The sequence below is a fragment of the uncultured Rikenella sp. genome (assembly GCF_948810725.1).
Taxonomy (GTDB): Bacteria; Bacteroidota; Bacteroidia; order Bacteroidales; family Rikenellaceae; genus Rikenella.
This window is the reverse complement of record NZ_CAQIVA010000006.1, coordinates 1-57,671: the sequence shown is the minus strand read 5'-3', so window position 1 is coordinate 57,671 and position 57,671 is coordinate 1. Positions and strand designations below refer to the sequence as shown.

The following is a 57,671-nucleotide window of genomic DNA, read 5'->3' as shown; positions in this document are numbered from 1 at the left end:
CCACGAAGCGTTCCAGCTTGCCGATCGCTACCGGCTCGCCCTTTACGCCCAGAATGCACGATCCTTCGCACTGATTCTCCTGCGGACACACCCGTCCGCAGACCGACGGCAGCAGCGAGTCGCGGGCGATCACCCGCGCCGCTGCGGCGATGTCGCCTTCGACAATGCAGCGGATGAAGTCCGGTATCCCGACCGATACCGGGCACGCCTCGACGCATCGCGGTTTTTTACAGCCGAGGCACCGGCTCGCCTCCAACGTCGCCTCGTCGAGGTCGTAGCCGTAGCAGACCTCTTCGAAATTGGTCGCCCGCACTTTCGGGTCTTGCTCCCGTACGGGAACTCTGGGTATCTTGTTCGCCATGTTCGTTAATTTTCAAATCGTTACAACCCGATATTACACTTGTGTCCCGCTGCGCGTTCGGCTTCGATCGCCTTTTTCCGCTCTTCGATCGTGCGGTACATGCCCTGTCGCCGCATCGCTTCGTCGAAATCGACCTGATGGGCGTCGAATTCCGGCCCTTCGACGCAGGCGAAGCGGGTCTTCCCGCCGACGGTCACCCGGCAGGCGCCGCACATCCCGGTGCCGTCCACCATCAGGGTGTTGAGGCTCACGATGGTCGGTATGTGGAGCTCTTTGGTGGTCAGGGCGACGAATTTCATCATGATCATCGGCCCGATGGCTACCACGCAATCGAAATGTTTCCCGTCGTTCACGACGAGCTCTTTCAGGAGGTTGGTTACAAGGCCTTTGTATCCTTTCGAACCGTCATCGGTAGCGATGTGTACGTTCGGGGTCAGGGCGCGGAACTCCTCTTCGAGCAGGACGAGGCTTTCGTTCTTGGCGCCGATAATGACGTCGGCCTGAATGTCCCGTTCGGCGAGCCATTTGACTTGCGGATAGACCGGTGCGGCGCCCAATCCGCCTGCGACGAAGAGAAATTTCGTGGCGGCGAGTTTCTTGGGGCTATAGTGGATGAATTCGGACGGGTGTCCGAGCGGCCCGACGAAGTCGGCGAAGCTGTCTCCCTCTTCGAGGGTGACGATCCGCATGGTGGAGGCTCCGATGGCCTGAATGACGATGGTTACGGTGCCTCGTTCGGCGTCGTAGTCGCAGATGGTCAGGGGAATCCGTTCGCCTTTTTCGTCTACGATGACGATCAGGAATTGTCCGGGCAGTGCGGCCCGGGCCACGCGCGGCGCTTCGACTTCCATCAGGTAGATGGCGGGTGCGAGCAGCCGTTTTTTCAGGATGCGAAACATATCGGTCTAAGAGTCGTTGTTTTTCGAATGACGGGGACAAAGGTAAGGAATTGGGCGGTATCTGCCTACGGAGCGGTCTTCGGATGTTGGATTCTTAACGGGTTTGTTGAATTTTGTTGGATTTATGGCGGCCGGGCAGGCTGCGTGGAGTCGAGGCTTCCGCGCGTTTTTTTGTGGAGGCTGTCATAGCGAAACGTAGTTTCGCTCGTCCCGCCGGGGTCACCCGGACGCCGCCCGCGCAGGGCAGTTTCAGGCGGGTCAAAGCTCGACCGCGCGCGACCGCTGGAGAAGGAAATCATTCAAACGCGTTGTTCGCGTTTGAATAAGATTTCCGCCAGCGCGCGGACAGAGAACGGAGGTAGAGGCGGCCAGTGGAAATGCGTAAGCATTTCCCGTCCACGGGACGTGGGGCCCGGCCGGCCCGAGGCCAGTCCCCTCAAACCAAATCGCGCGTCCCGCCTAAAGGAGCGATTCAACTATTTCGGCGGTGAGCCGAAATAGAATGAATCGCGTAAGGCGCGCGAAAAAGCGGCGGAGCGACAGCGGAGCCGCAGTGAGGCGGACACGGGGCGGAGAATTGGGCTGAACACTTGCGGCTCTTTGAGCCGCGCAGTCCGCCGCCCCAGCAGGCGGAGGACTACAACTCGTCGGAGCTCGTTGCTGCTCTCCGCTGGCGGCGAACAGCTTTAAAAGAGACGAATGGGCCGTGCTCTTGCGGTTCGCAGAACCGCGCGGGCCGGAGCCTGCCCACGGTCGGCCCGCAACACGCCGCTTGCGCGTCGAGAGTTGCTGTTCCTCCCGGGCGTCCGACCCACCAAGGTCAAACCAAAGTAGGGTAGAGGCTGCCAGCAAAAACTGTTCAGTCCCGTTTATTCCGAGAGGCAGCGCAACTGAAAACCGTAGGCGCGGCTGTCTCTGTGCTGTGGAATGAACCAGGTCGTATAAAAGCCCAAAAACGTACCGTCAGTCGAATGAGAGGTGGACGACCAATGGTAACCGCCTCGACCAACGTACATCGGTTCTCCGAATCTTCCGTAGTCGCCTGCGTCGCGGAGGCCCGGGGCGGGGACGCTCAGCACTTGAGTCGGGCCGCCTCTACCCCATGTTTGCACGGTTCCCGTTTATTCCGAGAGGCAACGCAACTGAAAACCGCCGCCGCGATTGTCCGAGTAGCTGGGGTAAAGGTGGTGCGTACTGAAATTCAAGTCCAGCCCGCAGATGCCATCCCCCGCTGATGATAAGCTATAGCCGTATCCGCCGACGCCACCTGGCATGCCAGAGGAGGGACTGCGGTAGCCCGGGGCGGTAGCTTTTCGATATCGAATCAAGGAAAAAACAGTATATTTGCCTAACATTAGAAAACCATTCGATTCTCAATTATCCCCTCCAAGGCAGAGAAGCCCCATGAATACCGATACAGCTCTCCTCACCGCAGCGAAAAAACTCCCCGAGAGAACCGTCGAACGCTTGAGCGAATATCGCCGCATGCTGCTGGAGTGCTTGAAACAGGGGAAGACCCATATCTATTCCCACGAACTCGCTTCGATGCACGGCATTACCGCCGTGCAAGTGCGGCGCGACCTGATGCTCATCGGATTCAGCAGCGACACCAAAAAAGGCTACGATGTGGAGGTGCTCATCGACTTTATCGGCACCATTCTCGATAGTTCGGCCGGGTTGAACGTCGGCGTCATCGGGATGGGGAATCTCGCTCAGGCCGTGACCCACTATTTTAACGGGAAACGATCCAAACTGCGCATCACCGCCGCTTTCGACGTCGATCCGGGCAAAGTGGGACATACCGTGGCAGGGGTGCCGTGCTATCATATGGAGACCTTTGCCGAGACCGCCCGGAGGCTCGATATTCGGATCGTGATCCTCACTTCGCCCTCCTCCGTGGCGGCAGGGATGGTCGAGCCCATTACCGAAGCCGGAATACGCGGGGTGCTCAATTTCACCTCGACCCCTCTTAATTTTCCGGACGATATCTATGTCGAAGATTACGACATCATTACCCTGTTGGAAAAAGTAGCCTATTTTTCCAAAGGAGACTTTTCGGACTCCGTTGCGGTGCAGGATTAATTTCGGAGGAGGGAACCTCTCATGGAAGTGCATTACGGATTCGAAAACCTGCCCGCGTTCACTCGCACGGCCGTCGCCGTGGGATCGTTCGACGGCGTCCACCGCGGACATCGGCTGCTGATCGACCGGTTGAACGTGGCGGCCCGCGATACGTTGGGACAGGAGGGAACGTCGGTCGTCGTGACCTTCGATCCGCACCCTCGGTTCGTGCTGCGGGGAGAGAATCGGCTGTTGAGCACGCTGCCCGAAAAACTCGACCTGCTGGCCGAGACCGGAATCGGACATGTCGTGGTCGTCCGTTTTACCCCGGAGTTCAGTCGGATCGACAGCGAAACCTTTACGCGCGACTATCTGGGAGGGTTGTTGCGGGCCCAAATCGTCCTCTCCGGCGAAGGACACCATTTCGGACACGACCGCTCCGGGTCGATCGAAGCGTTGGAACGGGACGGTATTCATACAGCCAACCTGGGGCGGTACGAAGCGATCAGTTCGACCGCGATCCGGGGAGCGATCGAGGCCGGAGAGATCGAGAGGGCCGACCGGATGCTCGGTGCGCCTTACCTGATTCGGCGGGATACGCTTTCCGATCCGACGAAACTGCTTCCGCCGGCGGGTGAATATCGAGTCTGTTTCCCCGATTGCGGTTCGGGCGAGGAGCGTCTGTACATCGACTCTTCGCTGGCCGGTAGGCAGGATTTGCCGCTCCGCGTCCGAGTGCTTGGAAAATAACGGCAGATCGTTTATATTTGTTCATAGATCGAACCTCGTTCGCAGCGGGCGCCCCATTGCTCTTTGCCGATGAAAGAAACGAATAAACTTTACACAATATGCGACTGATCATCGAACCCGATTATGCCCACCTTTCGCGTTGGGCGGCCAATTACATTGCGCACAAAATCAACGCTTTCGCTCCGACGGCTGATAAGCCGTTCGTTCTGGGGCTGCCTACCGGCTCCACGCCGCTGGGGACGTACAAAGAGTTGATCGCGCTTCATAAGGCCGGGAAGGTCTCGTTTGCCAACGTGGTGACTTTCAATATGGACGAATATTGCGGGATTCCGAAAGAACATCCGCAGAGCTACTATACGTTCATGTGGAGCAACTTTTTCAACCACGTCGATATCAAACCCGAAAACGTCAATATCCTGAACGGCAATGCGGCGGATCCGGCGGCGGAATGTGCGGCTTACGAGGCTAAAATCGAGTCTCTGGGGGGGATTCAGCTCTTTATGGGCGGGATCGGGCCGGACGGTCATATCGCTTTCAACGAACCGGCATCGTCGCTGATGTCGCGGACGCGGATGAAGACTTTGACGCTGGATACCATTATCGCCAACTCCCGGTTTTTCGATAACGACGTCAATAAAGTGCCGAAAACGGCGCTCACGGTGGGTGTGGGGACGATTATGGCGGCTCGGGAGGTGTTGATCCTCGTGAACGGGCATGGGAAGGCGCGGGCCCTGCGGCACGGGGTGGAAGAGGGGATCAATCACATGTGGACGATCAGTGCTTTGCAGCAGCATCCGCACGGGATTATCGTGTGCGACGAAGATGCTACTTCGGAGTTGAAGGTCGGTACCTATAAATACTTCAAAGACATCGAGAGTCGGAATCTCGATCCGGCGACACAGTTGTAGTTTCTCGATTGGGGCAACATGGCATCCGCCTTTTCTCTGCCGGTTTTGGGCCGGTAGCAGAAGAGGCGGATTTTTTTGTGAGCAGACTTTCTGTAGGATTTCCCCGGCGTGCGAACAATGGATTGGGCTGAGGCTGTCGCGAGTTATTGGGGTAGAGGCTGCTATTTGCCCACTGCGGGCACGCGGGGCCTGCCCGGCCCGAGGGCAGTCTCCTCCTGTAGCCAAAGCCGCGCGCCGCCGCTTGAAGAAGTGATTCATTCTATTTCGGCGTGAGCCGAAATAGAATGAATCGCGTAAGGCGCGCGAAAACGCGGCGGAGCGGTAGCGGAGCCGCAGTGAGGCTGACACGGGGCGGAGAACTGGGGCGAGCTTGGGGCTGTGCTCTTGCGACCCTTTAGGGTCGCGCGGGCCGCAGCCTCCCGCAGCGGAGGCCCGCAACTCGTGAAGCTCGTTTTGGGCCCCGCAGGCTTCGTCCGCTTGAACTGAGAGCGAATAGCGCGATTCCGAGAGGAATCGCCGTCCTTGGCGAGGACGACGCTTTAGCGGCGCGTGGGGGGGCGCGCCGAGGACGAATTTCGCAGAATGGGGCGGTGCAGTTGCGGTTCGCAGAGCCGCGCGGGCCGGAGCCATCTCCGGCGTAGGGCCGCAACTCGCGATCCTCGTTGCACCCACGCTGGCTCCGTTCGCCAAATCAAGCCGGATAGGGTAGACACGGCCATCTTTCGCGTGCCTCTCGTCCCCGTTTATTCCGAGAGGCACCGCAACTGAAAACCGCAGACGCGGACGTTCGCGTCGTTGGGATAGAGATATTGCGTACTGAAATTCAAATACGTGCCACGATAGTAGTCGCCCGAATCGTAGAACGCGGACGACCAGCTGAATCCGACTTCGCTGACATTGCCCAGTACGCCATGAGATCCTGCGCGGAAGCCCGGTGCGGTGCTGCTCGGCCCCCGTTTATTCCGAGAGGCAGCGCAACTGAAAACCGTAGGCGCGATGGCTCGCGTTGCTGGGATTGAAGTAATATGGCCGGAAAGCTAAATAGAAGGCTGAAATTTGGCTGATCGATGAAGACCTGCTTGCTCCGTGTTCTCCGGCGCTGTCCATCGAGCCTGAGTTGGCGTGGCGGAAGCCCGGGGCGGTACCGCTCGGCACGCGAACCGGCTTTTCTCTGCCTTAATGGCCCCTCTACCCTAAGTGCCTCTACCCAAACAATCGGGAGTCTCGGGCTCCATCTGCGGTAGGCAGGGCCACTAAAAGACGCTGTGTGTCCCCGTTTATTCCGAGAGGCAACGCAACGGAAGACCGTGGCCACGGCTGTCCACGCTGCCGGGATCGAGATCCTGCGAGTGGAACCACAAGAACACGCCGTTAGTCCTGCTAAGAGCGGAAGACCAACTGTACCCGCTGCCGCCGACGCCCGTCAGAATACCCGTATCTCGATTGCGGAAGCCCAGGGCGGCGAAGCTGTTCTGTTGCGGGAAAAAAAAAGAGCGTCAGGATTTTATCTCCTGACGCTCTTTCGATGATATCCGAAGCGCGAAGCGGTTACCTCACCTGTAAAGTCAATGTCGCCCCCCTGACACCCGGTGCCGTCGCTTCGAAAACGATCTTACCCGGAGCCTCCGCACTCTGGACAATCGCCGTCAGCTGGCCGCTGAAGAGCTTCATCTGCGGCAGGTGGAACAGCTCCAGCGACGCCGGATTCCCATTCGCCGCCGCCCGGTAGCTCCCTGCGCCCTTCACCTTGAATTTGATCTCGCGCGTATCGTCCGGACACAAGTTGCCATCCCGATCCACCACCCGCACGTTGATAAACGAAAGATCCCGGCCCGTCGCATCCAGCACCGTGCGATCCGCCGTCAGTTCAATACGATACGGTTTGCCGGCCGTATGTATCTCCTCGGTCGCCACCGCCCGGCCCGTCGAGTCGTAAGCCACCACACGCACCGTCCCCGGCTCATATTTCGTATCCATCCACATCAGCCGATAGCGTTTCTGCCGTTCGAACGATGCCTGCGCCTCCTTCGTATAAGAACCCTCCACCTTGATCGTCGTATCTTTTGTGCGAATCCCCTGGCTCACCCCATTGATAAAGAGCTCGGCCGACGGGTAATTCGTGTAGACGAAGACCGGAATCGTATCTCCGATCCGTTCCTCCGGCCACGTCCAGTGCGGCAGGATATGCAGCGTCTCGGCAGAAGGGTTCCAATGGCTGCGATAGAGGTAATAGCGGTCTTTCGGAATCCCCGCCAGGTCGATGATGCCGAACAGCGAACTGTGGCTCGGCCAATTCGTATAGTACGGCGTCGGCTCGCCCAGGTAGTCGAATCCCGTCCAGACGAACTCCCCGAAAGCATACGGCAAATCCTCGTGCTGGATGAAATCGTCCTCCGGCAGGTTCGACCACCCGCAGTGTTCCACATCGTATGACGAGGCCTGATGATCCGGATAGGTCTTCATCGCCGCCCGTACCACCGGGAATTTGTAGACCCCGCGCGAACTGACCGTCGATGCCGTCTCCGTTCCCAGAATGATCCGTTGCGGCAGCTTGCGGTAGTTTTCCGGGTACATGAACGGCCGGTAGTTGAATCCCGGCACTTCCATCACCGCCGCGAAGTTGTTGTTGATCACCGCCCCCGGATTGTCCATCCCCTGCGTCACCGGCCGCGTCGGGTCTTCGCGGTGCGCGATCGACTGCAACCAGTGCGCGATCTTCGCCCCGTGTTCCATCCCCTGTTCCGGCACCTCGTTGCCGATGCACCACATCACCACGCTCGGCGCGTTGCGGTAATGCCGGATCACATTGACCAAGTCTTTTTCCGCCCACGCGTCGAACAGCCGGTTGTAGCCGTTCTGGCACTTCGGCGACCGCCACTCGTCGAACGTCTCGACCATCAGCATCATCCCCATTTCGTTGCAAGCCCGCACCAGCTCCGGCGCCGGCATGTTGTGCGACGTGCGGATCGCATTGGCCCCCATGTCTTTCAGCATCCGCACCTGTCGCCGGATCGCCGCCTCGTTCACCGCCGCCCCCAACGGCCCCAGGTCGTGGTGGTTGCAGACCCCCTTGAAAACCGTTTTCCTGCCGTTGAGGTAGAACCCGTCGTCCGGCCGCACCTCGATCGTCCGAATCCCGAACGGCGTGCTGTATTCGTCCTTCAGATCGTTCCCCTCATACAACTTCGACACCGCCGTGTAAAGCACCGGATTCTCCAAATCCCACAACGCCGGATTATCGACCACGAAATCCTGTACAAAAACGCCCCCGTCGTACTCGCTGAGTTTCGAAGTCGCCCCCGTCACCACACGCCCCGCACTGTCCAGAATCTCGGTCGCCAACCGATAACGGTTCGGCTCGAATCCCTCCGGCAACACCACCTCCGTCTTCAAGTTGACCTTCGCAAAACGGTCGTTCACCTCCGGCGTGGTCACATACGTCCCCCAAACCGGAATATGTGCCCCGTCGGTCACCACCACATGCACGTTCCGATATAAGCCCGCTCCCGGATACCACCGCGACGACTCCGGCAGGTTCTCCAGCCGCACTGCCACCGTATTATTCATCCCGTCGGCATTCAGGTACGGCGTCACATCGAAATAGAACGAGTTGTAGCCGTACGGCCACTCCCCCGCCTTTTTGCCATTGACCCACACCTGCGCGCCGCTCATCGCCCCGTCGAACTGCAAAGTGACACGTTTATCCTGTTTCGCGCCGAACTCCGGCACGTCGAACCTCGTCCGGTACCATCCGGCGCCCACGAACGGCAGACCGCCCGTTCGTCCGGCATGTTCGCTGGGCTCGACCTGTCCGTCCTGCACGATGGCGACGTTCTGTCGGTCGTTGTTCGGGTTGAACGGCCCGTAGATCGCCCAGTCGTGCGGTACCGTGACACGCTGCCACCGGCTGTCGTCGTAGTCCGTGCGGACGGCGGTTGAGTCGTCGGTGCGGGTGAATCGCCACCCCTTTTCCAGCAGGAATTCGCGCCGGTCGGCCCGAGCGTTCGGCGAGCCCAAGCACCAGAGCCCGAGGGCCAAAAGCAAATAATGTTTCGTTTTCATCTTCGAACGGTTGGTTTTCGGGTAAAGATAACGATTTTATCGTTGCAAATTTCGTCGGCGGGCCTCCCGGCCGGGAGATTTATTTGCGGATTCGGCCTGGAATCCCTATCTTCGCCGCCGTAAGCAGGCGCACACTTCTGCGCGTCGCCGAGAGGCTCCGGTGGTGGAATGGTAGACACGAAGGACTTAAAATCCTTTGGCCATTGCGGCTGTGCGGGTTCAAGTCCCGCCCGGAGTACCCGACGGGCGGTCGATCGACGGATCGACCGCCCGTTTTGTTTTCGGCTAAGAACGGATTTTAGAGCCACTTCCGAAAAAATGTGCCTCTCCGTCGATCAGAAAAGAGCCGGGAGGGCTTGCATTTCGCGGGATTTTACTATTTTTGGCCCCGAAAACTTAACCAAACATCATTATGAAACAACTGCTCGAAAAGATCGCCGCTGAGATTGCGAACTTTCAGGAAAACGCTGCTTTGCAGAGCGAAAAAGGGAACAAAGCTGCCGGGACGCGTGCGCGTAAAGCTACGCTGGAACTGACCAAACTGATGAAAGAGTTCCGTCAGGTATCGCTCGAAGAATCGAAGAAGTAAGGCGATTTTTGCGACTCGCAAAAAATGCGACGAGCGCTTTTCCGACCCGGTCGGAAAAGCGCTCGTTCTTTATACACAGGCGCAGAGGGCCGTGCTGCATGGCAGCCCGCTACAGCAAAGCCTTGATGTCCCGGATGATCCGTTCGGCCAACGCCTCGGCCGCCGCCTTGTCCCGGCTCTCGGCATAGATCCGGATGATGGGCTCCGTATTCGATTTGCGCAGGTGCACCCACTCGGTCGGAAAGTCGATCTTCACCCCGTCGATGTCGTTCACCTTTTCCGACGCATACTTCGCCTTCATCTTCGCCAGAATGCCGTCCACGTCCGTCCCCGGCACCAGATCGATCCGGTTTTTCGAAATGTAGTAAGCCGGGTAGGTCGCTTTCAGTTCCGACAGCTTTTTACCCGTCTTCGCCAGATAGGTCAGCAGCAAAGCCACCCCGACCAGCGCGTCCCGTCCGCTGTGCAACGCCGGATAGATCACCCCGCCGTTCCCCTCGCCGCCGATGACGGCATTCGTCTCGCGCATCTTCGTCACCACGTTCACCTCGCCCACCGCCGCCGCGGCATACGACCCGCCGTAACGTGCCGTTACGTCCGCCAGTGCCCGCGACGAGCTCAGGTTCGACACTGTATTACCCGGCGTCTGCGACAGCACGTAGTCCGCCACCGCCACCAAGGTGTATTCTTCGCCGAACATCGTCCCGTCTTCGTTGATCAGCGCCAGTCGGTCTACGTCCGGATCGACCACGATCCCCAAATCCGCCCCCACGGCCGGCACGCAGGCCGAAATCTCGGTCAGGTGTTCCGGAATCGGTTCCGGGTTGTGCGCGAACCGACCGTCCGGCGTACAGTTCAGCTCCACCACTTCGACCCCCATCGCCTTCAGCAGCTCCGGCATCACGACGCCTCCCACCGAATTGACCGCATCCACCACCACCTTGAACTTCGCGTTCCGCACCGCCGCCACGTCCACCAACGGAAGCGCCAGCACGGCATCGATATGCTGCCGGTCGTACGACTCCCGGGAGACGACGCTCCCGATGCCGTCGATTTCGGCGAACGCATATCCGTCCGTCTCCGCAATCTCCAGCACCCGCGCCCCTTCGGCCGCATTGAGGAATTCACCCTGCCGGTTGAGCAGTTTCAGGGCGTTCCACTGCTTCGGGTTGTGGCTGGCCGTGAGGATGATCCCGCCGTCCGCCCCGTGCCCCGTCACCGCCATCTCGGTGGTGGGGGTCGTCGCCAGTCCGATCGCAATCACATCCACGCCGCAGGCCATCAGCGTCCCTTCGACGATATCGGACACCATCGCGCCCGAAAGCCGTGCGTCGCGTCCCACCACGACCCGCAGTCTCCGTCCCGCCTGCACCGCTTCCGGCGTCTGTTCGGCCAGCCACCGGCTGTACGAAGCCGTGAATTTCACTAAATCGAGTGGCGTCAGTGCATCGCCCGGCGTACCGCCGATCGTGCCGCGAATCCCCGAGATGGATTTGATCAGAGTCATGATTATAAACCGTTTTTGTTTTAAATTAAGTGGCAAGTTAGTAATTTAGCCGGACTTATCGTCGCTCAGTTTATGCAATTCGGTACATTTTTTCGGGAAAATCTGCGTCTTTCGTTCGCTTCGATCGTCGGCAACCGGCTCCGTTCGATCCTGACGATCACCATCATTGCGATCGGGATTCTGTCGTTGGTGGGGATCGTCACGGCCATCGAGTCGATCAAGGAGAGCCTGGTCGAGTCGTTCGCTTCGATGGGCACCAACAACTTTTCGATCCGCGACCGGCAGATGTTCAGTATGGGCCGCAACGTGCGTACCCGGAACGACAATTTCATTCCGTACAAACAGGCCTGCGAGTTCCGCGACCGTTTCGAACTTCCTGCCACCGTCTCGTTGTCGATGTATCTGGGCGGCGGGGCGACGGCGCGGTACGGGTCGAACGAGACTAACCCGAACCTGACGGTCGCGGCGTTCGATGAAAACGGGTTGCAGAATGCCGGTCTGGAGCTGGCCGAGGGGCGCAGTTTCTCCAAACAGGAGGTCGAGCGCGGCGATGGGGTCATTATCATCGGGAGCAAGATCGCCGAACAGCTTTTTCCGAACGGCGAGCGGCCGGTCGGGAAAATGATTACGGTTTCGGACAGCCGCTACGAGGTGATCGGGGTGCTGGCTTCCCGGGGCAGTAACTTCGGGATGAACAACAATGAGGGGTTGCGGACGATCGTTCCGATTACGACGGCGCAGCGGACTTTCTCCTGGATTCGGGCCAGCACGGCGATTACGGTGACTCCGGCCGATCCGCGGCTGTTGGATTTGGCGATGAGCGAGGCGGAGGGGTTGTTCCGTTCGATCCGGCGGCTGGGAGCGAACGAAGCGGCGGATTTCGAGGTGGAACGGAGCGATGCGATGATCGAGTTGTTGGCCAACGATTTGGCGACGGTCACGCTGGTGGCGTCGATCGTGGGGATTATCACGCTGCTGGGCGCGGCGGTGGGGTTGATGAACATCATGCTGGTGGCGGTCAATGAGCGGACGCGCGAGATCGGTACGCGGATGGCGTTGGGGGCCAAACCGCGGATGATCCGGCAGCAGTTTCTCTTCGAGTCGATCCTGATCAGCCAGTTGGGAGGCGTCTGCGGCATGGTACTGGGGATCGGATGCGGCAATCTGATCGCTCTCGTGACGGACGGGGCTTTCGTGGTGCCTTGGGGGTGGCTGCTGATCGGGCTGGGGTTGTGTCTGGTGGTGGGGATCGGGTCGGGCTACCTGCCGGCGCGCCGGGCGGCGGGGTTGAATCCGGTCGAGGCGTTGCGGTACGAATAAACGCGATGCGGGCGGCTTGGAATAGGCCGCCCCGGGCTTCCGCCATCGGGATACGGGTACTCCCGGTGATCAGGGTAAATATGGATATAGTTGGTCTTCTTCAACCAACGGTACAAACGGTGCATTCTTGGATTTCGGTACCCAAGCGCTTTATCCTGAATTTATGTACTATCGCGGCTACGGTTTTCAGTTGCGTTGCCTCTCGGAATAAAACAGAGGAAACAGCCCCGGGCTTCCGCCATCACGCTTCGGGTATGCTGAACTATGTGGGCAGCTACAGTTCCAGCTGGGCTTCCACGGTCAGCGGTACCAATGGCATGGGCTTGGGTTTCCTTTCGCAGGGCCTCTACACCGGCAGCTCAGACGGCCGCGCCTATGGTCTTCAGTTGCGTTGCCTCTCGGAATAAACAGGGTGCCGCTCGGCACTCGAAAGCTGTCCGCCTCGGCTTCCATTTGGGGTAGACACAGCCAGTAGAAGACGCAGTGCGTCCGTTTATTCCGAGAGGCAACGCAACTGAAAACCGTAGGCACGATAGTTCGGGTTGCTCGGGTCGAGCTCCCTGGTGCCGAAAAACAGAAATCTCCCCTGGTCGCGATGGGACGATGAAGAATAGCTGTATCCGTTTCGACAGCTCTCTGTCGGCGCGCCTGACTGTGCGGAGCGGTAGCCCGGGGCGGCGATTGAAAGCCAGTCGGGACTATCCGCAGCCTCGCGGAGGATCGCCACTCGGAAAGCTGTTGCGGATGAAACGGGAAAACGTTATCTTTGTCCGATATCTCCCCCTTGCGGGAGGCTTTTGCAATGAACATGAACGGAATGAGAAAGTTGCGATTCGACAGGCGGGGGCTCATGGCGGCGATGCTGGTCGTCGGGCTGGCGGGCGGATGGTCTTGTGCGAAGAAAGCGCCCGATGTGACGGCCGGGCTGGCGCGCGAGACGTTTGAAGCGTGGGTGGCCAAATATGCCCCGGCGGCTTATGCCAATCCCTGTCAGGACGTCTATGTCGAATTCGTCGAACGGGGGCCTGAGGGCGGGGCGGTACCGGTGTTGGGGTACAGCTGGCTGACGCTCGATTATACCGGAAAGACCCTTGACGGAACGGTGTTCGTCACCCGGTCGGATTCGATCTCGAAACGGGTCGGGAAATTCTCCTATATGACCCATTATGCCGACGACTTCCTGGAGTTTTCGACCTCGTCGACCAAACTGTGCGACGGATTGAGACAGGCTTTACAGACGATGCGCGTGGGGGACTCGGTGAAGGTCTATATACCGATGAACAAAGGATATGCTGCCGGTATGGGGATGAACAGTGCCTATGCGGGAGAGAGCGGTGTTACTTATGCCATGATGCCCATTATGTTCGAGATGCGGCTGCGGGATCTGACCATGTCGCCGTTCGTCTGGGAGCGGGATTCGGCCGAGCGGTATGCGCGTCAGCATTGGGGGACGGACTATCGGAACGATACCGTGGGGATGTTCATGCACATCGAAAAACACAATCCGACGGGAGATACCATTACGAAAGACTCCTCGGTGTATGTCTTTTACGAAGAGTACTTTATGGATGGTTTTCTGGCCGCGACCAACGTGGATACGGTGGCGGCGAAATGGCACTTCACGGCCACTTCGTCGAACGGCGAGTTGAACGAGACGGCGTATGATCCGTTGTTGTTGCAGGGGAGCGCGGGGGCGAATGCTTCGACGAATAAAGTGTTGTATATCGCGGTGCAGCGGATGCGGAAAGGCGAGGTGGCCGAGGTGGTGACGGTTTCGACCTGGGCGCAGGGGGATGCGGGGAGTACGAACGTGACGCCCGAGGTATTGCCTTATCAGCCGATGCGGTACCGGATCCGGGTGCTGGAGAAGTGGCCGGAAGAGGAGGAAGATGATGAGGCGGATAAGTGATTCTGGCCCCGAATATTAGAAAAGGATGAAGATGGCGGGACGCTTTTCGAAGAGAGGCGCCCCGCTTTTTTTCCACTCCGCGATTCGTTGCGAACGGACGTACTGATCCGGTTCCGCCAGGTCGCAGGCCACGCAAAGATGGGTTTCGGCGCTGCAAACCGCCAATAAATCGTCGAACAGTTTGCGGTTCCGATACGGCGCTTCGATGAAAATTTGCGTCTGACGCTCTTCGTGCGCCCGCCGTTCGAAACGGCGGATCGCACGCTGCCGTTCCGGTGCCTTCACCGGCAGGTAGCCGTTGAAAGCGAATGACTGGCCGTTGGCTCCCGAAGCCATTAGCGCGAGGGTGATCGAGTTCGGGCCGACCAGTGGTACGACTTCGATCCCGTGCCGGTGAGCCGCGGCGACCAGCAGCGCACCCGGATCAGCGATACAGGGAAGTCCCGCTTCCGACATCACGCCGATGTTTTCGCCCCGTTCGAGCAGCGGCTCCAGCATTGGCGCCACCGCTTCCGGCGGTGTGTGTTCGTTCAACTCCGTGAAGATCAACTCATCGATCGGTCGCCGCAGTCCGCTCCGGGCCAGAAAACGCCGCGCCGTGCGCGTGTTTTCCACCACGAAATAGCCGATCTCGTCCAACAAACGTCGGTTCCCGGCCGGCAAGGTGATGTCCCACGAGGCATTTTCGCCGATCGGCGTCGGTATCAGATACAATTTCCCCATGTCGATGAAATCCGGAGGGCGGATGCGTAAGTCAGGTGTTTCAAATTATCCCACATCGAGCCGCACGACGGTAATCCCCGCCCCGCCGAACTCCTCGTGTTCGTCGGTGGCCGAAACCACCAGCGGCACCGTCCGCAAGTAGCGGCGCACCTCCTCCTTGAGCGCCCCCGTCCCCTTGCCGTGCAGGATCGTCACCTGCGGGAAGCCCAGCATAATCGCCTCGTCCACAAAAGCTTCGACGCTCTGCAATGCCTCCGCCGCCCGCATCCCGCGGATATCCAACTGCTGCTTGAAGTTGAGCCGCTTTTTCGACGTGTCATAGCTCTCCGCCGCCGTGGATGCCATCGGGAAGGAGGAGCCGCTTTTCCGTTGCAATTTCTTGTATTCCGCGTGGGAGACGATCTCCAGCCGACTCTTGTCCACCACGGTCGTTACGTGTCCGAACGCCACCGTCGCCTTTCCTGAACCCTGCAAGGCGAGCACTTCGCCCGCCGCCTGTTGTCCCTTGATCCGGACATGAAATCCCACTTCAATCTCTTTGGGTTTGGCCGGTTTCTCCGGCGCAGTGCTCTCATCCGTCTCCTCCGCTGCCGCACGTTGCGCCTTTCGCTCTTTTCGTCGCTGTTCGCGCTCGCGCAACTGCTTCATTTTCTTGGTGATCGGATCGTCGGCCTCCGATGTCGGCAATGCTGCCGTCTCGCTCCCCGCGATCAACGTGCGGAAAGCGTCGAATTCTCCCCGCACTTCTCTCGTGCGCTCCCGTTCGGCCTGAGACTCGCGAATCTCGCGGATCGTGCGCTCGATCCGACGATTGGCCTCTCCTAAAAGCCGTTCCGCCTCTGCGCGAGCCTCGTTCAATATCTTCGCTTTCTCCGTCTGGATCTCAGACAGTTGAAGCTCGTATTGAGCCGCCGTCCGGTCTATGTTTTTCTCGGCCTGCCGAATCCGTTCGCGTTTCGATTCCCAGTACCGCTTATCCCGCGCCGCTTCGCGGATGTGTTTCTCGGCATTGGCCTGTGCCGCGCCGATCTTTTCCCGCGCCGCCTGGACGATCTCTTCGGGCAAACCCACCTTCCGCGCGATCTCGAATGCGAACGAACTCCCGGGCCGTCCCATCTCCAACCGAAACAGCGGGCGGATGTTCTGCAAGTCGAACGCCATCGCGCCGTTGGCAATCCCCGCCGCTCCTGCCGCGTAGTATTTCAGGTTGGCGTAGTGGGTGGTGATAATCCCCCGCACGTGTCGCTCTTCGAGCCGCTGGAGCACCGCTTCGGCAATCGCTCCGCCGGTTCCCGGCTCGGTGCCCGAGCCGAACTCGTCGATCAGCACGAGCGACCGTTCGTCGGCACTCCGCAACACGGTCTTCATGTTCACCAGGTGCGAGGAGTAGGTCGAAAGGTCGTTGTCCAGCGACTGCTGGTCGCCGATGTCGATAAAGAGGCTGTCGAAAATCCCCATCCGGGAGTCGCTCTCCGCCGGCACCAGCCAGCCGCATTGCAGCATGTATTGCAGCAGCCCCGCCGTCTTCAGGCAGACGGATTTCCCGCCCGCGTTGGGCCCCGAGATCAGGAGGATATACTTCTCCGCGGTCAGCGTCAGGTCGAGCGGAACGATCGCCTTCTGCTCCCTCTTCAAGGCCGCTTCGAGCAGCGGATGGCGGGCCTGATGCAGATGTATGGTCGCCTCGTTCCGCAGTTCGGGCAGTCCGGAGTCGGTCTGTACCGCATACCGGGCCTTGGCTTCGATGAAGTCGAGGTCGGTCAGCAAATTGCCGGCCCGGAGCAAAGCGGGCAGTTCCGGCCGGAGCCGGTCGGCGAAGGCGGTCAGGATGCGCACGATTTCGCGCCGCTCTTCGTTGGCCAATTCGCGGAGCTCGTTGTTGAGTTCGACGACTTCGATGGGCTCGATATAAGCGGTGCGTCCGGTCGCCGATTCGTCGTGCACCAGCCCTTTGATTTTCCGTTTATTGACAGCAGCGATCGGAATCACGGTGCGACCGTCGCGCACCGATACTTCGCTTCCCGCCTCGACCCATCCGGCGGCCTGGGCCTGTCGCAGAATGGCCTGAAGCCGCTTGTCCGCCTGCGAGGCTTTCTCGTATTGTGCCTGTCGCAGTCGGGCGAGCTCGGGCGACGCGTGGTCGCGAACGAGACCGCTCTCCGGGTCGATCAGTCGCCCGATCTCCCGGTGCAGCAGGGTGAAGTCTTCGACCGTCGCCGTGCGTTCGCCGAGCAGCGGATAGAGCCGGGAGGTGGCATCGCCTCCTTCGTCTCCCCGCCGGAAGAAGCCGCTCAGCAGGCCGATCTGCTCCAAAGCCCGTTGCAAATCGACCAGTTGCGCCGGTTCCAGATAGGTGTTTTCGATCCGGAGCCGGCGCAGAAAGGTGTTGATATCGGTGTAATGACCGCCCGGATAGTCGCCCTCTGCGGTCAGGATGTCGCGCATTTCGGCGGTTTCGCCCAAGATGCGGGCGAGGGTCGGGAAATCGGTGGTGAACGCAGCATCGCGCACATGCTGCCGTCCGGTGTCGGTGCTACACAACAGCGAAACAGTGTCCCGAATCTGTGCGAATCCGATGCGCTGTTCGAAATCGTGCGGATAGATCATGGTCAGTCGTTCTTTCTGCCGAATACCGAGAAGTGGATATACCGTCCCGGCCGAGCCTTCATGTCCTGCAACAAAAAGGTCAGATCGTTCGACGCCTGGGTCAGATTGTCGTACAGTTGCCGGTCGTAGATCAGTTTTCCTGCGCTCCCCTCCGCGTTATTGATCGCCGCGAGCGCATCGTCGAGCCGTTTCACCGCCGTCGTCGCGTCGTTCAGCAAGGTCGGCAGTCCGACGCTCAGCGTGTCGGCCATCCCTTCGACCCGTTCGACGATATCGGTCATATGCGGCGCCGCTTCGGCCAGCTGGCTCGACAAGCGGTTCAGGTCGGCCAGCGTCTGCCGTAAATTTCCCGCCACCATCGCGTCCAGATTGCCGCTGATCGAGTTGGCGTGGGCCAGCACGCCCGACAGATTGGCTACATTCTCCTCGCTCAGCACCGCATTGATCCCGTCCAGCGCCTTCGAGATGCGCGTAACGAGCGTCGTCGCCATCTCCTTGAGCTGGTCGTACTCGGTATTGACCATTTGCAGGATGCCCTGTTCCATCAGCGACCGAATGGTGTCGCCGTCCGTCAGCGTGCTTTTTTCGGAGCCCAGTTGCAGGTCGATCACCTTGGCCCCCATCAGCGAAGCGCTGGTAATCTTGGCCTTAGAGTCGGTCGGTATGGGGTAGTCGCGTTTGACGGAAAATTCGGTGACGACTTTACCCGTCTCCACATCGTACCACACCTGTTCGACCGTCCCCACCCGGAATCCCTTGATCGTGACCGGTGACGAAGCCTCGATACCGTCCGAGTTGTCGTACACGGCGTAATACGTATTGTCGCGGCTGAAAATGTCGCGGCTTTTGATGTAGTTGATACCGAGATAAAGCAACAGCAACATGGCGATGCCGAACATCCCGATCCGCGCTTCGCGCGAGAATTTTTTCTTTTTCATCGTATTCTGTCTATCGGCCGGAGACGCAGGAGATCCCGGCACGTCGAATCACCGTCCGATGGCTTCGGCCAGCGGAATCGGCTCGTCGTGCCGGAATGCGACCATAAATGCATCCGGAAAGGTGCGACGCACCTCTTTTTGCAAAAGTAACGCTTCTTCGTAAGAAAAACACTTTCCGTAGAAATATTTGTAGCGCCCGTCGATCCGCATTTCGGTGATGTGGTCGGCATAGGGCCCGAACTCGGTGCGGCTGATCCGCATCCGGGCGAGCGCGCTTTTGAGCTGGATGCGGTAGACGACATCCCGTCGTTGGGTCGGTCGCGGTCGGGCGGTCGGCGCCGGAGTTGCGACCGGGCGTTCCGCCGGTCGGGGGGCCGGTTTCCGGGCAGGTGTTTTCACCGGGAAGTCCGGCGTGTCGGTATTCGTCTCCCGAGCAGGTTTGTGGGTTGGTCTCGGAGCCGGTTGCTGAGGCTTTTTCGGTGCCGCAGCCGGTTCTTTTTTCGTCGGCGGCGGAGTGGCGAGGGCGCGGCTGTCGGTCTGTGTCTTGTACGCTTTCACTGCCCGGAACAGCGCGGCGGCGATCTCCTCCTGTCCCGTCTGAGATCCTAAATATTTAGCTTCCGCCGGGTTCGAAATGAATCCCACCTCGGTCAGCACGCTCGGCATCGGCGTGCGCCACAGGACGAGAAATCCCGCCTGTTTGACCCCTTTGTTCTGCCGTTTGGCCCGGGCGACGTATTGATCCTGAATCTGTTGCGCCAGCGAAAAACTCTGGCTCCGGTAGGCGTACTGCATCAGCGAGAAGAGGATCAGCGACTCCGAGGAGTTCGGGTCGTAGCCCTCGTACCGCGAAGTGTAGTCCGCCTCGAGGCCGATCACGGCGTTTTCGCGCATCACGACCGAGAGGTTCTCGTTGCCCTTGTCCTCCCCCATGACGAACGTTTCGGTGCCCGCCGCGTTCCGGTTCGGGCTGGAGTTGGTGTGGATCGAGACGAAGAGGTCGCCGTCGGCCTGTTTGGCGATTTTGCTCCGTTCGTCCAGCGCGATGAAACGGTCGTCGCGCCGCGTGTAGACCACCCGCACGTCCGGCAGCTGCTTCTCGATGAGCCGGCCGAGTTTCAGAGCGATCCCTAAGTTGATCGCCTTCTCCTGTTGCCCGTTTCCGACCGCTCCGGGGTCTTTGCCGCCGTGTCCGGGGTCGATGACGATACACCGCACGGCGCCGGTGGTCTCCTCCTGTGCGGCGCGGGCCGCCCCGCCGAGCGGGGGCAGCATACTGAGCAGGAGGAAAAATACGTTCCTGAGGTGGGTGCGGAGCTTCATGCCGTACTGCTTTGCGATTCCCCGAAATTCCGTTATTTTTGCAAGTCGCTTCGCGGCTCGGCGAAGTGCGGGGGAACGAAGGACAAAAATAACCTATTTTCATCGGAATTTTGCGCGCGGCACTACGAAAACGAACTCTTTTTGCGTTTCTGCTATGGGTGGGGGCGGTTGTTACGGCGTTTCCGACGCCGGTGGCAGAGGCTGCGGTTCGGTCGGCTGCGGCGGCCGATTCGGTGAAACGGGACACGCTGCCGGACATCGCCTCGCTGTTCGATACCTTGCCTCCGGTGGCGGCGGATCGGGCGGATACGGCGGCAGTGGCGGACAGTGTGGCGACGGGAAGGGACACCTTGCCGGCGGTGCTCGGCGAGCGGAAGAGGCGCGGGAGTACGCTCTCGGAGCGGGTCACGTTCAAACAACGGGACTCGTTGGTCTACGACGTGCGGTCGGGGAATCTCAATATGTACGGCAACGGGCGGGTCGAATATACCGACCTGAAGGTCGAGGCGGAACACATCAAACTCAATCTGGACGAAAAAAACGTGGCGGCGTGGGGGTATGTCGATACCCTCTCCGAAAAGTACGTGCGGCCGAAGTTCAGCCAGTCGGATACGGATTACGAACTCGACTCCGTGCGTTATAACATCGACACCAAGAAGGCACTGATCTGGGGAGGATATACCCGCGAGGGCGAGGGGATCATCTCCGGCGGGCTGGTCAAGAAGATGCCTGACGATGTGCTGCACATGAAAGGGGGGCGGTACACGACGTGCGATGCGGAGTGTCCGCACTTCTACCTCCAGATGACCAAAGGGACGGTCGAACCGAAGAAAAAAGTGGTCTTCGGGCCGGCTTATATGGTGGTCGAAGACGTGCCGATCTATCTGCTCGGGGTGCCGTTCGGCTTCTTTCCGCAGCAGGGGGCCCGGCATTCGGGCTTCATCATCCCGTCGGTCGGCGAGGAGGTGGTCAAAGGTTTCTTCTTGCGCGACGGGGGCTTCTACTTCGTTTTCAACGATTACGTCGACCTGAAACTGACCGGGGGCATCTACACCCTCGGCTCGTGGCAGGCGGGAGCGGCGTCGAGCTATCGGCGGCGGTATAAGTTCAACGGGAATTTCCAGTTCGATTTCGCCAAAGACATTTTCGGCGAGAAGGGGAGTGCGGACTACGTCAATCAGCAGAACATGCAGATCCGGTGGACGCACCAGCAGGATCCGAAGTTCCGGCCCAATTCGACCTTCTCGGCCAGCGTCAACTACTCCACGAGCAAGTACAACCGCTACAACGCGACGAACATGAACGACTACCTCTCGTCGCAGACCAGTTCATCGATCGCCTACTCCAAAAACTGGGTCGGGAAACCGTTCTCGTTCTCAATGAACGCCAGCCACAGCCAGAATATGCGTGACAGCAGCATGTCGCTCACCTTGCCGACCTTCGTCTTCAACGTCACGCGGATCAATCCCTTCAAACGGAAAAATGTGATGGGCAAGGAGCGGTGGTACGAAAAGATCGCCTTCACGTTCCAGACCAATTTCTCGAACAGCGTCTCGAACTTCAAGCAGGACGAGTTCATGAAACGGGATATGTTCGAACGGATGCGGTTCGGATTCCAGCACCAATTGCCGGTGAACGCTTCGTTCAACGTCCTGAAATACCTGAACGTGACGCCGGGGTTCAACTACACCGAACGGTGGTATTTCCGCAAGATTTATCAGGACTGGAATCCGGAGACCGAACGGGTCGAAAATACCGATACCACGCACGGGTTCTATCGGGTCTACAACTATGCGGCGTCGCTGTCGGCCAATACGCGGCTTTACGGGATGTATGAGCTCGGGCGGAAAGGGAAAATTAAATTGCGGCATGTGATGACGCCGAGCGTCAGCTTCTCGTATGCGCCGAACTTCGGGAAGGAGCGGTACGGCTATTATCGTACGATCCAGAGCGACAAGCATGGTGGGACGACGACCTATTCGCCGTTCGCCAACGAAATGTACGGGGTGCCGGGGAACGGCGAGAGCATGTCGCTGGGGTTCAGTATCGGGAATACGTTGGAGATGAAAGTGCCCAGCGCGCGGGATACGAGCGGCTTCCGGAAAATCAAGATTCTGGAGGCGTTCAATATCAGTTCGGGGTACAATTTTCTGGCCGACTCTCTGAAACTCAGTGTCTTCTCGGTCACCGCTCGGACGACGCTCTTCAAGGGGGTGAGTCTGAATATCAATGCTTCGTTCGACCCGTATATGGTGGACGAAACGGGGCGGCGGATCAATCGCTACGTGGCGGCGCACGGCAAGGGGCTGGCGCGGCTGACCTCGTTCAATACGGGGTTCAGTTATGGGTTCAGTTCGAAAGCGCGGCGCACGACGGGCGGCTCTTCGGGGCCGGCGGCGAGCAACAATCCGGACAACAGCACGTTGAGCGATGTCAATGCGGCGATGAACGATCCGAATCGGAACGGCGGATTTTTCAACCAGACGGAGAATCAGTATGCGGCGGCGATGCGGCGGGCGCAGTTGCTGGCCACGCAGTACTATGATTTCAATATTCCGTGGAGTTTTTCGTTCAATTACAGTTTCAGTTTCAGCCGGCCGGGCAATCGGATTACGCGGTCTCAGACGGTGAGTTTCAACGGGTCGGTGAACCTGACGGAGAAGTGGGCGGTGGAGTTCGGGGCCGGGTATGACTTCGAGATGAAGAAATTGACGCCGGGGACGGTGCTGATCCGGCGTGACATGCACTGTTTCCAGGCTACGTTGTCGTGGGTTCCGATCGGTTTCCGCCAGAGCTGGACTTTCTCGCTGCGGGCGAAATCCGCACTGTTGTCCGACTTCATCAAGTATAAGAAGAGCAATAGCTTTATTGACAACTATTACACTTATTAGCGTGGTGGACGGAGGCTCGTGTATTTGGAGAGGTTGTCTGCGTGTGGACAAAGAACGGGGGTAGAGGCTGCCAGTTGAAATGCGTAAGCATTTCCCGTCCACGGGACGTGGGGCCCGCGCGGCCTGAGCGCAGTCTCCTCCTGTAGTCAAAGCCGCGCGCCCCGCTAAAGGAGCGATTCAACTATTTCGGTGATAACCAAATATAGTTGAATCGCGTAGGCGCGAGTTTGATAGAAGTGGATCAAAGCTCGACCGCGCGCCACGCCTTAAGAGGGAAATAGTCAAAACTCGCTTGCGTGTTTTGACAAGATTTCCCAAGGCGCGCGAAAAAGCGGCGGAGCGAAAGCGGAGCCGCAGTGAGGCTGACACGGGGCAGAGAACTGGGCTGTGCTTGGGGCTGTGACTGTTCTTTGGGCTCGAAAACCGGTTACGGTTTTCGAGCCGCGCTGGGCCGAGCTGTTGGCTGAGCTTTTGCGGCTCGCAGAGCCGCCGGGCTTGCGGCGGGGCATCTTCGATGCCCGGGCCGGACGCCGCAGCCCGCACCCGACAGAATTGGACGAAAGTCCGAAACCAAATGGGCCGAGCTTCTGCGGCTCTTAGAGCCGCGCAGTCCGCCGCCCCGGCAGGCGGAGGGCTGCAACTCGTCGGTGCTCGTTGCTGCTCACCGCTGGCGGCGAACTACTATAGGCCGAGAGCGAATAGCGCGATTCAGAGAATCGCCGTCTTCGGCGCGCAGCGAACGCCGAAGGCGGGCGCCGGGGGGCGCGCCCGAGGAAGAATGGACGAACAGTACAGAATGGGGCGTTGTAGTTGCGGTTTGAAGAACCGCGCGGGCCGGCCGCCTGCCCACGGGCGGCCCGCAACACGCCGCTCCGCGTCGAGAGTTGCCGTTCCTCCCGGGCGTCCGACCCGCTATCAAGTTAGAATAGGGGTAGCTCCAGCCCATTGCCCACCGCGGGCCCGCGGCGTTTATTCCGAGAGGCAACGCAACTGACGACCGTAAGTGCGGTAGTACCAGTGACTGGGCTGGACAGCCTCCATGACGAAACGCAAATAAATGCCGTTCGTCCCATTGGTCGAAACCGACCAGACAGCACCCTCGTAACCGACGTTTGCCGGTTCGCCCGAACCGGCGCTGCGGAAGTCCGGGGCGGGAAACCTCTCTATAACCGATTTTTTCGGTCAATCCCTTGAAAAAGATATGAATACACTTCGAAAAGTGGTTTTCTATACCCTCGGTTGCAAACTCAACTTTTCCGAAACGGCAACCATTGCCCGACAGTTCAAAGAGGGCGGTTTCGTGCGGGCCGGAAAGGGAGAACGAGCCGATATCTGCGTGATCAATACCTGTGCGGTCACGGAACATGCCGAGAAGAAATGCCGGAATATCGTTCGGAAAGCAGTACGGGAACACCCCGGAGCCATCGTTGCCGTGACCGGATGTTATGCCCAGCTGCGGCCTCAGGAGCTGGCCCGGATCCAAGGGGTGGATATCGTGACGGGAAATCACGAGAAAGGAATGCTTTACGACCAGGTGGCCGGACTATTGGGGCGAGGCGAGCGGACGGTCGAAGTACATGCCTGCGCCGCTGAGGAGATTCGATCGTTTTTTGCGGCTTTTTCCGTCGGGGACCGTACCCGGGCGTTTCTGAAAGTGCAGGACGGATGCGATTACCGGTGTGCGTATTGCACGATTCCGGATGCCCGGGGCGCCAGTCGCAATATCCCCGTGTCGGAGCTGGTGGCCGAGGCGCGCGAAATCGCGTTCCGTGGAGTGAAAGAGGTGGTGCTGACGGGGGTGAATATCGGGGATTTCGGTCGGACGACCGGCGAACGTTTCCTGGATTTGATCCGTGCGCTGGAGGAGGTCGAAGGGATCGACCGCTACCGGATATCCTCCATCGAGCCGAACCTCCTGACGGATGAAGTGATCGCATTTTGCGCTCAGTCTGCGAAGTTTATGCCCCATTTCCATATCCCGTTGCAGGCGGGGACGGATCGGGTGTTGCGGATGATGCGTCGGCGGTACGATACGGCGCGGTTTGCGGAACGGCTCGACCGGGTGCGCGAGGCGATGCCGGATGCGTTTGTCGGAGTGGATGTGATTGTAGGGTTTCCGGGCGAGACGGAGGCGGATTTCGAGGCGGCGTATCGTTTTCTTGCCGAGCGGATACGACCGGCGTTTCTCCATATCTTCCCGTATTCGGTGCGGCCGGGGACGCCGGCGGCGGAGCTGCCGGATCGCGTTTCGCCGCAAGAGGCCGCGCGGCGGGTGGAACGGCTGGGCGAGTTGTCGGCCCGGTTGCACGGAGCGTTTTACGACCGTTTCGTCGGTTCGGTTCGTCCGGTGCTTTTCGAGTCGACGGTGCGGGAGGGACAGATGGTCGGATTTACGGACAATTATATCCGGGTCGCGATGCCGTATCGATCGGAGGTGGTGAACCGGATCGTGGCGGTCGAACTGGGAGAGGGTCGGACGACGTCGTCCGGATATGCGGGCGGCGAGGAGTGTTTGTCGGGTCGGCCGCTCGAGATAGGGTAGAGAGGTTGCCTGTTGCTTGGGGTAGAGGCTGCCGGTAGAACGCCCTGTGGGCTCGTTTATTCCGAGAGGCAACGCAACGGAAGACCGCGGGCACGGTTGTATGTGCTGCTCGAGAGAAGACTTGTCGTATAGAAATCCAGACTCACACCAAAGATATTACAGGCTGACGAAGACCAATTGTAACCACCCTGGCCGATACCACTGGGTTCGCCTAAATGAGTGTTGCGGCAGCCCGGCGCGGGATGCGACTCCTATTTCCGTGTCTCCGGCGGCGCTTTCCGCGTCACCTTCCGGATCAGGAAGTTTTTGAAATCCTCATCGGTCACGAAAACCCGTACCGCCTTGTCCGCCGGCAAAATCTGACGGAATTTCGCCATGTAATCCGCCATCAATTTCCGCTCGGCATCCATAACCCCCAGTACGATTTCGAACTGCCGCTCCGCATCGCGCCCCTCCCGGATCGCCCGATGTGCCGCATGCCGTTTCCGGCCCAACTCCCGCCGGGCGCTCCAATATTCGTTGTAAACCGGCCAGAAACGTTGCGATTGCTCCGGAGTGAGTTGCAGCGCATCGCTGAAAAAGCCGATTTTCAGCTCTCTGATTTCATCGGCCTGAGGCGGCCGTTCCTGCTGCGGCATCGTTTCCCGTGCCTGCGCCCCGGTTCCCGAAACACATAAGATAATCAGCCCCCCCAGAAATCCTCCCGCACAGCGAAAGAGTGTGCTCCGAAAGGAGCCGTTAGATGTAAATATGCGGTTCATTTTCAGAAAAATAGCTTGAAATTATTCGTTGTCGTTTTCCAGCAGATCCGCGAGATCGACCCCGCCGTATCCGTAGATGTCCAGATAGTCGGTCACCGCCTCCGCCAGCAACGTCTGCTGCGTCCCATCGTCCTCATCCGACAAGTAGTCCTGCAACTCTTCGATGTCTTCGGAGTAGAGCCGGTATCCCAACAGCGTCTCGCTCGTCTGCCCCTCCTGTACCAATAACTCGCGCTGCTGTGCCCGATATCCCGTGAAATAGAATCCGACGGTCGCGAAAAGCACCAGACAACCGAACGCCCCCGCCAAACCCGCCATCCGTCCGAGCCGCCCCCACCGACTTCCCCCCACAGCCGCAACCCTCTCCGCAGCCGAGTCTTCCGCGACCCGTTCGCGCAGCGTGTTCCGCAACTCCGCAAAATAGCCCTCCGGCACCCGATACGGATGCCCTTGCCGAGGCGTGTGCGACGATATGTTCCGAGGCGTGTTCATGTGTGCGATTTCTGCGTTGCTTTGTCCCTTTGACGCTCGGCCCGGAGCGGAGTTTAATCCCGGGCGGAAATTATTTTATGGCCCGGAGCCGATTATTCCCCCGAGTCGGAAGTCTCATCGAGAGTCGGGGTGAAGTCCGAACCCGACCACTCTTCCCGCACCCACCGTTCGACCTTTGCCGCCGCGTGGTGGTACGAAGCCTTCAAAGCGCCCACCGATGTCTCCAGTACCGCAGACATCTCTTCGTAAGGCATTTCGTCCCAGTACCGCAGCGTGAAGACGGCCCGTTGTTTGGCCGGCAGCCGACTGACCGCCCGCGCCAAGGCCCGTTCGATGCCCTCACCGTCGATCAGCCCTTCGCTCCCCGCGATGCGGTCGAACCCCGCGCCTCCGTCGTCTAAGGAGGCGAAAAGTCCTGACCGCCGGCTGCGCAGCAGGCTCAGCGACTCGTTGATCGCAATGCGATAGAGCCACGTGAAGAGTCCCGAATCGCCCCGAAAGTCGCCCACGGCGTTCCAACCCTTCAGGAAGACGTTCTGGACGACGTCATCGGTGTCGTGGTGGCTCACGACCAGTTTCCGCACCGTCCAGTAGATCCGTTGACTGTACCGATCGACCAGTTCGACGAACGCGGCTTCGCGTTCCGTCGGGTCGGCGGAGCGGAGGCGGTCGAGCAGTCGGGTGTCGTCGGTAGCGGTCATGGTCGATTCTTTTCCCGGTAGACGAGCGGGGTTATTTCAAGCGGTGGAAGTAGTAGAGTTCGTGTTCGGGCAGGAGTTCCGGGTGGAGAATACGGATCAGGTCGGCCAGCACGCGATCCGGTCGCACGACGCCGGATTCCCAGAAGTCGCTCCCTCCCTTCGGCGTGATCCGCGCATTGTTGTTGAAGACCCGTCCCTCGCGCACCACTGGCAGCCCGGCGAAACGATGATTGTCCGCTTTCAGCTGCGCCAGGTTTTGCGCCATCCCCGGCGCCAGCCAATAGTCCGCCTCCTGCATCAGCACCCAGGCGTGTTCGGCGCTCACCGGCCGGCTGGCGTCGTTGTCCGTCCCCCGGCCGAGGTAGTCGCCTCCCGCCTCGCGCACCAATCGGGCCATATAGCTCCGATCTCCCGGCAGGTACCAGACGTCGCGATACGGCGCATTCAGCATCACTTTGGGGCGCCCCACGGCCGAACTGTCCGACGCCGGAATCCGGGTGGCCAGTTCCCGGTAACGCGCCTCGATTCGGTTGAAATACAAGATCGCTTCGTTCAGTTTCCCGGTCAGCAAACCGAACGGCACGATCCACTCCGCCCGGCCCAGCGGATCGTTCTCCAGATAGTCGGCGATATAGACCACCGGCAGCCCCAGCTGCCGCAACTTCGTCACCGCCGTGTGCTCGCCCCCCACGCCGTAGATGAAGACGACGTCGGGCCGTAGCGCGACGATGGTTTCGAAGTCGAGGTTCGTGTCGTAGCCCACCTCTTTCACGGCTCCGGTATGTACCGCCGGGTTGGCGATGAAGTCGATTCCCGACGCGCCCCTGACTACCGAGACCTCGCCGAGCGCGTCCAAAAACGCGACGTGGGTCGAAGACATGCAGACGGCCGACCGGATCGGATATCGGATCTCTCCTTCCCGCACCGTGGCCGCCGTGTCAGGAACCAGCCTGTAATCGTACACCGTATTTTCCGCCCCCTGCCACGGATTGCGCACCCGCAGCAGTGTGGAACGGTCGTCGTTCAGCGTGTCGCCCAGCAGTTCGAACCGCTCGGCATACCGGCTTCGATAAATCGGCGCCCAGGCGGTGGTGTCGTCCGCTCCGCCTCTTTCGCCCGAAGGCCCGCCGCACGAAACGACTCCCGAAAGCACCGCACAAGAGAGGATGGAGGCCCGAATGGTTCTGAGGATGGGGTTGTCGAACTTCATACGACAAATATAGTGAATGGGTTTGGAACGAAGTTTGCTTTAGGAGGGAAATAAACACCAATCATCGTTTCACACTATAAACATTCTATTCGTTATGAAATTCGAACTTCCTGCTTTACCGTATGCGCTCAATGCGCTCGAACCGACCATGAGCGCGCGCACGCTCGAATTCCACTGGGGGAAACACGAGGCGGCGTATATCAACAACCTCAATGGGTTGATCGAGGGGACGCCGCTCGAAAACGACACGTTGGAGGAGATTGTCCGCAAGGCGGACGGGGCGATCTACAACAATGCGGCACAGGCGTGGAATCATATCTTCTTTTTCTTCCAGCTGGCGCCGAACGGGCAGCATGAACCGAGCGGTCTGCTGCGGGCGGCGATCGACCGCGATTTCGGCTCTTTCGAGGCTTTCCGCGAAGGGTTCGCCAAGGCGGGAGCGACATTGTTCGGATCGGGTTGGGCCTGGTTGTCGGTCGATGCGGACGGACGGCTGGCGATCACTCAGGGGCCGAATGCGAAGAATCCGTTGCGTGACGGGGCGATTCCGCTGCTCACGGCGGATGTCTGGGAACACGCCTATTATCTGGACTACCAGAATCGTCGGCCGGACTATTTGGCGGCTTTCTGGAATCTGGTGGATTGGAAGGTGATCGAAAAACGGTACGAGGATACGTTGTAGGGCGGGCCTTTGTACATTACGGGCTATCTTTCGTCGGCTGTCGGTTTCGACCGGACAGGGGTGAAAGACGGCCTTTTTTCGTGCCGGCGCCGTTTATTCCGAGAGGCAACGCAACTGAAGACCGTAAGCACGATGGTTTGTATGGGAAGAATCGAAATTTGTCGGGCCGAAATTCAGAAACATTCCATTGTTCTCTTGGGTAGACGCAGACCAACCGTAACCGTATTCGCCGTTACCGCCCGTTATGCCCAATCCGGAGTTGCGGTAGCCCGGGGCGGTGTCGCTCGGCGATCAAACCGGATACCCATGATCCGATAAACTTACCGAAAATCGATGATTTCGGTGTCCGGGTGCGAAGCCCGATCGAAACGGAACGTCTTGTCCGTTACCGGAATGTTGACTTTCCACTCTTTGATTTGCAGCTCGATCGGGCGATCGTTTCCCGTCGCCGCGATCGAGATGCGTACCGGCAGCGAGGTCGCCGGATCGATGTAAAGCGTCAGAGCCGTGTAATCCGCCGTCGTCTGTTTCGGTTTCAAATTCACCACCTGCAATTTCTTTCCCTGCGTCGTCGTGATGGCCGGTAAAGAGCTGTGTTCGAAATCTTTCGGATCGACGTTCATTAACTTCGCCGGATTGGAAAGGATGTTCGGATCGGCCGGATCGAGCTGCTCGACAGTCACCTCCTGTGCCTTCGGCAGGTAGTTCCACAGCGTCGTCCCGTCATAATAGAGCTCCTGTCCGAAAACCGAGGCGGCGAATCGCCTACCGCTCACCGTCAAGGTTCCTGCCGTCGTCCCCTCGCCTTCAATCGTGGCGGTGAAGCCCACCCGATAGCTCTTGTAGGACTGAATTTTCGTGCGCACAGCGTTCAGCAGCGTTTCCGAATGCTGGTCGGCCCGGACGGCGGCGAAACTCAGGAAAAGGATCGAAAGGAGGAGAAAACGTTTCATAAACAGCTTGAATCGCAATGGGTTATAGGTTGTCGAGGATCATCTCCAGCGACATCGGATCGGTGACCAATACCTGTCGCGGTTTCCCGCCTCCCTCGCTGTGCCCCACGATGCCGGCAGCCTCCAACTGGTCGATCAGCCGTCCTGCCCGGTTGAACCCGATCGAGAATTTGCGCTGAATGGTCGAAGCCGAACCCTGCTGATTGGCCACCACGTAGCGTGCCACCTCCTCGAACAGCGAGTCCCGTTTGGCCAGCACATCGCCGCTCGCCGCAGAAGACGATGAGTCGTCGCCCTCCGGCGTGTATTCCGGCAGTTCGTAAGCCGACGGATAGCCCTGTTGGTGCTCGATGTGATCCGTAATCCGCTCGACTTCAGGCGTATCGATAAAGGCGCACTGCACGCGTGTAACTTCGCTCCCCGTGGAGATGAGCATATCCCCGCGTCCTACCAGCTGGTTGGCTCCCGGCTGGTCGAGAATCGTCCGCGAGTCGATCATACTGGTCACCCGGAACGCGATCCGTGCCGGGAAATTGGCCTTGATCACCCCCGTAATGATATTTGTCGTCGGTCGCTGGGTCGCGATAATCAGGTGAATCCCCACCGCTCGTGCCAGCTGGGCGATTCGGGCAATCGGAGTTTCGATCTCCCGCCCGGCGGTCATAATCAGGTCGGCGAACTCGTCCACGATCACCACGAAGTAGGGCAGGAACCGATGTCCCTTTTCCGGATTGAGCCGCCGGTTGATGAACTTTTCGTTGTACTCCTTGATGTTCCGCACCTTGGCCGCCTTCAGCAGGTCGTACCGGGCGTCCATTTCGATACACAGCGAGTTGAGGGTGTAGATGACCTTCTGCGTGTCGGTGATAATCGCCTCGTCCTCGGTCGGCATCTTGGCGAGGAAGTGCTTTTCGAGCTTGGAGTACAGCGTTAGTTCGACCTTTTTCGGGTCCACCAGCACGAATTTCAGTTCGGCCGGATGTTTCTTGTACAGGAGCGAGGTGATGATGGCGTTCAGCCCGACCGATTTCCCCTGTCCCGTCGCCCCGGCCACCAACAGGTGGGGCATCTTGGCGAGGTCGAAGACGAATGTTTCGTTCTGGATCGTCTTTCCGAGCGCCACCGGCAGGTCGGCCCGCGAGTCGTGGAATCGCGGCGATTTGATGACCGAGTACATCGAGACGACCTCCTTGTTTTTGTTCGGCACCTCGATCCCCACCGTCCCCTTGCCCGGAATCGGCGCGATGATTCGTATCCCTAATGCCGAAAGGCTCAACGCGATGTCGTCTTCGAGATTTTTGATCTTGCTGATCCGCACCCCGGGCGCCGGAACGATCTCGTACAGCGTCACCGTCGGCCCGATCGTCGCTTCGATCGTGTCGATCCGGATGCCGAAGTTTTCGAGCGTCGTGACGATCCGGTTCTTGTTCTCGACCAACTCCTGGTCGGTGACGACCACCCGTTTCGTATGGTCGTCCAGCAGCTCGATCGGCGGTTTCCGGTAGTGCGACAGTTCCAAAGTCGGATCGTACAGGTCGCTGTTGTTGATCACTTCGTCCTCCACCTGCTCCTCTTCCGGCTGCTCGACGATGAAACTCCCCGTCTCCTCTTCCCCCTCCGTCGCATGCAGTTCCGGCTGTCTTTCGGTCGTCGGTTCGGGTGTGAAGACCGGTCGCTGCGGAGCCACAATCGGCTCCTCGACCGTCGGCTGCAAAGGTATTTTTCGTGCCGTAGTCGCCGGTTTTTCCGTTTCCGTTACCGGTGTCGGTGCCGACATGGAAGGCGGCATAGCCGGTTCGTCTATCGGTCGCGTCGCGACGGTGAACGGTACCTCTTCTTCCACCGCTTCCGTTCTTTCCGGCACGATCCCTGTCGGAACAGGCGGTGCGATCGAGGCCGAGTAACGATACGGATCGTAATAGTAGCTCTGCCAGTCGAACGAGTAGATGATGGGCTGGCTCCACTCGTCGTAGCCCATCAGGTAGCCCCACGAACCGTCGTAGTTCTGTACCAGACGTGCCCGTTCAGCCGCCTCGGGCCGATAAGCGGTCTCGTAGGTGAACGCACTCTCCTGTGCCGTCCAGTTCGGATCGACGAAAGGCGAATACCCTCCGTTCTGTATCGGGTACTCCGGATACATCGGCGCATCCGGCTCGATCTCCGTTCCCATCATCTCCATCGCCAAAGGCGGCTGTTCGTAGACGGGCGGAGGAAGAGGCACCGTTTCCGGTTCGTTCTGCGGCGCAGCTTCGGCTGCGGTCTCTGCGACAGCAGGAGCCGGTTTCGCCTCCCCATCGGTCGGCGGTGTCGCCGGTTCCGCATCCATTCCTGGGGCCGGTTGTTGTTCGGCCAATGCCTGCCGCCGGACTTCCGCCTCTGCCTTGAGGCGCATCATCTTTTTCCGGGCCTGCAAACGTTCCAGCTCTTGCCGCACGTGTCGCTCTTCACGTTTGCGCCGGGCGTATGCCCGGTATTTCGAAACGGCTTGCCGGATGGCTAAATGATTGGCGTAGTAGAGAATCCCTACGAACGCTGCGATAATCAGCAGCGACGTCCCTTCGTATCCGATCATGGCGTTGAGCCATTGGGCGATAAAGATGCCGTGAGCTCCGCCCCATCCGGAGCCGATAATTTGCGGGTCGGGGCCGAAGAAGTGTCCTGCGCCGATCGACCCGACGATCATCAGCAGGATGAGCGATCGGATAACGCGCCGGATCCGCAAAGCCCTTACCCGCAGCAATTTGAGCGCGATGCAGAAGAGGATGACCGGCACGAGTTCACCGAAGATGCCGAACCAGCGGCCGATGATGCTTTGTGCGAGAATAGCTCCGATGCGTCCTCCCCAGTTCAGGGCGTCCTGCCGCACATCGACGAAGAGGTTGCTCCACGTCGCGATGTTCTGGTCTACGTCCCAGTAGATGAGGTAAGAGAAGGTCGAAACGGCCAGATAGCCCGACAGGAAGAGCAGGATCAGGCTGAGCCAGATATACCGGTCGGTGTGGTTATCCTGACTCTCCGGATCGATCCGCGACGCGGGACGTTTGGTCGGTTTCGCCGTTTTATTGTTGGAGGAGGAGGGTCGGGTGGTCGGCTTCGTTTTGGCTCGATTCGTCGGGGTCGCCGCGCCCGATCGTGACGAAGAGGCCTTGCGGGTGGCGGCAGGTGAGTAGTCCCGCCGGGCCCGGCTGTTATCGGAAGCCTCCGTTGAAGCCGTCCGCCGGCTGGTCACCCGTTGCACCCGCTCCGTCCGGAGCCGATCCGGGGAGGACGCACCGGAGCGCTCCGCCGGTTTGCGGCGGAGTTCCCGATCGCGCTGTGCGCGTCGGACGAGTTCGTCGGTTTGTCGTTTGCCGGTGGCCATAGGGTGTTATCGCTTCCGCAGTCGGGCGGCGTATTGTTCGGCGCGGAGCTGCAGTCGTTCGGCTGCTTCGGTTCCGCCGGTGCTGATAAAATGGTGTGTCGGAGCCTCTGTCGTGGCTCCGTCCGGTTCGTAAAGCAGGCCGGATGTGGCTAAAATCTCTTTCGTGTGCCGCGCAATGGCCTCTGCCGGATCGATCAGGCGCATATCGCGTCCGTTGATGATGCGTTCGATCTGGGGCGCGAGCAGCGGAAAGTGGGTGCAGGCGAGTACCAGCCGATCCGCTCCCGCCGCTAACAGCGGTTCGATATAGCCGCGCAGCAATCGCTCCGTCTCCGGCGCCTCTTCGAGTCCCTGTTCGACTGCTTCGACCAGTCCGTTCCCGGCCACCGGAATGACCCGCACGCCCGAGGCATATCGCCGGGCCGTAGTCCGGAACATCTCGCTGCGGACGGTAAATTCGGTGCCGAGCACGCCGATAATACCGCTCCGCGTCGTCTCGGCCGCCGGTTTCACGGCGGGTTCCAGGCCGACGAAAGGCATCTCCGGCCACTCCTCCCTGAGTGTCGCAATAGCCGCCGTCGTAGCGGTATTGCAGGCCACGACGATGATCTTGACCCCCTCCGTCAGCAAGGTCTCGACTCCGGCCCGCACCAACTGCACGATTTCTTTCCGTGCTTTCCCGCCGTACGGACAGTGGGCGGTATCGGCCCAGTAGATCGTCTCCTCGTGAGGCATCGCCCGGACAAGGGCGGTCCGGATGCTGATGCCGCCCATGCCGGAGTCGATGATGCCGATGGGGGAGCGAAAGTCGGGGTGCATGCGTGCGTCGGGTTTTACGGGTAACAAAGATACGAAAAAGGAGGACGCCGTCGAAAATTTTCGGCGGCGTCCGTCAGGTATCGAATCGGAAATCCGATTATTTCGTAATCCCGAGCGATTTCTTCACCAACGGCAGCACGTTGATCATCTCCGATTCGTTGTAGTAGGCCAAAGCCCCCGCAACGAGATCGAACACAGCCGTCAATCCCTGTTCCTTACCTACTTTCACGACCGCCGCCTGTGCCTTTTCCATCACCGGACGGAAGAGTTCCATCTGTTTGTTGTTGAGCTCCTGTTGGGCCGACTGCTGGAACTCTTCCAAGCGGGTTTGCAGATCGAACAACTCTTTCTCCTTTTGTTTCCGGATGGTTTCGGACATGGTGCTGAGCCCGTTGGTAAACTCGGTGCTTTTTTTTGTCATTTCTTCGCGCATCGAGGTGAACTGGCTTTCGAGGTCGTTGCTGAGCTGTGCCAGCTGTACCCGCACCGAGTCGCTTTCCGGCATCGCTGCGATCAGTTCCTGCGAGTTGATGTAGCCGAACTTCTGCTGTGCATTCGCCATCCCGGTGCCGATAAACAAGAGTGCCGCCGCAGCCGCGACGAAGAGGGATTTCTTTGCAATTTTCATGGTGTGATATGTGTTATTTTGTTTTCCGATTGGTTTCTCTATGCAAACATCGTGCTTTTTTTCGAGATTAGAAAGTCTGGCCGAGCGAGAAGCTGAATTTGCTCCCCGCAGCCTTTCCGTTCGAGTCGGAGGTCTGGTCGAAGCCGTACCCCCAGTCGATCCCGAGCATCCCGAGGTAAGGCAGGAAGACCCGCAGCCCGATCCCTGCCGACCGTTTCAGGCTGAACGGTTTGAACTCTTTGAGTTCGGTAAAAGCGTTCCCCGCTTCGCCGAAAGCCAGTGCATAGACCAAAGTTCCCGCCGTCCGCACCAGCGGATAACGTACTTCGACGGTGTATTTGCTGAATATCCGGGCGTAAATCCCGTAATCCGCCATCGGAGTCAAGGCATTGTTTTTGTACCCGCGCAACCCGATGGTCTCCACCCCGTACATACTGTAGCCCGACAATCCGTCCCCCCCCATCTGGAACCCTTCGAACGGCGAGGGCTTGTTCTTGTCGTAATGTCCCAGGTATCCGAACTGCGCCCGCGCCATCAGCACCAGTTTGTTGTTGCTCGAAAGCGGCACGAACCATTGGGCATTCAGCTGCCACTTGTGGTATTCGATCCATTTGTAGCGTTCGCGGTCGGTCATGGGCTTGCTGTAGTCCTTCCCGTCGAATGCCGACCACGGCGGAGTCAGCGCCGCCGAAATGTCGAATTTCGATCCCCGGGTCGGGTATTGCTGAATGTCGTCCACCGAGTTGCGCGACAATCCCAAATTGAGCGCCAGCGTGTTGCAGCTCCCGTCCTTGACGATGAAGTAGTCCCAGTTATAGAGGTTGTAGGTCTGCATCGTCAGTCCCGCCGACAAGACGAAGTATTGGTCCGGCCAGTTGAGCCGTTTCCCGATTCCGACCGTTCCGCCGATGGTTCCGAAGTGGGCCGTCGCTTTCTGTCCCAGATGATAGGCGTTGGTCTCGCGCGAGGTGTAGAACGATACCGAGAGCGAGGTCGGTTTCCGCCCTCCGAGCCACGGTTCGATGAAGTTCACCGACAGTGCCCGATAGTAGCTCCCGTTGGTCTGCACCTGGAGCCCGATGGTCTGGTTGTCTCCCGCCGGATACGGTCGCCAGGCCTTTTTGTTGAAGAAGCTGCGCAACGAGATGTTGGTGAAATTGACTGCTACAGAGGCAATAAACATCCCGGCGCCCCAACCCCCGGAGAGTTCGAGTTTGTCGTTGGGCACCTCGGTCAGCGAGTAGTTGATGTCCACCAGCTCCTGCTGTACGTTCGGATTGACGTTCGGCATCAGCGTGGCGGCGTCGAACTGTCCCATGGTCGCCAGCCGCTGGTAGGTCTGCATCAACAAAGCCTGGCTGTAGAGTTCGCCCGGCATGGTCGAGAGTTCGCGACGGATCACATGGTCGTTCGTCCGTGTATTCCCGTCGAAGGTAACGTTCTTGATCCGGAACTGGCTCCCCTCGATAATCCGGATCTCGACGTCCACCGAGTCTCCCGGCACGACCGTCTCCACCGGATCCGCCATAAAGGCCAGATATCCCTGATCCTTATAGGTATTCGCGATCGACATGTCGGTCGGCATCTGTCCGTTGAGCCGGGTGTTCATCGTCTCGCTGTCGTACACGTCTCCTGATTTCAGGCCGATCGTCCGCGCCAAGGTCTCCGTCGGATAGAGGGTGTTGCCTAACCAACTGATGTTCCGGTAGTGGTATTTGTTCCCCTCCTTGAGTTTGATGTAGATCCCCATCCGCTTCGGTTTGCCGGGAATGGGGTAGAGCGAGTCGGCAACGATCTCGGCATCGCGATACCCCTGCGATTTGGCGTAGTTCCGCACCTTTTCCAAATCCTCTTCGAAATCTTTTTCGTTGAATTTGGAGCTGCGGAAGATGTTGATACTCACCTTGTGTGTCTTCTTCATCGAGCGGGCCAGCTTTTTGGCCGAGAGGTGGTCGTTTCCGGCGAACTGAATCTCGCCGATCCGCACCTTGTCGCCGCGGTCGATGTTGAAGTGGACGATCACCGCCGTCTTGACCAGCGAATCCGGCGTCACCGTGTAGTCGATTTTGGCGTTCCGGAAGGCCTTTTCGTCGTAGTATTTCCGGATGAGGTTCATGCAGGTGGTCAGCAGGTAGTCCGACAGTTCGGCATTCTGCCTCAGCCGGAGTTTCTCTTCGAGGTCTTTCCGTTCGCTCCCCTTGACGCCGACGAAGTCCCAGCCGCGCACCTGCAGCTTCTCGCGCACGTAGAGGTCGAGATCGACCGTATCCCGGTCGCGAATCGTAGTTCCGACTTTCATATTGGCGAAGAACCGCCGGTCGAGCAATCCCCGCGTGGCGATCGTAATGGCCTCTCCCGGAATCGTGATGGTGTCGCCGACCGCAATCCCGAGGTTGTCGACGATCATCTGGGGATCGACCGCCAGAGCCCCGTGCACGCGGATTTTACCGACGACATACGGTTTCGGCTGGGCTTTGAAATCGACCCGCGGCAAGGCGTCGAGCTCCCGGTCGACCGACTGGCCGAGCAGGGAGTCGTAGATCGGCATCATGGAACTCATGACCCGGAATATGGAGTCGGGAGCGGCGATCTGCTGCCCGCGGGCAATAGATACGGCTCCCGTTGTCACGATCAGTATCGTTGCGAAAATCAGTCGTCTTACCATCCTCATGCGTCTCAGTGTTCGGTCTTGTCTCTTTTGACGTGGTATATCTATAGCGGTCGGTCTGTCGCCGTTGGTTTCAGAGCTGTCCGAATCGTCGTTCTCGTTGCCGGTACGCCTCCAAAGCCCGGGTGAATTGCGCTCCGTCGAATTCCGGCCAAAGGGTGTCGGTGAAATAGAGTTCGGTGTAGGAAAGTTGCCACAGCAGGAAGTTGCTGAGGCGTTGTTCTCCGCTGGTGCGGATCAGAAGTTCCGGATCCGGCATCCCCCGGGTGGTCAGGTGCGCCGAGATCAATTCCGGCGTAATCTCCTCCGGATTCAAGTCTCCCCGCCGGACGCATTCCCCGATTTGCCGGGTCGCCTCGGTCAACTCCCACCGGGCGCTGTAGTTGAGCGCTACGTTGAGTGTCATCCGTAATTTGCCCTCCGGAATCTCCGCCGTCCGGGCCTTGTGGATGCTTTCCTGCAAGGTCTGCGGCAGCGACGCGAGGTCGCCGATGAAGTTCATCCGAATCCCCGCTCCGGTCAGCGTGTCGAGCTCGGAGAGAATCGCTCCGGCAATGAGCGACATGATGCCGTCCACCTCCTCCTCCGGCCGTCCCCAGTTTTCGGTCGAGAAGGCATAGATCGTGAGGTATTCGACCCCTGCTTCCGCCGCCGTCCGCACCACTTCGCGCACGGCGTCCACCCCGTGCCGGTGTCCGTAGAGGCGTTCTTCGCCCTGTCCTTTGGCCCACCGTCCGTTGCCGTCCATGATGACGGCGACGTGTCTCGGCGTCGGCGTTGCGGAGAGGGGTATGTGGTTCTCTTTCTGTGTCATAAAGCGGGTGAAAGCATATTTTCCGCATCGCGGTCACCAAGAGGAGACCGGGTGGAAAAACTTTCGGCGACGACGACCGGCGTCGGTCGATGCAATGTGCAAATATAGAATTTTATTTCGGCTTCGCGATGCTGCGGGTCCCTTTTTCCCGGAAGCGGCCGTCCGGACCCCGGACGGCCTTATTGCCGTTCGAACCGTTGCCGCTGCGCTTCGAAGAGGATAACGGCCGCCGCCGCGCTTACGTTCAGCGATTCGATCCGCCCCACGAGCGGAATGCCCGCCTCGACGTCGCACAACCGCAGCACCTCGCGCGAGATGCCTTTGTCTTCCGCCCCCATGACGATGACGGTCGGTTTCGTGAAGTCGACTTCGTAGACCAGCGTATTGCTCTTTTCCGTAGCCGCCACGCACTGCATGCCGATCCCCTTGAGCAGCGCGATGGCTCCTTTGAGCGATCCCGCCCGACAGACCGGAATCAGGGTCAGCGCCCCCGCCGAACTTTTGATCGCTTCGGCATTGACCGGGGCGGAGTTCTTGGCCGGCATGATCAAAGCCGCCGCCCCCGCACACTCCGCGCTCCGGGCGATTGCGCCGAAGTTCCGGACATCGGTCACCGAGTCCATCAGCATGACTAACGGCGTTTCGCCCGCCGCGATTTTCGTTTCGAGCTCTTCGGCCAGTTCGTTGATGTCCTTATAGGAGATCGCCGCCACGACCGCCGCCACCCCCTGGTGGTTCCCGTTGCGGGTCAGCCGGTTGAGCTTTTCGACCGGTACCTCCTGAATATGGATGCCCGCCTCCAGCGCCTGTTCCCGCAGGGCGTTCGCCGCGCCGACATGCGCCCGCTCCGCCGCCGCAAGCGTCTCGCCCGCCGTCTTCCGGAAGTAGATTTTTTCGATCTCCGTCCCCGCTTCGATCGCCTCGCGCACCGGATGGATGCCGAAAATCATGTTCTCCGGCGCCTTCTGTTCCGCCTTTTTGTCGAATGCGGGTTTGGATTTGTCGCTCCGCTTGCGCTCTGTGACAGGCTGCGGCCTGAAATCGCCGCGGGGCTCGGCATCTGCCGGCCGGCGGTAAAAGCTCTTTTTCGTCGAAGGGTTGTCGTTATCGAATGCCATGATTTTCTAATTTTTCGGTCGTTTCGGCCCACTCCTGCATCGTGGTGTCCAGCTTGGTTTTCAGTTGGTTGTACTCTTCGAACAGGGCCATCGTATATTGTTCCGGATCCATCAGGCGCGTTTCCAGAGCCGAGGTCTGTCGCTCCAGTTCCGCAATTTCACCCTCTAATTTGGCCACCGCGTTCCGCAGCCGTGTCACCTGCCGATCCCGCTCTTTCTTTTCGGCGTACGAGAGCTCCGGCCGCTTCTTCTGTTCCGGCTGTTTCGGCGCGGTGGGCTTGGCGGAAACCGCCGGAGTAGGGGAGGCGGAGCGTTCGATCTCGCGCATATTCTCGATCTGCCGGGCCCTCAGGAAGTCGTAAATCCCCCCCAGATGCTCCTTGACCCGCCCGTCGCGGAATTCGTAGACTTTGCTCACCAGCCCGTCCAGAAACTCGCGGTCGTGCGAGATCACCAGCACCGTCCCGTCGTAAGCCATCAGCGCCCGCTTGAGGATATCTTTCGACCGCATGTCCATGTGGTTGGTCGGTTCGTCGAGAATCAGCAGGTTGTACGGCTCCAGCATCAGCCGGGCCATCGCCAGCCGCGACCGCTCCCCGCCGCTCAGCACCTTGACTTTCTTGTCGATCTCCTCGCCCCGGAAGAGGAAAGCCCCCAGGATATCTCTGAGTCGTGTCCGGATATCCCCCACGGCCACCCGATCCAGCGTGTCGAATACCGTGAACTCCCCGTCCATCAGGTCGTCCTGGTTCTGGGCGAAGTAGCCGATGTGCACATTATGCCCCGTTTTGGTGAAACCCTCGGTCGCGGCGATTTCGTTCAGCACCATCCGCACGAAAGTGGTCTTTCCCTCGCCGTTTCGCCCCACGAGGGCTACCTTTTCGCCCCGCTCCACAACGATATTGGCCCCAGAGAAGACATGTTTCTCCGCCTTGTCTCCCTTCGCGGAAAAGGTCATGCCGGCCTCCTTGGCCTCCACGACCACCTGTCCCGAGCGCGGAGCCGACGGAAAACGGATGTTCAGCGTGGCATTGTCCTCCTCTTCGATCTCGATCCGGTCGAGCTTTTCGAGCTGCTTGATCCGCGACTGCACCTGGTTCGACTTGGTCGGTTTGTAGCGGAATTTTTCGATGAACTCTTCCGTTTTTTCAATCATCCGCTGCTGGTTCTCGTAGGCGGCGATCTGCTGTTGCCGCCGTTCGGCGCGCAGTTCGACGTAGCGGCTGTACGACACTTTATAATCTGTCGCCCGCCCGCACGAGAGTTCGATCGTCCGGTTGGTGACGTTGTCCAGAAAGGCCCGGTCGTGCGAGATGAGGATCACCGCCCCGCCGTAATTCTGCAAATAGGTCTCCAGCCACTGGATGCTCTCGATGTCGAGGTGGTTCGTGGGTTCGTCGAGCAGGAAGAGCGTGGGCTTCTTCAGCAGCAGTTTGGCCAGCTCGATCCGCATGCGCCACCCGCCTGAGAATGTGGAGGTGGGCCGGTTGAACTCTTCGCGCTTGAACCCGAGCCCGAGCAGGGTCTTTTCCACCTCGGCATCGCGGTTGTCGCCGTCCAGCAGGTGGTAGCGCTCGGTGGCTTCGTGCAGCCGGTGGAGCAGCTGTGCATACTCGTCCGATTCGTAGTCGGTGCGTGTCGATATCTCGTCCGTACAGCGGGCGATCTCGCGTTCGAGGTCGATGATCTCGGCAAAGGCCTTTCCGCACTCGGTGATGAGGTCGGTGTCGTCGGCCACGCGCATCTGTTGGGGCAGGTAGCCGACGGTGCAGTCGTCGGTCTTTGAAATCGTCCCCGAAGTCGGGGTCTGAAGGCCTGCTATAATCTTGAGTATGGTCGATTTGCCGGCTCCGTTCTTGCCAACCAGCCCGATCCGCTCTTTGGGGTTGATGAGGAACGAGACGTCGCGGAACAGGTCGCTGCCGCCGAACGAAACGGTCAAATTATCTGCGGATAACATATGATTTAACGCGATTTATATTTAGTATGCTCGATTCTTAGAGCCGGATGGAACCGTACCTTTTGACTTCGTCTTCCTCGTGCTACCTCGGCAAATCCCGCAAGCGGTCTCTGCTCTCGGAACGCTACTCGGTTCTGAAGAAAAGGTACCCAAAAGACTTTTAGCTAGCTACGCTACTCCTTAGGCTCCGCAGTCCTCAGTCTTCGTGAGTCTGTCGGGCTGGGTTTTCGGCGGGGCGCTATAATGCGAGTATTACCCCAATGCGCCCACGCCGGAAAACCACAGCCCAACGAACAAACCGAGATTTGGGCTGCCGGCAGCTTTAGGATGCGTGAGCATCCTCTAAAGTTTTTCTGGTTCTCTTTGTTCACAAAGAGAACAGTTGAATACGGTCGCTAAGAGCGGAAATACAAATAAATTGTACTTTGAATTATGCTTCAATCAGTTGTTGGATAGCCGCCACTGGATCCTCCGCCCCGAAGACCGCATTTCCCGCCACCAGGACATCCGCCCCCGCCGCGAACAGCTGAGCCGCATTTTCCGCATTCACCCCCCCGTCCACCTGGATCAGCGCCGCGCTGTTTTTTCTCAGGAGCAAGTCTTTCATTCGGCCGATCTTGTCCAGCGCCGAAGCGATGAACCGCTGCCCGCCGAAACCCGGATTGACGCTCATGATCAGGATCATGTCCGCCATCTCCGCCACCTCCTCCACCGCGCACACCGGTGTATGCGGATTCAGCGCCACCCCCGCCCGCATTCCCGCGTCGCGGATCGCCTGCAACGTCCGGTGCAGATGCGTCGAAGCCTCGACATGCACCGTCAGATAGTCCGCCCCCGCCTCTCGGAAATCGGCCACATAGCGTTCCGGCTGTACGATCATCAGGTGGACGTCGAGCGTCTTGTCCGTCGCTTTCCTCAACGCCTTGACGACAGGCAGTCCGAAACTGATGTTCGGCACGAACATCCCGTCCATCACATCCAGATGGAACCATTCGGCGCGGCTGCGGTTGACCGTTTCGGCCGCCTCGCCCAGCCGAAGGAAGTCGGCAGACAAAAAAGAAGGAGATATAATGCGTGGCATTTGCTTAAAAAATACAGTCGAATGAATGCGAGAAGCAAAGGTACGATTAATTTGCGTAAATTTGTTTGGTGACAGAGGCTCGGACGATATGAAGTACAATAGGTCAGGTATAGCCCGTTGGAGGGCGTTGTTTTTGTCGTTTGCCGTGCTTCTCTTCGGGTGCGAGACGGTTGACGAGCCGTGGAGCGGCCCCTCGGGAGGCGGTACGGGCGGGAGCGACGGGCGGCTCTCGGCAGATATTCGGATCGTGGCGACCCGGAAGTCCGAGGCGACCGTTGACGTGCTGCTGGCGCCCGGACGGAACATGCCCGCGGAACGCTACTCGTTGGGAGTCTGCTATCTGTGCGACGTCGATCCGTCGCGCCGTTTGCCGGAGTACGGCGATGGCAGCGGGCTGGAGGATCCGAGCCGGAAGAATCGGTATACCGTTTTTTGTTCCCGAGCCGAGACACAGGTGGTGATTCGGGCTTATGTCCGGACGGCGACCGGGAGGATGGCATACGGCGATTACGTGCAGGTCTTTCCGAAGGTCGACGGCGGAATATGGGCCGTGCCGGCGAAGCCGCAGTGGGCGGTTGCCGAAGACGGGCGGACAGTGGAGTTGTCCTCCTCGGTCGTGGGCGAGACGGACGGGAGCGTAAAGCGGCGCGGCTTCTGCCTGGCGAAGCCCGGAACGGCGCCCGAGCAGGCGGCCTCGCGGATATCGGTCGGAGAGACGTTCGGGGCCCGGATCGATACCTTGCGGCGGGGGATCGAGTATGCCGTGTGGGCTTATTTGGAGGACGATTGGGAACTGCGGTATGGCGATTCGACCCACGTGCGGATTCCGGCTCCGGAGCTCTTGCCCGAGGTCGAGACCGCCGGCGGGGCTACGGTATCGATCCGGCGGGTGACCGCCTCCGGACGGGTTGTCGAGACGCATGGCGCCCGGGAGGTGCGCGCCGGGATCGAATGGCGGATTGCTGAGGAGGATTTCGGTCGGAATATGACACATTGGCGGACGGTGACCCCGTCGGCGGCCGGCGGATTTTCCATGGCCCGGACAGTGGATCGACCCGGACGGTGGCTCTATCGGGCTTTCGTGACGACGGAATACGGGTGGGGCTATGGTGCGGTACGGTCGGTAGAGGTGCCGCCTTACGAGCAGTATCTGCCGACGGTGCGAACCGACTCGCGGGTCGTGAGTCATACGGCGGCGACGGCAGTCGTGGCAGGCGAAGTGCTTTCGGACGGCGGCGTGGGAATCACCGAGCGGGGGATTTGCCACGGCCCCATCTCCCGCCCCGATCTCTCCGGCAAGGAGGTCGAGGTCAGGGGCACCGTCGGCCGGATGACGGCGCGGATCGAGGGGATTCCGTTGGACAAGACCTATTATTATCGTGCCTATGCCGAAAACGCCGCCGGGCGGGTCTACGGCGAGGTGCAGACGCTCTATATCCGGTCGAGCGACTTCCGGGTGGAGTTCCGCGACCTCGAAGCCCGGGTGGCGAGCGACGGATCGGTTACGTTCCGGGTTCGGATTGCGAACGATCGGGGACAGAAGTTTCGAGAGAGGGGTTTTTGTTGGGACTACGCTTCGTATGGGACGCCCACCGTTTCAGACCATAAGAAAGATGCCCGATCGGTGCTCGGCTCGTCGTACGAGGTTCGGGTCAGCAGCACGTATGATGTCCGCAAAGGAATGAAATATCGGGTGCGGGCCTATGTGGTGACGGAGGACGGCGTGACGTGGTATAGCAGCGACCGGACTTACGATGCGGTTTATTTTACGGTTCCGAAAGATGACGACTAATCAGAGCATGCCGGACCCCAGGCAGATACTCGAAAAATACTGGGGCTATCAGACCTTTCGTCCCTTGCAGCGCGAGATTATCGACTCGGTGGTGGCCGGACGCGATACGGTCGTCCTGTTGCCCACCGGCGGCGGCAAATCCCTGACTTATCAGGTGCCCGCGCTGGCCTTGCCCGGGGTGACCATCGTGATCACGCCGCTCATCGCCCTGATGAAAGACCAGGTCGACGCCCTTCGGCGGCGCGGCGTGCGGGCCGTGGCGATTCATTCCGCCATGTCGGCCCGCGAGATCGATATCGCTCTGGACAATTGCGTGTACGGCGATGTGAAGCTGCTCTACATCGCCCCGGAACGGATCGAGACGCGGATTTTCCACACCCGTGTGCGGAAGATGGAGGTCGCGTTGGTGGCGGTGGATGAAGCGCACTGTATCTCGGAGTGGGGGTATGATTTCCGCCCCTCCTATCTGCGGATCGCCCGCCTGCGGGAGTGGCTGCCGGGCGTGCCGTTTCTGGCCGTGACCGCCACGGCCACGGCGCTGGTGCTGGAGGATATTCGGCGGCATCTGGAGTTGGACGATCCGGCGGTTTTCCGGGGGTCGTTCGCTCGACCGAACATCCGGTTCGTGGTGCGGAACGGCGAGAACAAGACCGGCCAGATGTTACGGGTGATCCGCCGGGTCGAGGGCTCGGGCATCGTCTATGCGCGCACGCGGAAAGCGACCGAAGAGATCGCCTCGATGCTGATCGGAGAGGGGATTGCGGCGGATTTTTACCATGCCGGTCTGGGGTTCCGGCTGCGGGCGGCGAAACAGGAGGCGTGGTTGCGGGGCGACGTGCGGGTGATCGTGGCTACCAACGCCTTCGGGATGGGGATCGACAAACCGGATGTGCGGTTCGTGATCCACGAACGGATGCCCGATTCGCTGGAGGCCTACTACCAGGAGGCGGGACGAGCCGGTCGGGACGGTTTGCCCGCTTATGCGGTGCTGCTCTACAACGGAATGGACACGACGGCGGCGCGGCGGCGCATCGAGACGACCTATCCGCCGTTGGAGACGGTGCGACAGGTCTACGAAGCGATCTTCAACCACTTGCAGGTGACGGTGGGAGGCGGAAAAGAGGCGGTCTTCGATTTCGATTTGGAAGAGTTCGCGAAGCGGTTCAAATTCTATTCGCTTACTGCGTTTTATGCGATTAAATTGCTGGAGCTGAACGGCTACATGACGCTGACGGACGTGCTGGACAATCCGACCCGGATCATGTTCCGCATGTCGCGCGAGGAGCTCTACAAATTGCGGGTCGATCGGACGGAGCTGGACAGTTTTTTGCGGATTCTGTTGCGGCTTTATACGGGTTTGTTTACGGAGTTCGTGGCGGTGGACGAGGCCTATCTGGCCCGGATGTCGGGGTATACGGAGGCGCGGGTGAAGGAGCTGCTTTACCAGCTCTCGGTGATGCGGGTGATCCGGTATATCCCTCGTCGGAGTTCGCCTCTGTTGATTTTGCACGAGGAGCGGCTGCCGGTCGGGGATGTGGCGATCGCTCCGGCGACCTATCACCGGCGGCGGGAGCTGGAGGAGTTGCGGGGCGCGGCGATGGCGGAATATGCGGAGAACGGCTCGCAGTGTCGGAGCGTGCTGTTGAGGGAGTATTTCGACGAGCCGCATCCGGAACCGTGCGGAGTTTGCGACGTTTGTTTGTCGCGGCGGGCCGACGAGATGTTCCGGGCGAGCGATGCTTTCGGTCGGATCGAGGGGGATATCGTGCGGGTGTTGGAGTCGGTTCCGTCCGGTAGGTCGATGACTTTGCGCGCCTTGTTGGCAGCGGTGGAGGGTCGTCCGACGATGGTATTGACGATGTTGCGTCGTTTGTTGGCCCGGGGTCGAGTGCGTCAGTTGAACGACGGCGGCCTGGTGGTAGACGAGTAGAACCCGTGGTTTATCTGCGCGCGACGTAGTTATATATGTTTCAATTGCTCGCCCGTCCCGCCTAAAGATGAATCGCGCAGGCTCGCGGATGTAGAACGGTGCGCAGATTTGTGCTGAGTGAGTAGCGGGCCGGAGCCTGCGCTGCTTTGGGTAGAGGCTGACAGCAAAAGACGCTGTGCGTCCCTCCCGCTGGGGGAGGCGTCCGGCCCGCGCGGCTCTTTGAACCGCAATAAATGCAAACAGGGGGCGGCCTAATTTAGGGTGGTTCCGGTCAGCTTTTGAGTGCCACTCTGCACTGTTTTATTCCGAGAGGCAGCGCAACTGAAGACCGCTGGCACGGTGCGTCGAGTTGCTGGGGTGGAGTGCTTTCGCGTGGAAGCTCAAGTACATACCATGGATGTCACTGGCTGTAGCAGCCCAGCTATACCCGCTGTTATTGACGTACCACAGTGCGCCATCGTCGATGGTGCGGAAGCCCGGGGCGGGGAGGATGAAAAGAATATTGTGTACATTTGCCTCCGATTCGGGCCACCGTTCCCGACCCCTGAAAACAGATGAAAAAAATAATCGCATTCATACCCAACCTGCTCACACTGTGCAATCTGCTCTCAGGCTGCGCGGCAGTTTCCGTGTTGTTTCTCGAACACGATTTTCAAGCAGCATTTTGGCTCGTAATCGCAGCAGCCGTATTCGATTTTTGCGACGGCGCCGTTGCCCGGTTGTTGCATGTCAGCTCGCCGATCGGCAAAGAGCTTGATTCGCTGGCCGATATGGTCAGTTTCGGACTCGTTCCGGCCTCCGTCGTCTATATGTTGCTGAGGCTGACGGCGAGTGCGGGCGGATGGTTGCCGTATGTCGGATTTCTGATCGCAGCCTGTTCCGCACTGCGGCTGGCCAAGTTCAATATCGACGAGCGGCAGCACGAAGAGTTTCGAGGCCTGCCGACCCCGGCCTGCGCGCTGTTTTTCGTCTCCTTGTCCCTGATGATCGGGCAGATCGGGTGGATTTCCTGTCCGGTCGTACTCGTCGGGTTGAGTGTGGTTTTTTCAGCCCTTTTGGTCTGTGATATACCGATGTTTTCGTTGAAATTCAAGTCATTGGCTTGGCGAGGGAATCAACTCAGATACGTTTTTCTGATTATTTCCGTTCTATTGATTGCGATTTTGCGATTAGCCGCTCCGGCCGTGATAATAGCCGGTTATATCGTGATTTCCACCATTCGGGCGATCGTTTTGAAAAAAATGTGTAAAAGGCTGTAAATCATAGGCGTAGCAGTTTGTGGGAATTTTCGTACCTTTGCCCGCCGATTGGAGTGGACTTTGTCGGAAGTCGAGCGCGCGGGCAATAGGTTGGGCTGAGGCTTTGCGTATGCGGGGATATCCAGCCAGAGCATCCCGTAGGGATGCGCTCTAAAGTTTTTCTGGTTCTCTTTGTGAACAAAGAGAACAGTTCTAGCCGGGGCAGTGTCCAGATCGCGCGCCCTGCCTAAAGAAGCGATTCAACTATTTCGGCGGTTAGCCGAATATAGATGAATCGCGCGGGCGCGCATCGAAGAACCGGGCCGAGCTGTTAAGCGATACGTAGTATCGCTCTGTCCCGCCGGGGTCACCCGGCCGCCGCCCGCGCAGGGCAGTTTTAGGCGGGACAAAGAACGGCGCGCAGAAAAACTTGGCTCGCGCAAAAAATCCGTCGCCCGCCCGCCTTAAGAGGGATTTCACTCGTTTTGCGTTAGCAAAATCGAGATGAAATCCCAGCGGGCGACGGCAAACGCGGCGGAGCGACAGCGGAGCCGCAGTGATGCTGACACGGGGCGGAGAATTGGGGCGAGCTTTGGGCCGTGCTGTTCTTTGGGCTGAGATTTGGGCGGTGAGTTGGGTCTTGCTTTTGGCCGGGCTTTGGGCCGAGCTTCTGCGGCTCTTTGAGCCGCGCAGTCCGCCGCCACCCCAAGCGGCGGGCTGCAACTCGACGGAGCTCGTTGCACTCACCGCTGGCGGCGAACTTTTGCAAACAGGGCGAGGACGAACCCGACAGATTGGGCGGTGAATGGGCTGAGCTCTTGCGGCTCATAGAGCCGCGCGGGCCGGACGCCTGCCCACGGGCGGCCCGCAACTGACGTTGCTTTGGGCCCCGCAGGCTTCGACCGCTTGAACTGAGAGCGAGTAGTGCGGTTCGTAGAACCGCCGGGCCTGCGCGCTGGGCCTTTGGCCCACCCCCGAGCGCGCGGCCCGAACCCTACAGAAGGTGGGGTGTTGATGGCGGAACTATCGCGACCTTTAGGTCGCCGTCCTCGGAGCGCAGCGAACGCCGTAGGCGGGTGTCCGACTGTACAGTCAAATTGAAATAGGGTAGAGTCACCTAATTAGGGTAGCTCCCGCCCCTTGCCCCCCGCGGGCCCGCGGCGTTTATTCCGAGAGGCAACGCAACAGAAAACCGTAGACACGGTTGTACGAGCTGCTGGGATCGAGACCCTGCATGTAGAAAAGCAGATGCCCGCCATCTATGCCGCTCGTCCCGGATGCCCAACCATACCCGAGGCCTCCGCCGCCCCATAATAAGCCTTCGTTGCCACCGCGGTAACCCGGGGCGACAACCCCCTCGACCGCCCTTGGCGAACGAGAACAAACTGATAACCACTGAAAAAAAGTCGATGGGAAAATCCCGACGGACATACGCTCTGCGCCTCGCCCTGCTCGGCCTCTTGCTCGGCTGCGCCATGTCGGCCCGGGCGCAGTACGGCAGCGGTACCGTGATCCGTTATCCCGTAGACAACAGTTCCAGCAACTCCTCCGGCCTGCTGCCCAGCCAGATGATCGAACGCGACACCATCGACAAAGCGCGGCGGCCTAAGAAACCCCTCGAATCCTTCTATTTCGACGACTCCACCCGCAAACAGCGCATCTTCGCCTGGACCGTTTCGCTCGACGACAACGACATCACCCTGCGGGACTTGGATACCACCCTCGCCGATTTCCACATCGACTACCCCTTTATGCGCCAGGGCGTCGGCAGCGCTTCGCTCGGGAACCTCGGCGGCGCCAGCATTCCCCTCGACTACTTCCAGCGGCCCCAATTCCGCAACTTCTCCTTCGTACAGGCATGGGCCCCCTATTTGATGACACCGGAACAGGTGCTCTTCTATAACGCCAAGATGCCCTACACCAACATCTCCTACCAGATGTCCGGCGAACGGTCGAAAGAAGAACAAATCTTCCACGCCGTCATCTCGCAGAACATCTCCCCTTCCAGCTCCATCAACCTCGAATACAACTCCGACGGTATGCGCGGGCAGTACGAGCGGCAAAAAGCCTTGGACAGGTACTTTGCCGCCAACTTCGCACACACCGGGAAACGCTATGCCATTCACGGCGGATATATCTATAACGTAGGCGACATTCAGGAAAACGGCGGGATTCAGGACATGCGCGACGTGATGGACACCGTCTACGACATGACCGAGAACATCCCCGTTCGGCTGGACGGAAAAGCCGACGCCCGCAATCAGTACAAAGGGCACACCTTTTACTGGACCCAGTCCCTGGCCATTCCCCTGCGCCGGCAGCGCGTTTCCGACGACCTGACCTTGTCCGGAATACCGACCATTTACGTCGGCCAATCCTTCCAGCATACCACCTTCCGGAAAATCTATTCCGATGCCGTCAAAGCCGATCCCGATGACGGGACAGGAGCAGGAGACGACCCCGTCGTGCCGCCGTTCTACGACCATTTTTACGTCAGTCCCGACGGAACCTACGACTCCGTTCGGCAGGCCATGACCGACGTCAAACTCTTCATGCAGCTCCAGCCTTACAACCGGAACGGCATTCTCGGCCTCGTTACCGCCGGAGTGGGGGACGAGTTCAACCGCTACTACTACAACGTGCCGGAGCCCTATCGCGGGCTCTACGGCAACGGAGGGAAACAAGGTAAAAATTCGATCTACGTCTACGGAGGACTCGAGGGAGCCGTCAGCCGCTACATGCGCTGGTCGGCCGACGCCAAACTCCACCTGATCGGGTATCGAAGCGGCGATTTCCATGTGGGCGGCAAACTGTCGCTCGCGGCCTATGTCCGCGAAAAACCGCTGAAATTGGACGCCTCGGTGCGCTTCTCGCTGCGCGAGCCGGACTTCTGGCAGCAGAACTACTTCTCGAACCACTACGCGTGGCTCAACCACTTCTCCAAAGAGAAGACTACGCTCATCACCGCCGCATTCACCGTCCCCGACTACGGGATCGAACTCGGAGGAAGTTACGCCCTGACCAAAGACAAAGTCTACTACGGGCCGAACGTCGTTCCTCAGCAGCACACCGGCATGCTCAACGTGATGGGACTTTATCTGCGCAAGGATTTCCGCCTCGGCGGATTTCACTTGAACCATAGGGTGCTCATGCAATGGAGTTCCGACCAGACGGTCGCTCCGGTGCCCCTGCTCAGCGCATCGTTGTCCTACTTCTTCGGCTTCGACATCGTCCGGAACGTGCTCCACATGCAGATCGGCGTCGACGGACGGTATAATACCGAGTATTATGCCTACGCCTACAACCCCGCCATCGGACAGTTCTATACGCAGGATCGCGTGAAGTTAGGCAACTACCCCTCGTTGGACGCCTTCGTGACAGCGAAGTGGAAACGGCTGAGACTGAGGCTCAAACTCCAGCACTGGAACTGCAACCTGTTCGGCGATAACCGCTACTTCGAAGTGGTCGATTATCCCCAAAACCGGATGATGTTCAAGGTTGGACTTTCGTGGTCGTTCTACGACTAACGCGGCTCGCATTGGCATGAGAATTGCTCTCCCGACCTGTAAAAACGAGGGATGAATCTCAAAAAAATAGGACTTGTTCTTGCATTTTTGCTCGTATCGGACCTGACCTTCGTCGGCTGCTCCGGTACCCGTCAGGTAGTCGCCTCAGTAGCGCCCACCGCCGAACAGGTGGAGATCGCCAGCCGGGGACAGATATCGCCTTACGACCCCCTGCTGAGGCAGGCCGCCGAAGAGGCCGGGATGGACTGGCGCTTTCTGGCCGCCATCGCCTGCCAGGAATCCCGCTTCGATCCCCACGCCCGGTCGCACCGCGGAGCCTTGGGCCTCATGCAGGTGATGGAGAGCGTCGCCACCGACTTCGGAGTACCCGCCGAACAGCTCATCGACCCGAAAGTCAATATCTCGATGGCCGTGCGGCTGATCCAACGGATCGAACGCACCTTGCGGTTCGGGAGCCGGACTTCGGAAGACGACCGGCTGCGGATTATCCTGGCCTGCTACAACGCCGGGATGGGGCACATCATCGACGCCCGTCGGCTGGCCGTGAAACACGGCGTGAACCACAACTCCTGGAACCGCCTCAGCGAATACGTATCCATCAAAGGCTCGCCGGAGTGGGTGGACGACGAAGCGGTGCGGAGCGGCGCTTTCGACGGCACCGAAACGCTCCAGTTCGTCGACAAAGTGATGGCCCGATATGCCGAATACTGCGAAAAATATATCTGACGGATATTGCAACGTCGAAAAAAGACGTATATTTGCACTCGGAATCTGCTGCCGATCGGCCTTGCCGCGGCAGACATCCGGCGAAAACAGCATGAAACTGAAATTCGGACATAGCAGGACGGAGGGTTTTTATTCGCCCTTTTATTATTACCGCCGCCGGTTTTTCGGAGAGGGGTCTGCGTCTTCTTTGTCCTTGTAAAACGATTGCTTACCATTTACGCAATATTTGCTAACCAAAGACCCGGCCTCTTCCTCTGAAGAGCCGGGTCTTTCGTTTTTAACCGTTCGTTTATTGTTCTTTGCCCTGTACGGAACTGTTCTCTTTGTGAACAAAGAGAACCAGAAAAACTTTAGACGGATGCTTCGCATCCTCCAGCTGCCGGCGGCCTAAATCTCGGTTGGTTCGTTGGGCTGTGGTTTTCCGGCGCGGGCGCATTAGGGTAATACTCGCATTATATGCGCCCCGCCGAGAAAACCCAGCCCGACAAACTCACGAAGACTGAGGACTGCGGAGCCTAAGGCGTAGCGTAGCTATCATGAAAGTCTTTTGGGTACCTTTTCTTCAGAAAAGGTACGGTTCCATGCGGGTAGACACAGTAATCGAACAATTAAACAAGAAGAGATCGATTTATATGGGATTGCGCGTAGCGATACAAGGATACGAAGGCTGTTTCCACCACATCGCCGCCGAAGGATACTTCGGCGAAGAAATACAGATCGTTCCCTGCGCCACCTTTCGGGGCGTGGTGCGAGCCTTGGAAGAGGGGAGCGCCGATGCAGCCTTGATGGCCATCGAGAACTCCATCGCCGGGAGCATTCTGCCCAATTACGGCCTGTTGCAGGATCGTCTGTTGCGCGTCGTCGGCGAGCTCTATTTGCAGATTCGGCAGAACCTGCTCGTGCTGCCCGACGTCGAGCTGAGCGAGATCCGCGAAGTGTGGTCCCATCCGATGGCCCTGTTGCAGTGCGCCGATTATTTGGACGACAAAGGGTGGCGTCTCGTCGAGACCGAAGATACCGCCCTCTCCGCCCGGCAAGTGGGCGAGCAACGCGTGCGGCATGCCGCCGCTATTGCAGGCGAGCTGCCCGCCCGGCTTTTCGGCCTGAAAGTCATCGCCCCCGAGATCAATACCATCAAGAACAACCACACCCGGTTTATGGTCTTGCGTCGGAGCGCTGACTGCCCGGCCGACCGGAGCGTCGGAGAGGAGCGAATCAACAAAGCCTCCCTCTATTTTCAGGTCGGACACCGGAAAGGGACACTCGCCAGCGTGCTGAACACCATGGAACGGTACAACATCAACATGACCAAACTGCAATCCTATCCCGTGCCCAGCGACCCCTTCCACTACCTTTTCCACCTCGACATGGAGTTCGAAGACGTTTGGGAATACCGGGAAGCCGTGGCCCACATGCGTTCCGTGAGCGACGGGCTGACCGTTTACGGCGAATACACCCGCGGGAAACATATTTAGCGAAAGTGAGTTCAAAGCACCAACCGAACATGACGAAGATAGCGATCGCCGACCGGCTCGGCGAAGTCAAAGAGTACTACTTTTCCAAGAAACTGGCCCAGATCGACGAGATGCGGCGGGCCGGATTCGATGTCATCAACCTCGGCATCGGGAGTCCCGACCTGCCGCCCCATCCGTCGGTCGTCGAAGCCCTCTACCGCGGCGCCAAGGACGCGCATACCCACGGATATGCCAATTATAAAGGCGAGCGCGTGCTGCTCGAAGCCATCGCCGAGTGGTACGACCGGAAGTACGGCGTGACCGTGGATCCGATGCGCGAAGTGCTCACCTTGTACGGTTCCAAGGAGGGGCTGACCTATCTGTGCCAGACCTTCGTCAATCCCGGCGACCGGGTGCTGGTTCCGAATCCCGGGTATCCGGCTTATGCCGCCGCCGTCCGGCTGGCCGGCGGGATCGTGGACGACTATCGGCTGACCGAAGCGAACGGCTGGATGCCCGATTTCGACGAGCTGGAACGGCGCGACCTGTCGGGCGTGAAGCTGATGTTTCTCAACTATCCGCACATGCCCACCGGGACGGCGCCGACAGCGGGGCTTTTCGAACGGTTCGTCGATTTCGCCCGGCGGCACGGTATCCTGCTGGTGCACGACAATCCGTACAGCTTTATCCGCAACGACGCCCCGCAGAGCCTGATGGCCGTTCCGGGGGCGCGTGAGGTGGCCGTGGAGCTCAACTCGCTGAGCAAGAGCCAGAATATGGCCGGCTGGCGCGTCGGGATGATGGTGGGGCGCGAGGATGTGCTGGCGGCTGTGCTGCGGTGCAAGAGCAATCTGAACAACGCCATGTTCGTGCCGATGCAACAGGCGGCGGCCGTGGCGTTGGGATTGGGCGACGAGTGGTACGCCGAAGTCAATCGCACCTATCGGAGCCGCGAGGCGTGGGCGGTGCGGATACTGGAGGATTTGGGCTGTACCGTGCGGCCGGGCCAGATGGGGCTTTTCGAGTGGGGGCGTCTGCCGGACACGGCTTTGGCGGCCGGGACGGATTGTTACGGTTTTATCGACCGGATTTTGGATGAAGACAAGGTTTTCCTGACCCCGGGCGGTATTTTCGGCTCCGAAGGAGAACGGTACGTGCGGGTGTCGCTCTGCGCCGACGAGGCGACTTTGCAGCGGGCGTGGGAAAGGCTTTTCAAATAGACGTAAACGGTACGAAAAACGAGATGATTGCAACGATAATCGGACTGGGGCTGATCGGCGGGTCGTTCGCCCTGGCGTTGAAAGATCAGGGACTGGCCGACCGGGTGATCGGTGTGGATCGCGATCCGGCCCATGCGGCCAAGGCGTTGGAACTCGGGCTGGTGGACGAGCTGCTGCCGCTCGACGCGGCGGTCGACGCTTCGGATCTGGTCGTGCTGGCGATCCCGGTGAATGCCATCCCTTTGCAGGCCGTGAAGATCCTTAACCGGGTGGATCGGCAGGTGGTAATGGACATGGGGTCGACCAAAGAGGAGCTCTGCGAAGTTATTTCCCAACATGCGCGTCGGGGTCGGTTCGTGGCGACCCATCCGATGTGGGGGACGGAGTATTCGGGGCCGGAGGCGGCTGTGCGAGGCGCTTTTACGGGACGTTCGGTGGTGATCTGTCAGGGTGATCGGAGCGATCCGGACGCGCTGGCGCAGGTCGAGGAGATATACAGCCGGATCGGGATGCCGATTTTGAGGATGGAGCCGGAGGAGCATGATTTGCATGCGGCGTATGTGAGCCACATTTCGCAAATCACCTCTTATGCCCTGGCGCTGACGGTGTTGGAGAAGGAGCGCGAGGAGGAGGCGATATTCGCTCTGGCGGGCGGAGGGTTCGAGAGCACGGTTCGTCTGGCGAAGAGTTCGGGCGAGATGTGGATTCCGATTCTGTTGAAAAACAAATACAACGTATTGGATGTCCTTCGGGAGCACATCCACCAGCTCCAGATCATGCGGCACATGATCGAGCGGGACGACGCGGAAGGGTTGCAGTCGGCGATCCGGAAAGCGAACTCCATCCGTCGGATTATTCATTAGGGGATGTGGTTCGGTGCGCGGCATTTTGAGGATACGTTAGCATCCGTCTAAAGTTCTTTGGTTCTTTCTGTTCACAGAAAGAACAGTACCAGCCGGGGCAATGCAAACGCAGTTTGCAAATTGCCGAGCGGCGAGGAGGAAGGCGAAGCCAACGAGAACAGTTTGAGGCGGGTCAAAGCTCATCCGTTCGCGGCGTCGGGCGTAGGGTAGAGGCTGTCAGTTGAAATGCGTCAGCATTTCCCGTCCACGGGACGTGGGGCCCGGCCGGCCCGAGGCCAGTCCCCTCAAACCAAATCGCGCCCCGCCTAAAGAAGCGATTCAGCTATTTCGGCGGTGAGCCGAAAGAGAATGAATTGCGCAGGCGCGCGAACAAAAACGGGGTAAGGAATTGGGCCGAGGCTGCCTTAGCGATACGTAGTATCGCTCCGTCCCGCCGGGGTCACCCGGACGCCGCCCGCGCAGGGCAGTTTCAGGCGGGTCGAAGCTCGACCGCGCGCCGCCGCCTAAAGAGGGAAATCGTCAAAATGTGCAGGCACGTTTTGACAAGATTTCCCAAGGCGCGCGGACAAAGATCGGTGTACGAAAATGCGGCGAAGCGAAAGCGGAGCCGCAGTGAGGCCGACACGCGGCGGTATTGTTGTCCGAGCTTCTGCGACCCTTTAGGGTCGCGCAGTTCGCCGCCAGCGGCGGGCTGCAACTCGTCGGAGCTCGTTGCAGTCACCGCTGGCGGCGACCCGCTTAAACCAAAAGCGAGTAGCGCGATTCCGAGAGGAATCGCCGTCCTCGGCAAGAGCGGAGCATTAGCGGCGCGAGGGGGGCGCGCCGAGGATGAATAAGGAGAGTCTTGGTTGATATACGGGCCGAGGTTACCCATTGTGAGTGCGGCACCCCCGTTTATTCCGAGAGGCAACGCAACTGAAGACCGTGGGCACGGTATTCGATTAAATCGGGATTGAGACCATCCGGGCCGAAGTTCATAAACATACAGCGAGATTCGCGGGGCGCGGATGAAAGGCTATAGCCGGCGAGACCACTGTGTACTACGTCGCCATTGAGCCTTTCGCGGTAGCCCGGGGCGGGCTAAAGATCAGTTACAGAACGAAAAATAAAACAAATACGATAGATGGAAACCAAAAAAATCGATTGGAAAGGCAAACGCCCGTTGATTATTTCCGGGCCGTGCAGCGCCGAGACCGAAGAACAGACCCTCGATACCTGCCGTCGGTTGGCCGCCACCGGTGCGGTGGACGTGCTGCGTGCCGGAATCTGGAAGCCGCGTACCAAACCCGGAACATTCGAGGGCGTCGGCCTGCCCGGCCTCTCGTGGATGGCCGAAGCGAAAAAGGAGACCGGCCTGCCCGTGGCGACCGAAGTGGCCAATGCCAAACATGTCGAAGGCGCCCTGGAATTCGGCGTCGATCTGTTGTGGATCGGTGCGCGGACGACCGTCAATCCGTTTAGTGTGCAGGATATTGCCGACGCCTTGCGCGGCGTGAAAATTCCCGTGCTGGTCAAGAACCCGATGAACCCCGACCTCGATCTCTGGATGGGGGCCGTACAGCGGCTTCAGAAGGTCGGAATCGAGCAGGTCGGGCTGATTCACCGCGGATTCTCGTCGTTCGGCGTCTCCAAGTACCGGAACAATCCGATGTGGCCTTTGGCGATCGAGATGAAGATGCGGATGCCGGACGTGCCGATGATCGGCGACCCGTCCCACATTACCGGGAAACGCGCCCTGCTCAAAGAGGTGGCTCAGGAATGTGCCGACCTGAACTACGACGGTTTGATTATCGAGAGCCACATCTGTCCGGACAAAGCGTGGAGCGACGCCGCACAACAGGTCGTTCCGGAAGAGCTGGGCGAGCTGGTTCGGAGCATCGTGTGGCGTAAACCTCAGACCGACAAGCCGGATTTTCTGCGTTCGTTGGACAAGTTGCGCAGCCAGATCGACCAGTACGACGCCGAATTGTTCACCTTGTTGAGCAAACGGATGGCCGTGGCCGAGAAGATCGGTGAGATTAAGCGGGACAACGAAGTGATGATTCTCCAGAGCGCTCGCTGGGACGATATCGTGAAGCGGGTTTTGGCGACCGCCGACGAGTTGCAATTGAGTCGGGAGTTTTTGAGCATTTTGTTGAATTCGATTCATATGGAGAGCATCAGCCGCCAGCACCAGGTGATGAACTCGAAGAAGTAGGCGCGCGGAACAGAGAGTTGGGTTGAGCTGCTTAAGCGATACGCAGTATCGCTCCGTCCCGCCGGGGCGCCCATCGGGCGTTTTGT

Annotated in this window: 45 protein-coding genes and 1 tRNA gene (1 of these 46 running past the window's edge); 20 read left to right on the top strand and 26 right to left on the bottom strand. The window is 59.4% G+C overall.

Annotated features, from left to right (window positions below; all coding sequences use genetic code 11):
• The 4 genes from gltA to Q9S52_RS04040 form a co-directional block, all read right to left on the bottom strand.
• A protein-coding gene (gltA, locus tag Q9S52_RS04055) for an NADPH-dependent glutamate synthase (protein WP_300728996.1) crosses the window boundary here: on the bottom strand, nt 1-361 show its 5' portion. Its footprint begins 1,028 nt before the window's first position; 361 of the gene's 1,389 nt are visible here — the first part of the coding sequence; it begins with the start codon at nt 359-361; its stop codon lies off the left edge, out of view.
• A 20-nt stretch (nt 362-381) separates the two neighbouring features.
• The gene (locus tag Q9S52_RS04050; RefSeq protein WP_304708244.1) at nt 382-1,260 is read right to left on the bottom strand and encodes a sulfide/dihydroorotate dehydrogenase-like FAD/NAD-binding protein; all 879 of its coding nucleotides are present in this window, start codon (nt 1,258-1,260) and stop codon (nt 382-384) included.
• A gap of 869 nt (nt 1,261-2,129) precedes the next feature.
• Nucleotides 2,130-2,276: a hypothetical protein gene (locus Q9S52_RS04045; RefSeq protein WP_297627254.1), complete on the bottom strand. Its 147-nt coding sequence runs from the start codon at nt 2,274-2,276 to the stop codon at nt 2,130-2,132.
• Between the two features lie 105 nt (nt 2,277-2,381).
• A complete protein-coding gene (locus tag Q9S52_RS04040; protein ID WP_297627256.1) occupies nt 2,382-2,588 on the bottom strand; it encodes a hypothetical protein in 207 nt (68 codons plus the stop codon).
• Between the two features lie 76 nt (nt 2,589-2,664).
• On the opposite strand from Q9S52_RS04040, the gene Q9S52_RS04035 reads away from it, so the two are divergent.
• The 3 genes from Q9S52_RS04035 (at nt 2,665) to nagB (ending at nt 4,979) form a co-directional block, all read left to right on the top strand.
• On the top strand, nt 2,665-3,342 hold the full coding sequence (locus Q9S52_RS04035) for a redox-sensing transcriptional repressor Rex (RefSeq protein WP_297627259.1): 678 nt from the start codon (nt 2,665-2,667) through the stop codon (nt 3,340-3,342).
• Nucleotides 3,343-3,363: 21 nt separating this feature from the next.
• On the top strand, nt 3,364-4,071 hold the full coding sequence (locus Q9S52_RS04030; RefSeq protein ID WP_300829380.1) for an FAD synthetase family protein: 708 nt from the start codon (nt 3,364-3,366) through the stop codon (nt 4,069-4,071).
• Between the two features lie 98 nt (nt 4,072-4,169).
• Nucleotides 4,170-4,979, top strand: a complete 810-nt coding sequence (nagB, locus tag Q9S52_RS04025) for a glucosamine-6-phosphate deaminase (RefSeq protein WP_304708243.1) — start codon at nt 4,170-4,172, stop codon at nt 4,977-4,979.
• Nucleotides 4,980-5,936: 957 nt separating this feature from the next.
• Here the strand turns inward: nagB and Q9S52_RS04020 are convergent.
• Nucleotides 5,937-6,134 carry a hypothetical protein gene (locus tag Q9S52_RS04020; protein ID WP_294592145.1) on the bottom strand — a complete coding sequence of 66 codons (198 nt, stop codon included), beginning with the start codon at nt 6,132-6,134 and terminating at the stop codon, nt 5,937-5,939.
• Between the two features lie 393 nt (nt 6,135-6,527).
• Nucleotides 6,528-9,041 (bottom strand): glycoside hydrolase family 2 TIM barrel-domain containing protein, encoded by a 2,514-nt coding sequence (locus Q9S52_RS04015; RefSeq protein WP_304708242.1) that lies wholly within the window; start codon nt 9,039-9,041, stop codon nt 6,528-6,530.
• A gap of 154 nt (nt 9,042-9,195) precedes the next feature.
• On the opposite strand from Q9S52_RS04015, the gene Q9S52_RS04010 reads away from it, so the two are divergent.
• Together Q9S52_RS04010 and Q9S52_RS04005 are read left to right on the top strand one after the other, a co-directional pair.
• Nucleotides 9,196-9,279: transfer RNA gene (locus Q9S52_RS04010), tRNA-Leu, on the top strand.
• Nucleotides 9,280-9,453: 174 nt separating this feature from the next.
• Nucleotides 9,454-9,630, top strand: coding sequence for a histone H1 (locus Q9S52_RS04005; protein ID WP_294592137.1), 177 nt, complete (start codon nt 9,454-9,456; stop codon nt 9,628-9,630).
• A 109-nt stretch (nt 9,631-9,739) separates the two neighbouring features.
• Here Q9S52_RS04005 and glmM read toward each other — a convergent pair whose 3' ends face one another.
• A complete protein-coding gene (gene glmM, locus Q9S52_RS04000) occupies nt 9,740-11,137 on the bottom strand; it encodes a phosphoglucosamine mutase (protein WP_304708241.1) in 1,398 nt (465 codons plus the stop codon).
• 72 nt (nt 11,138-11,209) lie between these two features.
• Here glmM and Q9S52_RS03995 point away from each other — a divergent pair, with 72 nt between their 5' ends.
• Nucleotides 11,210-12,457: an ABC transporter permease gene (locus tag Q9S52_RS03995; RefSeq protein ID WP_304708240.1), complete on the top strand. Its 1,248-nt coding sequence runs from the start codon at nt 11,210-11,212 to the stop codon at nt 12,455-12,457.
• A gap of 254 nt (nt 12,458-12,711) precedes the next feature.
• Entirely contained in the window at nt 12,712-12,864 is a 153-nt protein-coding gene (locus tag Q9S52_RS03990) for a hypothetical protein (RefSeq protein ID WP_304708239.1), read from the top strand.
• 86 nt (nt 12,865-12,950) lie between these two features.
• On the opposite strand, the gene Q9S52_RS03985 is transcribed toward Q9S52_RS03990, so the two are convergent.
• Nucleotides 12,951-13,184 (bottom strand): hypothetical protein, encoded by a 234-nt coding sequence (locus Q9S52_RS03985; RefSeq protein ID WP_304708238.1) that lies wholly within the window; start codon nt 13,182-13,184, stop codon nt 12,951-12,953.
• Nucleotides 13,185-13,274: 90 nt separating this feature from the next.
• On the opposite strand from Q9S52_RS03985, the gene Q9S52_RS03980 reads away from it, so the two are divergent.
• Nucleotides 13,275-14,366 (top strand): FKBP-type peptidyl-prolyl cis-trans isomerase, encoded by a 1,092-nt coding sequence (locus Q9S52_RS03980; RefSeq protein ID WP_304708237.1) that lies wholly within the window; start codon nt 13,275-13,277, stop codon nt 14,364-14,366.
• Nucleotides 14,367-14,381: 15 nt separating this feature from the next.
• On the opposite strand, the gene Q9S52_RS03975 is transcribed toward Q9S52_RS03980, so the two are convergent.
• Genes Q9S52_RS03975 through Q9S52_RS03960 form a run of 4 tightly spaced genes read right to left on the bottom strand, consistent with a single transcriptional unit; the run spans nt 14,382 to nt 19,957 of the window.
• Nucleotides 14,382-15,089, bottom strand: coding sequence for an SAM-dependent methyltransferase (locus Q9S52_RS03975; protein ID WP_300828886.1), 708 nt, complete (start codon nt 15,087-15,089; stop codon nt 14,382-14,384).
• Nucleotides 15,090-15,134: 45 nt separating this feature from the next.
• Nucleotides 15,135-17,696, bottom strand: coding sequence for an endonuclease MutS2 (locus Q9S52_RS03970; RefSeq protein WP_304708236.1), 2,562 nt, complete (start codon nt 17,694-17,696; stop codon nt 15,135-15,137).
• Between the two features lie 2 nt (nt 17,697-17,698).
• Nucleotides 17,699-18,634 (bottom strand): MlaD family protein, encoded by a 936-nt coding sequence (locus Q9S52_RS03965; protein WP_304708235.1) that lies wholly within the window; start codon nt 18,632-18,634, stop codon nt 17,699-17,701.
• A gap of 48 nt (nt 18,635-18,682) precedes the next feature.
• Nucleotides 18,683-19,957, bottom strand: coding sequence for an N-acetylmuramoyl-L-alanine amidase (locus tag Q9S52_RS03960; protein ID WP_304708234.1), 1,275 nt, complete (start codon nt 19,955-19,957; stop codon nt 18,683-18,685).
• Nucleotides 19,958-20,115: 158 nt separating this feature from the next.
• On the opposite strand from Q9S52_RS03960, the gene Q9S52_RS03955 reads away from it, so the two are divergent.
• Nucleotides 20,116-22,848 carry a putative LPS assembly protein LptD gene (locus tag Q9S52_RS03955; protein WP_304708233.1) on the top strand — a complete coding sequence of 911 codons (2,733 nt, stop codon included), beginning with the start codon at nt 20,116-20,118 and terminating at the stop codon, nt 22,846-22,848.
• Nucleotides 22,849-24,049: 1,201 nt separating this feature from the next.
• Nucleotides 24,050-25,390 (top strand): tRNA (N(6)-L-threonylcarbamoyladenosine(37)-C(2))-methylthiotransferase MtaB, encoded by a 1,341-nt coding sequence (mtaB, locus tag Q9S52_RS03950; protein ID WP_304708232.1) that lies wholly within the window; start codon nt 24,050-24,052, stop codon nt 25,388-25,390.
• 251 nt (nt 25,391-25,641) lie between these two features.
• Here mtaB and Q9S52_RS03945 read toward each other — a convergent pair whose 3' ends face one another.
• From Q9S52_RS03945 to Q9S52_RS03930, 4 genes are all read right to left on the bottom strand, one after another.
• Entirely contained in the window at nt 25,642-26,028 is a 387-nt protein-coding gene (locus tag Q9S52_RS03945; protein WP_304708231.1) for a Spy/CpxP family protein refolding chaperone, read from the bottom strand.
• A 144-nt stretch (nt 26,029-26,172) separates the two neighbouring features.
• On the bottom strand, nt 26,173-26,643 hold the full coding sequence (locus tag Q9S52_RS03940) for a hypothetical protein (RefSeq protein ID WP_300730522.1): 471 nt from the start codon (nt 26,641-26,643) through the stop codon (nt 26,173-26,175).
• Nucleotides 26,644-26,735: 92 nt separating this feature from the next.
• A complete protein-coding gene (locus Q9S52_RS03935) occupies nt 26,736-27,344 on the bottom strand; it encodes an RNA polymerase sigma factor (RefSeq protein ID WP_304708230.1) in 609 nt (202 codons plus the stop codon).
• Between the two features lie 31 nt (nt 27,345-27,375).
• Complete coding sequence (locus tag Q9S52_RS03930; protein WP_304708229.1) at nt 27,376-28,554, bottom strand: ABC transporter substrate-binding protein; 1,179 nt, start codon at nt 28,552-28,554, stop codon at nt 27,376-27,378.
• Nucleotides 28,555-28,648: 94 nt separating this feature from the next.
• Between Q9S52_RS03930 and Q9S52_RS03925 the strand changes: the two genes are divergently transcribed.
• Nucleotides 28,649-29,236, top strand: coding sequence for a superoxide dismutase (locus Q9S52_RS03925; protein WP_294592103.1), 588 nt, complete (start codon nt 28,649-28,651; stop codon nt 29,234-29,236).
• A 320-nt stretch (nt 29,237-29,556) separates the two neighbouring features.
• Here Q9S52_RS03925 and Q9S52_RS03920 read toward each other — a convergent pair whose 3' ends face one another.
• The 9 genes from Q9S52_RS03920 to rpe form a co-directional block, all read right to left on the bottom strand.
• Complete coding sequence (locus Q9S52_RS03920; protein WP_304708228.1) at nt 29,557-30,189, bottom strand: outer membrane lipoprotein carrier protein LolA; 633 nt, start codon at nt 30,187-30,189, stop codon at nt 29,557-29,559.
• A 22-nt stretch (nt 30,190-30,211) separates the two neighbouring features.
• Nucleotides 30,212-33,550, bottom strand: a complete 3,339-nt coding sequence (locus tag Q9S52_RS03915; protein ID WP_304708227.1) for a DNA translocase FtsK — start codon at nt 33,548-33,550, stop codon at nt 30,212-30,214.
• Nucleotides 33,551-33,556: 6 nt separating this feature from the next.
• The gene (murI, locus tag Q9S52_RS03910) at nt 33,557-34,369 is read right to left on the bottom strand and encodes a glutamate racemase (protein WP_304708226.1); all 813 of its coding nucleotides are present in this window, start codon (nt 34,367-34,369) and stop codon (nt 33,557-33,559) included.
• 97 nt (nt 34,370-34,466) lie between these two features.
• Entirely contained in the window at nt 34,467-34,997 is a 531-nt protein-coding gene (locus tag Q9S52_RS03905) for an OmpH family outer membrane protein (RefSeq protein ID WP_304708225.1), read from the bottom strand.
• 67 nt (nt 34,998-35,064) lie between these two features.
• Nucleotides 35,065-37,662: an outer membrane protein assembly factor gene (locus tag Q9S52_RS03900; RefSeq protein WP_300828825.1), complete on the bottom strand. Its 2,598-nt coding sequence runs from the start codon at nt 37,660-37,662 to the stop codon at nt 35,065-35,067.
• 76 nt (nt 37,663-37,738) lie between these two features.
• Complete coding sequence (gene uppS / locus Q9S52_RS03895; protein WP_304708224.1) at nt 37,739-38,479, bottom strand: polyprenyl diphosphate synthase; 741 nt, start codon at nt 38,477-38,479, stop codon at nt 37,739-37,741.
• A 179-nt stretch (nt 38,480-38,658) separates the two neighbouring features.
• On the bottom strand, nt 38,659-39,429 hold the full coding sequence (rlmB, locus tag Q9S52_RS03890) for a 23S rRNA (guanosine(2251)-2'-O)-methyltransferase RlmB (protein ID WP_304708271.1): 771 nt from the start codon (nt 39,427-39,429) through the stop codon (nt 38,659-38,661).
• A gap of 154 nt (nt 39,430-39,583) precedes the next feature.
• Nucleotides 39,584-41,557, bottom strand: a complete 1,974-nt coding sequence (abc-f, locus tag Q9S52_RS03885) for a ribosomal protection-like ABC-F family protein (RefSeq protein WP_304708223.1) — start codon at nt 41,555-41,557, stop codon at nt 39,584-39,586.
• A 430-nt stretch (nt 41,558-41,987) separates the two neighbouring features.
• Complete coding sequence (gene rpe / locus Q9S52_RS03880) at nt 41,988-42,638, bottom strand: ribulose-phosphate 3-epimerase (protein WP_304708222.1); 651 nt, start codon at nt 42,636-42,638, stop codon at nt 41,988-41,990.
• A gap of 88 nt (nt 42,639-42,726) precedes the next feature.
• On the opposite strand from rpe, the gene Q9S52_RS03875 reads away from it, so the two are divergent.
• Both Q9S52_RS03875 and Q9S52_RS03870 read left to right on the top strand, forming a co-directional pair.
• Nucleotides 42,727-44,430 carry a hypothetical protein gene (locus Q9S52_RS03875; protein WP_304708221.1) on the top strand — a complete coding sequence of 568 codons (1,704 nt, stop codon included), beginning with the start codon at nt 42,727-42,729 and terminating at the stop codon, nt 44,428-44,430.
• Between the two features lie 7 nt (nt 44,431-44,437).
• The gene (locus Q9S52_RS03870; protein ID WP_304708220.1) at nt 44,438-46,360 is read left to right on the top strand and encodes an ATP-dependent DNA helicase RecQ; all 1,923 of its coding nucleotides are present in this window, start codon (nt 44,438-44,440) and stop codon (nt 46,358-46,360) included.
• Nucleotides 46,361-46,660: 300 nt separating this feature from the next.
• Here Q9S52_RS03870 and Q9S52_RS03865 read toward each other — a convergent pair whose 3' ends face one another.
• On the bottom strand, nt 46,661-46,933 hold the full coding sequence (locus Q9S52_RS03865; RefSeq protein ID WP_297627338.1) for a hypothetical protein: 273 nt from the start codon (nt 46,931-46,933) through the stop codon (nt 46,661-46,663).
• Between Q9S52_RS03865 and pssA the strand changes: the two genes are divergently transcribed.
• The 7 genes from pssA to Q9S52_RS03830 all read left to right on the top strand — a co-directional run bounded on the left by pssA (nt 46,915) and on the right by Q9S52_RS03830 (nt 57,585).
• On the top strand, nt 46,915-47,619 hold the full coding sequence (gene pssA / locus Q9S52_RS03860) for a CDP-diacylglycerol--serine O-phosphatidyltransferase (protein WP_304708219.1): 705 nt from the start codon (nt 46,915-46,917) through the stop codon (nt 47,617-47,619). The genes Q9S52_RS03865 and pssA overlap by 19 nt on opposite strands.
• Before the next feature lie 1,388 nt (nt 47,620-49,007).
• Nucleotides 49,008-51,125, top strand: coding sequence for a putative porin (locus Q9S52_RS03855; protein WP_304708218.1), 2,118 nt, complete (start codon nt 49,008-49,010; stop codon nt 51,123-51,125).
• Nucleotides 51,126-51,176: 51 nt separating this feature from the next.
• Complete coding sequence (locus tag Q9S52_RS03850; RefSeq protein ID WP_300829216.1) at nt 51,177-51,851, top strand: transglycosylase SLT domain-containing protein; 675 nt, start codon at nt 51,177-51,179, stop codon at nt 51,849-51,851.
• A gap of 632 nt (nt 51,852-52,483) precedes the next feature.
• On the top strand, nt 52,484-53,326 hold the full coding sequence (locus Q9S52_RS03845) for a prephenate dehydratase (RefSeq protein WP_304708217.1): 843 nt from the start codon (nt 52,484-52,486) through the stop codon (nt 53,324-53,326).
• 29 nt (nt 53,327-53,355) lie between these two features.
• Nucleotides 53,356-54,525, top strand: a complete 1,170-nt coding sequence (locus tag Q9S52_RS03840; RefSeq protein ID WP_304708216.1) for a pyridoxal phosphate-dependent aminotransferase — start codon at nt 53,356-53,358, stop codon at nt 54,523-54,525.
• Nucleotides 54,526-54,548: 23 nt separating this feature from the next.
• Nucleotides 54,549-55,388: a prephenate dehydrogenase gene (locus Q9S52_RS03835; RefSeq protein ID WP_297832548.1), complete on the top strand. Its 840-nt coding sequence runs from the start codon at nt 54,549-54,551 to the stop codon at nt 55,386-55,388.
• Between the two features lie 1,123 nt (nt 55,389-56,511).
• Nucleotides 56,512-57,585, top strand: a complete 1,074-nt coding sequence (locus Q9S52_RS03830; RefSeq protein ID WP_304708215.1) for a chorismate mutase — start codon at nt 56,512-56,514, stop codon at nt 57,583-57,585.
• The last annotated feature ends 86 nt before the right edge of the window (nt 57,586-57,671 follow it).

What these genes read in the sequence shown, in the direction of transcription:
- Q9S52_RS04050 (WP_304708244.1), bottom strand. Translation starts at nt 1,260, where the DNA reads ATGTTTCGCATCCTGAAAAAACGGCTGCTCGCACCCGCCATCTACCTG.
- Q9S52_RS04045 (WP_297627254.1), bottom strand. Translation starts at nt 2,276, where the DNA reads ATGTACGTTGGTCGAGGCGGTTACCATTGGTCGTCCACCTCTCATTCG.
- Q9S52_RS04035 (WP_297627259.1), top strand. Translation starts at nt 2,665, where the DNA reads ATGAATACCGATACAGCTCTCCTCACCGCAGCGAAAAAACTCCCCGAG.
- Q9S52_RS04030 (WP_300829380.1), top strand. Translation starts at nt 3,364, where the DNA reads ATGGAAGTGCATTACGGATTCGAAAACCTGCCCGCGTTCACTCGCACG.
- nagB (WP_304708243.1), top strand. Translation starts at nt 4,170, where the DNA reads ATGCGACTGATCATCGAACCCGATTATGCCCACCTTTCGCGTTGGGCG.
- Q9S52_RS04015 (WP_304708242.1), bottom strand. Translation starts at nt 9,041, where the DNA reads ATGAAAACGAAACATTATTTGCTTTTGGCCCTCGGGCTCTGGTGCTTG.
- Q9S52_RS04005 (WP_294592137.1), top strand. Translation starts at nt 9,454, where the DNA reads ATGAAACAACTGCTCGAAAAGATCGCCGCTGAGATTGCGAACTTTCAG.
- glmM (WP_304708241.1), bottom strand. Translation starts at nt 11,137, where the DNA reads ATGACTCTGATCAAATCCATCTCGGGGATTCGCGGCACGATCGGCGGT.
- Q9S52_RS03995 (WP_304708240.1), top strand. Translation starts at nt 11,210, where the DNA reads ATGCAATTCGGTACATTTTTTCGGGAAAATCTGCGTCTTTCGTTCGCT.
- Q9S52_RS03990 (WP_304708239.1), top strand. Translation starts at nt 12,712, where the DNA reads ATGCTGAACTATGTGGGCAGCTACAGTTCCAGCTGGGCTTCCACGGTC.
- Q9S52_RS03980 (WP_304708237.1), top strand. Translation starts at nt 13,275, where the DNA reads ATGAGAAAGTTGCGATTCGACAGGCGGGGGCTCATGGCGGCGATGCTG.
- Q9S52_RS03975 (WP_300828886.1), bottom strand. Translation starts at nt 15,089, where the DNA reads ATGGGGAAATTGTATCTGATACCGACGCCGATCGGCGAAAATGCCTCG.
- Q9S52_RS03970 (WP_304708236.1), bottom strand. Translation starts at nt 17,696, where the DNA reads ATGATCTATCCGCACGATTTCGAACAGCGCATCGGATTCGCACAGATT.
- Q9S52_RS03965 (WP_304708235.1), bottom strand. Translation starts at nt 18,634, where the DNA reads ATGAAAAAGAAAAAATTCTCGCGCGAAGCGCGGATCGGGATGTTCGGC.
- Q9S52_RS03960 (WP_304708234.1), bottom strand. Translation starts at nt 19,957, where the DNA reads ATGAAGCTCCGCACCCACCTCAGGAACGTATTTTTCCTCCTGCTCAGT.
- mtaB (WP_304708232.1), top strand. Translation starts at nt 24,050, where the DNA reads ATGAATACACTTCGAAAAGTGGTTTTCTATACCCTCGGTTGCAAACTC.
- Q9S52_RS03945 (WP_304708231.1), bottom strand. Translation starts at nt 26,028, where the DNA reads ATGCCGCAGCAGGAACGGCCGCCTCAGGCCGATGAAATCAGAGAGCTG.
- Q9S52_RS03940 (WP_300730522.1), bottom strand. Translation starts at nt 26,643, where the DNA reads ATGAACACGCCTCGGAACATATCGTCGCACACGCCTCGGCAAGGGCAT.
- Q9S52_RS03935 (WP_304708230.1), bottom strand. Translation starts at nt 27,344, where the DNA reads ATGACCGCTACCGACGACACCCGACTGCTCGACCGCCTCCGCTCCGCC.
- Q9S52_RS03930 (WP_304708229.1), bottom strand. Translation starts at nt 28,554, where the DNA reads ATGAAGTTCGACAACCCCATCCTCAGAACCATTCGGGCCTCCATCCTC.
- Q9S52_RS03925 (WP_294592103.1), top strand. Translation starts at nt 28,649, where the DNA reads ATGAAATTCGAACTTCCTGCTTTACCGTATGCGCTCAATGCGCTCGAA.
- Q9S52_RS03920 (WP_304708228.1), bottom strand. Translation starts at nt 30,189, where the DNA reads ATGAAACGTTTTCTCCTCCTTTCGATCCTTTTCCTGAGTTTCGCCGCC.
- Q9S52_RS03915 (WP_304708227.1), bottom strand. Translation starts at nt 33,550, where the DNA reads ATGGCCACCGGCAAACGACAAACCGACGAACTCGTCCGACGCGCACAG.
- murI (WP_304708226.1), bottom strand. Translation starts at nt 34,369, where the DNA reads ATGCACCCCGACTTTCGCTCCCCCATCGGCATCATCGACTCCGGCATG.
- Q9S52_RS03905 (WP_304708225.1), bottom strand. Translation starts at nt 34,997, where the DNA reads ATGAAAATTGCAAAGAAATCCCTCTTCGTCGCGGCTGCGGCGGCACTC.
- Q9S52_RS03900 (WP_300828825.1), bottom strand. Translation starts at nt 37,662, where the DNA reads ATGGTAAGACGACTGATTTTCGCAACGATACTGATCGTGACAACGGGA.
- uppS (WP_304708224.1), bottom strand. Translation starts at nt 38,479, where the DNA reads ATGACACAGAAAGAGAACCACATACCCCTCTCCGCAACGCCGACGCCG.
- rlmB (WP_304708271.1), bottom strand. Translation starts at nt 39,429, where the DNA reads ATGATTTTCGGCATCCATCCGGTGCGCGAGGCGATCGAAGCGGGGACG.
- abc-f (WP_304708223.1), bottom strand. Translation starts at nt 41,557, where the DNA reads ATGTTATCCGCAGATAATTTGACCGTTTCGTTCGGCGGCAGCGACCTG.
- rpe (WP_304708222.1), bottom strand. Translation starts at nt 42,638, where the DNA reads ATGCCACGCATTATATCTCCTTCTTTTTTGTCTGCCGACTTCCTTCGG.
- Q9S52_RS03875 (WP_304708221.1), top strand. Translation starts at nt 42,727, where the DNA reads ATGAAGTACAATAGGTCAGGTATAGCCCGTTGGAGGGCGTTGTTTTTG.
- Q9S52_RS03870 (WP_304708220.1), top strand. Translation starts at nt 44,438, where the DNA reads ATGCCGGACCCCAGGCAGATACTCGAAAAATACTGGGGCTATCAGACC.
- pssA (WP_304708219.1), top strand. Translation starts at nt 46,915, where the DNA reads ATGAAAAAAATAATCGCATTCATACCCAACCTGCTCACACTGTGCAAT.
- Q9S52_RS03865 (WP_297627338.1), bottom strand. Translation starts at nt 46,933, where the DNA reads ATGCGATTATTTTTTTCATCTGTTTTCAGGGGTCGGGAACGGTGGCCC.
- Q9S52_RS03855 (WP_304708218.1), top strand. Translation starts at nt 49,008, where the DNA reads ATGGGAAAATCCCGACGGACATACGCTCTGCGCCTCGCCCTGCTCGGC.
- Q9S52_RS03850 (WP_300829216.1), top strand. Translation starts at nt 51,177, where the DNA reads ATGAATCTCAAAAAAATAGGACTTGTTCTTGCATTTTTGCTCGTATCG.
- Q9S52_RS03845 (WP_304708217.1), top strand. Translation starts at nt 52,484, where the DNA reads ATGGGATTGCGCGTAGCGATACAAGGATACGAAGGCTGTTTCCACCAC.
- Q9S52_RS03840 (WP_304708216.1), top strand. Translation starts at nt 53,356, where the DNA reads ATGACGAAGATAGCGATCGCCGACCGGCTCGGCGAAGTCAAAGAGTAC.
- Q9S52_RS03835 (WP_297832548.1), top strand. Translation starts at nt 54,549, where the DNA reads ATGATTGCAACGATAATCGGACTGGGGCTGATCGGCGGGTCGTTCGCC.
- Q9S52_RS03830 (WP_304708215.1), top strand. Translation starts at nt 56,512, where the DNA reads ATGGAAACCAAAAAAATCGATTGGAAAGGCAAACGCCCGTTGATTATT.